This is a genomic window from Candidatus Nitrosotenuis chungbukensis (genome assembly GCF_000685395.1).
Classification (GTDB): Archaea; Thermoproteota; Nitrososphaeria; order Nitrososphaerales; family Nitrosopumilaceae; genus Nitrosotenuis; species Nitrosotenuis chungbukensis.
Map to the genome: position 1 here is coordinate 112,400 of NZ_AVSQ01000012.1, position 57,671 is coordinate 170,070.

A 57,671-nucleotide genomic window follows, 5' to 3' on the forward strand; every position below is an offset into this window, starting at 1 on the left:
TTTGTCTGTAAGGCGAGTCAAAGAAAGCGACATGACAAAGCTTGGAAAGGCAACCGGCGGTAGAATCACAACAAACCTTGATGATATAACAGAAAAAGACTTGGGTCATGCAGACTTGGTGCACCAAAAGAAAGTAGAATCAGACAAGTGGGTATTTGTCGAGGGGTGCAAAAATCCAAAATCTGTCACAGTTCTCGTAAGGGGTGGCTCACAAAGAGTGGTAGACGAAGCAGACAGATCACTTCATGACGCACTCATGGTAGTAAAGGACGTAATTGAAAAGCCGGCAATTGTCGCAGGCGGGGGCTCGCCAGAGGCGTATCTGGCATCCCAGCTAAAGGAATGGTCAGATAATTTTGAGGGAAGAGAGCAACTTGCCATTCGAAAATATGCCGAGGCACTAGAAGTAATTCCACTTACAATTGCTGAAAATGCGGGAATGGATCCAATTGATACCATGACAAGCCTCAGGGCAAAGCAGAACAGCGGAAGAAAATGGGCAGGCATAAATGCTAAAGAAGGCAAAATTGATGACATGTTTGCACTAAATATTGTAGAACCAGTTGCCGTAAAGGAGCACATATCCAAATCTGCAACAGAAGCAGCGTGCATGATTCTCAGAATAGATGACGTGATTGCTGTTTCCGGCAAAAGGTAACTAAAAAACTTCAAAACATATCTCTGATATCACTCTGTGTGTACAAAGTTGGAATTGATCTGGGTGGAACCAAAATTGAGGGGATCTGCCTTGACGAAAAATCTCAGATAGTTGAACGAAAGCGGGTTCCGACAAACCAGCGAGAAGGCTATGACTCTATTCTAAACTCAATATCTGTTCTGGTATCTGACATTACAAAAAATATTCCAGACTATGCCATTGGGATATGCACGCCTGGCGCGATCTCAAAAAAGACAGGCATGATCAAAAACAGCAATACCCAGTGTCTTATCGGAATGCCTTTGAAAAATGATCTAGAAAAAATACTGGGGAAAAAAATAGCAATGGAAAATGACGCAAACTGCTTTGCGATGGCAGAGGCAACCATGGGCGCTGCAGCCGGATACTCTGTGGTATTTGGAGTGATAATGGGAACCGGCGTTGGCGGCGGAATCATAGTTGATGGAAAAATACACAGAGGAAGAACAAACATTGCTGGGGAATGGGGGCATCACACGTTACATCAAAATGGCAACAAGTGTTACTGCGGAAAATCAGGCTGCGTTGAGACCTATATCAGCGGCCCTGCCTTGGAAAAAAGATGGTTCGAAATAACAGGAAGGAAAGAACCGCTTACAACAATAGTTCAAAACCTTGATGGCACTGATGGCAAGATGTGGAAAAAAGAATTTCTTGATAACTTTGGAGTCGGACTTGCAAACGTAATTGACATCTTAGATCCTGATGCCATAGTGCTTGGCGGCGGCATATCAAATATCGATTTTCTGTACACTGACGGGCGTGATTCCGTATATGATAAGGTGTTTAGTGATTTGGTGGATACTCCGATTCTCAAAAACAAGCTTGGCGATTCTGCTGGCGTATTTGGCGCAGCACTGCTCTAGGATGGGCAGCCTTCCATCTTTTGGATGTAAAAGCCGTTTGTCATAATTTCAATTTCAATTTCGTCTGGGACGCTTTCAGAATGGCAAAAATGACACTCTTCCGTCGTGATTTTGGCGTCTTGCTCACCTATTGAGGATAGCCATTTTTTTGCATACTCGACTGCCTTTTGATTGTCTTTGGAATCCGTGATCACGTCAAAATGAATCGTATGTCCGTCTTTTGCCTTTACGTACGTGTCAAAGACATGAACTTTCATAACAATGCTTGAACTCGTCTATTTTTATTTTTTATTGGACGGTAAAATTAAAAATTCTCATAGGCGTAATACGTCATCTGTTTTACTTTATCCAACAACAAACTACACGTTCTTTTGACTTCCTCAGAATTCTCTTTAAAAGTAGCCTCCTTAGTGCTATCTTTTAATAAAAAGTCAAACATTGCATCGTCTTTGATTCTCCGGTATTCCTTTTCGTACCATATTAGAAAATTGATTGCCTCTATTTTTCCGAGTTTTTTTGCGCTTTTCTTGAATTTTCCCAAGCTTATGTGTTTTAATTTGAAATCAAATTTTGTATTGTATTCATCAAGAAGGTGCGTAAATATGTCATGTATGGTATTTGCAAAAAGATTTAGATCTGATTGGAATTCTGCAGTATTTGATCCCAATCTATTGAGAATGATTTCTGCCTCATTAATTTTTCTTATCGCCGTCATGTGTCTAATCCATACGCTAAAATCATAAAATTATTACTAATTACGTATTATTCGCATTTAGTTCTAGGGTTTGTTTAATATTACTATTTTTAGATCAATCTCTGCTTTTTCCACGGCTTTTTCAGCATCTTCTGCTGCCTGTTGTTTTGTACTGTTTGTACTATCTCTGAGCAATGCTCTGTTTGCTAGGTTAAGATCTTCTTTTGCCTGTTTTAAAGTTGCTTTTGCCTCGCTTAGCGCAGTTGCATAAGCTGCATTTATTGCGTCAACTTCTGCCTGCGTCTTTGCAGACGATTTTGTCTTACTGACCGTGTTGGCTGTGGCAGAAGAATCGATTTCTTTTTTCTCTTCTTCATAATCCTCAGTCTGACTGGTTCTTTCTTTTTTCAATAATTCTGCCTCTCTTTCGGCTGCCTTTTTTCTTGCTTCACTATATTTTCCCTCTGCTGATGAAACGACTTGAGATAACAACATTGCACCTGCAAAAATCACAAATGCCGTCAAGAATACTCGTTTCATTTATTCTTGACACCTACAATATGGTCTATTGCTGACAAACCTGTCACCCATAACATCATACTATAACTTTTGAGATATTTTCTATATGCGTTTGTTCATTTGGTTTAAACGATCAAATTTATCAAAACCTTAAAACTAGTTGTAAATACATTTTATGCTTCTGGCATAACGTGATTGGAAAAGTAATTCACGTATATTTTTTAGATATAGTATTCATATAGTTTTTCAAATGGTTGCCTATTTTATTGCGGTTCAATAGTGGCAGGCGGCTTACTTGATATCACATAGGAAACCCATGTCACTTCATCGATTTCATTTGTTATTCGGTTGCTAATTTTTGCCAGCAAATCATGCGGCAGTCTTGTCCAATCTGCAGTCATTGCGTCAATTGACTCAACTACTCTGATCATCACAATATTTCCGTATTTTCTTTCATCGCCTACAACACCTACTGCCTTGTCGTCTCCCACTGCCGCATACGCCTGCCAGATCTTGTCGTACCAGCCTGCTGCTTCCAACTCATCCTCTACTATTTTACTTGCAACTTTGGCAATCTCTAATTTCTTTTCCGTGACTTCGCCGATTATTCTTACTGCAAGGCCGGGTCCTGGAAATGGATGTCGAGAAAGCAATTTCTTTGAAACCCCAAGTATTGCGGCGACCTTTCTAACTTCGTCTTTGTACAGATCGCGCAACGGCTCGAGTATTTGAAGGTCTAGCCAGTCAGGCAAACCGCCAACGTTGTGGTGAGTTTTGATTATGGCGGCAGGTCCCTTTGAGACTCCGCTTTCTATGACATCTGGGTATAACGTTCCCTGTGCAAGCCATTTGAAAGGCCCGTTTTTCTCTGCAAACTCTGTAAAAATTTTTACAAATTCCTCGCCTACGATTTTTCTTTTTCTCTCAGGATCTGTCACTCCTCTAAGCTTGTCTAAAAACTGCTTTTTTGCATTGATTGCAGTAAAGTTGACGGAAAAATTATCCTTGAACATTTTTTCTATTTCGTATTCCTCATCTAATCTAAGCAGCCCGTTGTCCACAAAGACGCACTTTAGCCTGTCTCCTATTGCTCTGTGAATTAAAAGCGCGGCAACAGTTGAATCAATCCCACCACTTACTCCGCACAGAACGTTGCCGTCAATTTTCGAAATATCATTCACCGTTTTTTCAACAAAGCTTTCCATTGTCCAGTCCTGTTTTGCATGGCAAATATTTAGAACAAAGTTTTTGAGAATCTGGACGCCTCTTTCCGTGTGAACCACCTCGGGATGAAATTGAATGCCGTACACTAATTCTTGCGTGTTTGCAATGGCAGCTGCTTGTGAGCGTTCCGTGTGTCCGATTATTTGAAAATTATCTGGAATTTTTTCCGCCTCGTCTCCATGACTCATCCACGCCCTAAGGGAATCGCCAATTCCGCCAAGTAAATCCGAATTGTTGTCTATTGTGAGTACCGAATGCCCATATTCTTTGTTTGCGCGCTTTACCTTTCCACCAAAGTTGTCAACTATCAGCTGATGGCCATAACAAATTCCAAGAAGTGGCAACTTCATTTGAAAAATTGCCGTGTCTGGTTTTGGCGCATCCTTGTTGTATACGCTTGATGGCCCGCCGGAAAATATCACTCCTTTTGGGTTCATCTCCCTTAATTTGTCAATTGAAATATCATATGGCACAAGTTCCGCATAGACTGAAAACTCTCGAATTCGTCTGCAGATCAAGTGGCTGTATTGAGAGCCAAAATCCAGCACTACTATTCTATCCATCGTATCACTTTGAATTTTCTATCATTTTTGAAAATGACCATGCGGCTGTGTTTACTATCTCGTTGACTCTTTCCTTCTGACGATAATTTTTGATTATTATTTCGCGCAACAATGTGCCGTCTTTGTTCACCATGCAGTCTATTATGGCGTTCTCCCTAATGTCGCCTTTTTCAAATTCTGCGACGTCCTTTCTTTTCATCTCGCCTATTATTCTTTCTAGGAAAAACGACTTGAACGGGTGCGAGTCTTCTTTGAGCTCAATTCCGTCTTCTACTACAATTGATACCTGCTCTGGAGTGACGTACGCGTTTGCTATCAGAGAGCCATCAGTATTTTTTTTCAGTGGAATTGTATAATCCATGGATTTTGGCTTTGGTTCGGAAGTATCCCTTAGCGAGGACGCTTTTGTAAAACTCTGCTGTTTTAGTACGGAATTTATCAAAACTAGGTTTCTCTCAAGGATTTCAATTTCCTCTCTGTGTTTTTCTATTTGAGCAGAAATACGATCTCTGAGTTCAAGCGCGTCCTTTACCTGCTCTTCTGAGAACTCCATAATTGACCTGACGTGTTAACGGTATTAAAATGCATTCAAGCATCAGAAACTGATCTCAAGATTTCTATACGTTATTTTCTTGAATCCCCTGATTGGTTTTGACAGTGTAAAGAATTCTGATTTGCTTTTTGTGGCTAGCCATTCTAAAAGTGCCTTGCCGCGCTTGAGCTTTTTTCTTTTGGTTTTTTTATCTACCGTATTTGTTTTCGAATATTTTCCTATTCTTGTTCCAAAATCCATTCCGAACAGAACTATTTTTTTTGCACCAAAATGGCTTGCCAAAAACACGCATCTGTCCCCATCGGTAAAGCCTCCAAAATTACAAACCTTTCCAATTTCTTTTGTCTGGGTCGTACCGACGCAGTTTTTGAAGTTTCTTACAAAATCTAATCTGTCTGCATTGTCCCCATGTGCGTGGACCACAAACACGGTGTTTGTTTTTTTAATTTTTTTTAGTGATTCCAAGTCTCCATCAAGATCAGTTACGACTATTTTTGGCCTAATTCCGTTTTGAATCAGAAGGGTTACTGCCCCATCAGCACATATGGTGATTGCGCCTTTGTGTTTTTTTAGCGCATCAATTGATGATTGCAGTGATGGGCCTGCACCAATGACAAAAACCGTCTTTCCACAAATCATTTTTTTCAGTCTAGTTAGAGAAAATCTCTTTTTTATGATAGAATCAAGTAAAACCGCAGCGTACAGGTCGTCTTTTTTACTGTAACCAAATTCTCGTGCTATCTGCTCGTATTTAGAATTCCAGCCTGAGATCGTCAATTAACTCTAAAATTAGCATGCTTTATCATAAATCATATGAATAAACTAGGCCCGGTAAACGTAGGTGGCACAAGTCCTGTAAGAATAATGGGCATACTAAACACAAGCCCCGAATCATTCTATAAAAAATCTATCAAAAAAGGCAAAGAAATCGCACGCGCAGTACAACAAATGGAACAAGACGGAGCAGATTTTGTTGATGTTGGCGCCATGTCGACTGCACCATACCTTACAACCTTGGTGTCAGAAAAACAAGAAATCAAAAGAATAACTGATGCGGTAAAACAAATCCAAAATGCATCAAACCTGCCAATCTCTATTGATACTTGCAGATCTGGCGTGGCAAAGGCTGCACTTGATCTTGGCGCAGATATCATTAACGATGTAACTGGCCTAAAATACGACAAGGAAATGATAAACACAATTGCAAAGACCCAGCCCTCACTTGTCTTGTGCGCATATGGCAAAAAACCACTCAGAGGCAACCTTGTTGCACAAACAAAGTTGCTTCTAAAAGAAAGCATAACGCTTGCAAAATCCGCAGGCATTCCAACAAAAAAAATAACACTTGATCCCGCAGTCGGATTTTTTAGAAAAACTGGAAAAAATCCGTTTTATACCAAGATAAATTCAGACTGGTACAAAAGAGATCTGGAGATTTTACAAAACCTCCGCTTTTTGAAATCAAATTTTCCAATTCTTGTTTCGGTCTCAAACAAGTCATTTATTGGGAAGGTTCTTGACAGGCAAGATCCGTCTGATCGTATCTTTGGCTCCATTGCAGCTGAAGTAATCTCTGTCCTAAATGGCGCAGACATAATACGAACGCACAATGTAAGACAAACAAAAGACGCAATAACAATTGCAGAAAAGTTTTCAAGGAAATTCAAGAAAGGCTTATAACGCATTCCACTTCTCCTTCCTAAGGGTTTACTTGGAAATAAGAGAAGGATTAACTTTTGACGACGTTCTTCTTGTGCCAAAATATTCTAACATTACCACAAGATCACAGACCGATCTTAAAACAAAACTCTCAAAAAATATCTCGCTTAACATTCCGCTGATTTCGGCAAACATGGATACTGTCACAGAATCCGCAATGGCGTCTGCCATGGCAAGGGAGGGAGGAATTGGAATAATTCACAGATTTCTGACAGTTGAAGAGGAGGTGGAGGAAGTTCTCAAGGTAAAGAGATCAGCCTCTATTATCATAGAAAACCCATACGTTGTCAGCCCAGATCAGTCGATTCGAGACGCAATCGCATACATGACTGAAAAAGGGGTTTCAGGCCTTTTGGTTGTAAGTGATTCAAAGCTTGTTGGCATACTGACAGGACGTGACGTCATGTTTGAATCCGAGTCAAACCGTCTAGTCAAGGATGTGATGACAAGGGACGTCATAACTGCAAAGCCTGGGATCTCTTTGGTTGAGGCAAAAGAGGCGCTCAGAAAACACCGAATAGAAAAGCTTCCGCTGATAGATGATGCCGGATCAGTCAGGGGACTCATAACCAGCAAAGATATCACACACAATGAGAATTATCCAAACGCGTCAAAGGACAAAAAGGGAAGACCTCTGGTGGGCGCAGCAGTTGGCGTAAAAGGTGACTTTATGGAAAGAACCGAGGCATTACTTGAGGCAGATGCCGATGTCATTGTGGTGGACATAGCACACGGTCATAGTGAAAACGCAATCAATACCGTAAGACTGATCAAAAAGGCATTTCCAAACTGTGAACTAATTGCAGGAAATGTCGCAACTGCAAGGGGCACTGAGGATTTGATAAAGGCAGGAGTTGATGCAGTAAAAGTTGGCGTCGGTTCTGGCTCCATTTGCATTACACGAGTAATCACCGGATCTGGCGTACCGCAGCTGAGTGCTGTATATGACTGTGCAGAGATGGGCAAAAAACACGGCATCCCAATAATTTCAGATGGCGGCACAAGAACCTCCGGTGATGTCACAAAGGCATTGGCTGCTGGCGCGTCAACTGTCATGATAGGAAGTCTTTTTGGGGGAACAGATGAGAGCCCCGGCTCATATGTGATGAAAAACGGAAAACGATACAAAATCTACAGGGGCATGGCCTCGTTTATGGCAACACTTGGGAGAAAAACAAAGGAGGCAGGAAATGCAGCAAACGATGACTTGAATGATTATGTGGCGGAGGGAGTAGAAGCAATGGTACCATACAAAGGAAGCGTTGCTGACATCATAACGCAGCTTACCGGCGGAGTGCGCTCAGGTCTTAGCTATTGCGGTGCAAACACCATACCGCAGATGCAAGAAAATGCCGAATTTATTAAAATGTCCCGTGCCGGGTTTGCAGAAAGCCAGCCGCACGACGTGGATTTAATGTAAGTTTTTAATGTCATTAGGAATATAATTTTCTGTGCTCACAAAAACCACCATTATAGGAATTTGCATCGGAGCTGTAATACTTGGGATCGGAATAGCGTCAATGATCTTAAATTCGCCATTTCTTCATACAGAATCTAGAGATGCAACAATTGGTGTTGAAAAAATGGCTACATACGAATTTACTGCACCAAAAAGTTCACACCAACGATTCACTGTAACTGGAGATGATTTTCACATAAAACTGACTACTCCTGGAGATGGAATTCAAAAAGATGAAGATTTTAAAAAAGAAATTACTTTTGATTGGTATGTCTTACAAGAGGGTGTGAACAAAATCGTAATCACCAATACTGGTCAATCGGAACTCAAATTTAATTACGAGTTTAATCGGTATGGCGACTATCTCATTTTAACACATAACATAATCTTGATAACTACAGCTGTAATAATAATCGGATTTAGTGCCGCGTTTAGCGTTAGAAAACCAAAAGGATTCTAAACCATTTTTGCTTTTCTGTACGAGCCGAGCACTTTCATAAACACCGTTCTCTGCCTTATCTTCTCCAATATTCCCTGTATGGTGGGATCTTCTTTGGTGCCGTCAAAGTCCATGTAGAAATTGTATTCCCACGGAGTGCTCTTGTTCGGCCTTGATTCTATTTTTGTGAGATTTACCTTAAAGTCATTAAACTCTTTGAGTATGTTAAATAATGCCCCGGCCTCATGCTTGACTGAAAATATGATTGATGTCTTGTCTCCGTCGTCTAGGGGGGTTTTTGACAATACCAAAAATCGCGTATAATTGTTAGTGTTGTCCTCTACTCCTTCTCTGATTATCGGAACCTGGTATATTTCAGATGCTCTCTTGCTTGCAATGCAACTTATGTTTTTCTTGTTCAAGTCTTTTATTATTTTGACACTTCCAGCCGTATCGTATGTCGGAATCGTCTTTAGCTTATGATCCTGAATAAATTTCCTACATTGCCCAAGTGCCTGCGGATGCGAATACACAGTATCAATTTCATCCATCCCGTCAAATCCAATCAGGCAGTGCCTTACCCTGTAGTATACCTCTCCAACTATTGTCAATCCGGTAGATACCAACAAATCATAACTCTCACCTACGCTACCTTCAAGCGAATTTTCTACCGGCAGCACTGAATAATCAGTGTCCCCTCTCTGTGTGGATTCTACTACTTCGGCAAACGTTGCAAAGGGAACCGTATCTATTGACTCTTTAAAAAATGAAATCGCCGCATCCTCGCTATACGCACCTCGTTCTCCTTGGAACGATACTTTGTACATTTTAATCTCTTAGCTTCAGAAAATCGCTCTTTTCAAAATTGGTTGATATCTTGCGGTCCTCAACAAATCCGCAGTTTGGGCACTTGACTCTGTCTCTTAGCGGAACTACGCTTCCAGCACAAATGTTACATTTTGTAAATAACACTCCTAGTTCAGGCTCGTCAATTGTTGCATGTATTGTACCGTTTAGGTGACTTTCAATTTTTAGCGTAATGACATCGTTTACTCTGGCAATGATTCTCCTTCTGTCCATGTTCTGGCAAATGCATTCCACTCCTGATGAGTTTGGTTTGCCGTTTATGTAATGTATGGCTACTGCAATCATGGATGACAATACTGCTGCCACTGTACCTATGACGATGTCACCTTTTTTTGGTATTGCAAGCTGTTTTCCGTTTTCCACCTGCGCAATCTTGTTTTTTTTATCTATATTTGCAATTCCAATTGTAGATGCCCTGATCTTGCTGCCGTCATCAAAGGTGTTGTTTCCTGCCTCCATTTCTTCAATAGAGCCAAGCGTATCGCCAGGTACGACAAAATCTTCCATGTTATTTCCTGATTTGGCTAATTATTAATTGGTTTTGAATCCAAAGCGGGCGAATCTAAATTTCAGATTCGCAAACAGGCATGTCCTTTAGGATATCCTTTCCGTCCTCGTCTACGATCGACGGCGCAACAAGACAAATCTTGCCGTTTTTTCTCTTACAGTAAACCTCTGACTCGTTGTTTTCCTTGTCTCTTGCCCAAAAGGAATGCGTCTGTGAAAAATTGGGGCTCTGGCCGCTTTTTTCGTAAATTTCTTCTGCGGTCCATATCTGATCCTTTGCAACTGAGGTACTGCCAAGCTTCATCCCCTTTATGCCGACAATGTCGCCTTCCTCGTCTTTGACTATGCAGCTAACGTGAATCCTAGCTTTTGGATATCTGATAAAATTCTTTTTTGTATGTGAAAAATTAGTCTTGCGTGCCATTTACATCATTATGAAAAACGAGAATCTGTTTTTGTACTCAAATTGCTTTCCTTTTCATAAAAACTCTTCAATTCATCAATATTAACATTATTGTTTCGCACAAATTTTACAACCAGTGTGGAACCTGCAAGTATCCATCGATGCTTTCATTTCTTAATATTTTTAGCAGTGCGCTTGCCTGAGGTGTGGACAAGACGGGCTTGTCAAATTGATTGTCAGTTGAAATTCTTGGGCACGCAACTTGGATAAACGCGTCAATTCCCTTCAAATTGCGCAGTCTGTCATTTGTAATGTCTGTGAGCGCAAACAGTTGAACTGTTTTTCCTTCTTTTTCAAGCTCGCGCTTGAATTTGAGCGCGGTAGTTTTTGAGAGCTGGCCTTCTTTGAGGCCTACTATGACTCCAAACGTCTTTGCGTCGGCTGCCTTGTATATGGCAAGAGTTGCCTTCGTCTGCAATTTCTGTGCAAACTCTGTTACCTCCCTGACCTCGTTAAAGTAAGGATCCAAGACATAGGTTGGCTTGTTTGTCGAAAGTGCGAGGCCTGCTGCATGGAAATTACTTTGTCCCATGAAGACGTTCGCATCAACTTGGTTTTGCACCTCTTGAGCCGGATAAAACTCGCATCCAAATACCTGCCCGTCGTTTAACTGGCCTTTACCCTTTCCTACTTTTACTTGGACTCCGTTTTCTTCTAGAGTCTTGCGGACTGTGTCAATTTGGTTGAGGTGCTGGCTGTCAGTTACAAGCGATACTGTCTTGCCCTTTAGAATATCTGCACATTTTACTGTGACGCTTTCAAAGGAAATATCATCAAAGGCATCTATCATCACAACGTTGTCCTGAAAAGTCGACATGCTTATCGTGTGACCGACATTGAACAAGATATCTGCAGCTAGGGTTTTTGCGCCGTTTGAATTCAGATCACACGTTCCCCAAGTGGTATCTGCAATCACGTATGCTGGAATGCCAAATCTGTTCATTATGTTGACGGCTGCATCTTGGACCTTTGGGATGATTCCCTCTGGGCCGTTTAGTGCAACGGATACTGGCTTGCGCTCTTGAATTGTCTTGAAGATTTTGTCTTCATCTATTACTATCATTTGAACAGATAACCATCTGTCAATTTTAATTTAAACCAAGCTGAATGACAAATCACAAATGTCTGATTATTCTGTAGTAATTAGTGCAAAAAGAGACAATCCTGAACATAGGCTTTGATGATACCGACTCCCCAAAGGGAATGTGCACCACTTATCTTGCGTACAGGCTGGTCGATTCGCTAAAAAAAGAAAAAGTAGAGTTTCTTGACTATCCAAGGCTGATACGATTCAATCCCAACATACCGTGGAAGACGCGTGGAAATGGGGCAGTCGCATTAAAGATCAAGACAAGCAGACCTGCTGTGGTAAAAAATAAAGTAATTGGATTCGTAAAAAAGTTCTCCGATCTGAAAAACGGGGCAAATCCGGCTGTGGTCTTTTTTGAAAATGCAGACATTCCAGAAGAATTTACGCAATTTAGCAAGCATGCGCTGTGGCAGCTGATTAGCAGAAATAACGCAAAAAAGTTTGTTGCAGATCACAATATCGAATCATTTTACATTGGAAATGGCCAAGGGCTAGTTGGCGCAATAGGCGCAATCGGATATAGATTCTCTGATCATACGTATGAGCTACTCAGCTACAGAAAAAAATCGCAGTTTGGGAAAAAACGAAAGATAGTTGCAGATAGCGTAAGAAAAATGCAGGAAAAGACATACCCGAGAACCTTTAACAGCTATGACACAAAAAAACAGAAAATCTTGTTTGCGCCGCATGGACCTGATCCCGTATTCTTCGGTATCAGGGGAGAGGATGTAGGCTCGTTACTTGATGCATCACAACTAATCAAGACTCAAGAAAAGCCAGTCGGACACATGATCTTCAAGTCCAATCAGGGAACGGGGGATCATCTCCAAAATGAAATTGATGTCCGTTCTCTAAGACCGTATTGTTCTGGAATGATAACTGGTGTAGTTTCAGTGGAACCGAAAATGGAAAAGGGAGGACATGTGATGTTTGGAATAAAAAAAGACGGTATTGAAATAAGCTGTGCAGTCTACAAGGAAACTGGAATAACAAAGCATGCTACAAATCTCATTTTGGGTGATAAAATTCGTGTTGGCGGCGGAGTCAGAAGGGCATCAAGCAAGCATAACCGTGTACTGAATGTAGAATTTTTCCAGGTTTTGCGTTTGGAAAAAAAAATAATCCTAGTTAATCCAACGTGTACAAAATGCAAAAAACACATGAAGTCAAAGGGCAAAGGTCAGGGCTTTGAATGTATCAAGTGCGGAAACAAATCACCTAAAAAAGAAATCAAACAAATCTCAAGACAAATTAAAAAGCAAATCTACATCCCACAAGCATCTGCGCACAGGCATCTTACACGGCCACAACAAAGACTTGAAACAACAAACAAAGAGTTAAGATTTGATGAAAAGGCTCCGTGGTTTTCCGTTTATTAAAACTTAGTTGATGGTTTCTATCAACACTGTTTTGTACTTCAACCTATCGTATTTCACGGGATCATGTCTAGTGGTTAGGATCTGCTCATAAAGCAAAAACAGGAATTCGTTCTACTCGGATCCATTCAAAATCTTTTCAAGCAATAATTTCTTTTCCGAATGATTAAATCCAATCATTTTTTGGAATTTTATTAAATCTCTTCTTGATACTGTAAGGTACCAACTATCATCACAATTAGGTCCCGTTATTCTAGATGGGACACCAATAGTAGTCATTAAACATCTAGCTTGATTTAGACCTGCAACATTCATACTTTTAACCCTGACCACAAAGTTTGTCTTATCTACCGTACCTTCATCATCAAAAAATGCTCTTAGCCAGAAAATCTTTACAGTTTTTTTAGATTTCAATATTTCATTTCCTATGCACCAACCTAGAGTGTTTCCACCACCAAGCTCTTTGATTCTTGAATATACTCTCTTAGATTTGAAGATCAGATCCGTAGATTTCCTTCTTCTAACTGTGATTTTGTAGATATCTAGTATGTCTTTCGAAAACTCTTCCAGTAATTTCTTGTTAGTATTGCAATAACCTACCTCATATCTTCTTCTATTCCTGTGATACCGTCTCCCATTTACAATCTGCAAGCTTTCCTTCTCTACGTAGGTTATCATACATCCATCTGAACATACATGCGCAGCTATTCTAGCTTCCTCCGGTTTCATCTTGACTTGTTAGTTACAACGAGAAAATAAGATTAGCGGGGAGTAGACTTTCAGGAGTTTAACTCCATTTGAACTACTGATCTGCGGGTGTCACATCAATTATGATTATGAGCCCGCCGGGATGACTTAGTCCTATAAAGACTGACTTCCCCACCCCGCTGACTAAAAACTAGGTCTCAGGGGATATATACTCTCATTTTTCCAAATAATTAATACTGTTTCAAATCTCGTCCTTGTTATGAATAAAAAAATTCGAATAGCTGGAATTATTGCCGCACTAGCAGTATCAGCAATTATTCTTTCATCGCCGTCTAGCGCTCCTCCTCTTCCGCAACCAAACGTGGAATCAAAAAACGAATCCATCCAAGTTCTTGCAACAAATCTCAAAAAGCCTTGGGCAATTGCGTTTGCCCAAGATAGAATCTTTGTGACAGAAAAGGAGGGTGCGATCCGAGTTATTCAGTCAAATGCTTTGCTTGATGAACCTTTGACGGTTTTGAGGGCTGCAAACGTTTACGGGGGAGGATTACTTGGAATTACGACGCATCCTGACTTTGAAAATAATCACTTCCTTTATGCATATTATACATATTCTGAAAATGACGCACTTTTCAACAAGGTTCTCCGTATAACTGAATCAGATAACAAGCTCAAAGACGCAGTAATCATTATTGATGAAATTCCTGGCTCGCAGTTCTATAACGGGGGTGTGATAAAATTCGGACCCGATGGAAAATTATACATCGCTACTGGTCTACCGTCTGAAAACTCTCACGATTCCCAAGACCTGTTCTCACTTGCAGGAAAAATTCTTCGACTAAATGATGATGGAACAATACCTGACGACAACCCGTTTCCAAACTCGCCTGTATTTTCTCTGGGACACAGAGACCCACAGGGCATGGCATGGGACAAGCACGGCAGTCTCTATGTTACTGAGACGGGCCCGACAAAAAACGATGAAATCAACCTTGTCAAACCGGGGCAGAACTATGGTTGGCCAGAACAGGAATGCTCCGGAGAAGAAGACTATGCTGATCCTGTAAAATGCTATGACCCAAGCATAGAGCCTGGGGGAATCGTGTTTTATAGTGGGGACAAGCTTGAATATAATGACAGCTTGATTATGGCAACATTGCGCGGATCAAACTTATACAAACTAGACGTATCTGGGAACGAAATATTATCACAAAAAAGCATACTTGGTGGAACTGGAAGAATCAGAGACGTGGGGCTTGGACCTGACGGCTACCTTTACGTTATCACATCAAACACGGATGGCAAGGCATTTCCGGACAAATTAGACGACAAGCTGCTGAGAATACTGAAATAAATTGAAATTCGACGTTTCACGGTTTTTTGAAAAAGACAGAAAGGAGCGAATTGATATTGTCGCCAAATTTGCAAATCTGACCGAACAAGAAAGACAGACTCTTGAGGGTTCTGGGGGGATTTCATTTGAGCAGGCAGACAAAATGGTTGAAAATGCTATAGGCACATTTTCATTCCCGCTTGGAATTGCGACCAATTTTACAATAAATAAAAAAGAATACCTGATTCCGATGGTGATAGAAGAGCCATCGGTGATTGCAGCCGCATCCAAGGCTGCCAAGATAGCAAAGATGCGCGGTGGTTTTGAAATGCAAAATGACGAGTCATACAGCATAGGGCAAATACAGGTAGTAAACGTCGACGTGGAATCTGCCATGCAAAAAATCCTCAAATCCTCAAAGGAAATACTGGACTTGGCAAACTCCAAAAGTAATACCCTGTCAAAAATAGGCAAGGGCGCAAAGGAGATCTCTTGCAAGGAAATCAAAACCGATGCAGGACCAATGCTAATTGTCGAATTGTTGATTGATGTTGGCGACGCAATGGGGGCAAATGTGACAAACACAATGTGCGAGGGAATAGCACCGCTCATAGAAAAAATCACAAACGGCAAGGTAATCCTTCGAATTCTCTCAAACTATTCTACAAGAAGAATGGTAAGGGGCACTGCGACATTTGAAAAGGAAGCAGTTGGCGGACAAGAGACAGTTGACAACATCATTATGGCATACCAGTTTGCGGCATATGACGAGTATCGTGCAGTAACACACAACAAGGGAATAATGAACGGAATCATTGCAGTAGCAAACGCAACAGGACAAGATACTCGTGCAATCGAGGCAGCTGCGCATGCATACGCCTCAAAAAACGGAAGATACACATCGCTTACACAGTGGGACAAGGACAATGATGGGAACCTGGTTGGTAGAATCGAGATCCCAATGTCAGTTGGAATAGTGGGAGGAATCATCAACGTGCATCCGACTGCAAAAATATGTACAAAAATACTTGGAGTCCAGTCTGCAAGCGAACTTGCATGCATAATTGGGGCTGCGGGCCTTGCTCAGAACTTTAGTGCCCTGCGTGCACTCGCATCTGAGGGAATCCAAAAAGGCCACATGCGGCTACACGCAAGAAACATTGCCGCTGCGGCAGGTGCAACAAATGATCAAATCGACACCCTTGTCAAGAAAATGACCTCAGAAGGCAATATTTCGATTAATCGGGCACGTGAGATTTTAGGGGAACTTTGAACAACAAAATATAGAGGTTCTTTTCTCAAGAATTAAAGATGACCAAAGTAAAATTCGCCATTCCGAAGGGAAGCCTTGAGGACGCGACCTTTGCCATTCTAGAAAGGTCCTGGACCAAGGTTCAGCGCAAGAGCCGCACATACAGGGTAACACTAGATGATCCTGACATTGCTGTAAAAATGCTAAGGCCGCAGGAAATTCCGACATTTGTATCTGATGGCTTGTATGACGTTGGAATTACCGGAAAGGACTGGATTGGCGAAACAAAGTCTGACGTGGAGCCCCTCTTGGATCTGGAATATGGGAAGATAAAACTCGTAGTGGCAATCCCTGACACTTACCGATTCAAGTCGCTAGATGAAATGATTGCGTCATATGCAAAACAAAAAAGAATACTGCGAATATCCTCAGAATATCTTACAACTGCTTCAAAATTCATAAAACAGCTAAAATCATACAAAAAATACTACGGTAACAAAGACCCGCAAATTGTCACACCGTGGCTCCGGATCGGGACAAACAAAAGCGTGCAAATTCATCTGTCGTTTGGCGCAACAGAAGCCAAGCCGCCAGACGACGTAGATGCGATAATGGATGTAACTGAGACTGGAACCACACTTGAACAAAACCAGCTAAAGATAGTTGATACTGTTTTACAATCAAGTGCCCACCTAATTGCAAACAAGAACTCGCTGCGCGATAAAACAAAGAGGGAAAAAATCTTTGACATCATCACCGTCATGAGGGGCGCAGTTGAGGGAAGAAAGTATCTCCACATTTACCTAAACGTGGAAGAAAAAAACATGCCCAAATTGCTAAGCAGCTTACCGTCACTCAAGCGCCCGACAATTAGCCCGCTGAGCGAAAAGGGATGGTATGGCGTGAACACAATAGTTCCAAAATCTGAATTTCACAAAATGATCCCAAAGCTTAGAAAGATTGCACAGGGCCTAGTGGTGCACGAGCCGAGGCAGATCCTAGAACTTGAGGAGATAAAGCGTCACGAAGAAAATTGATGAAGATAATCACAGTCAAAAACGTACATTCCTTTGCCAAGTCCCAGTCGAGCAAGTTTGACAAAAAGATAGTCGAATCGATAATCAGTACAGTCCAAAAAGACGGCGACTCTGCGCTCAGAAGGTTTGAAAAAAAATTCGGCGGAGTAAGCACAAAGGCATTTCAAGTGTCACAAAAAGAAATCAAGGACGCATACCAAAGAGTCACTCCAGAACAGGTACGGGCAATAAAACTGGCAAAAGCAAGACTGGAAAAAACCGAGTCTGCACTAAAAACCAAGCTTGTAAAAATCGAGACAAACACGGACGGAATTAAGATCACAAAAATATTTGCACCGCTAGGCAGCGTGGGGTGTTACGTGCCCGGTGGTCTTGCAAGATATCCAAGCTCAGTGATAATGTCTGTCGTTCCAGCAAAGATAGCTGGCGTAAAAAAAATAACAGTTGTGACGCCGCCAAACAAGCAGGGAAAAGTAGACCCGCTTGTACTGGTTGCAGCAGACATCTGCAAGGCTGACCAAATCTTCAAAGTGGGCGGGGCGCACGCGATAGCGGCACTTGCATTTGGCACAAAGTCAATCCCGCAGGTGGATAAAATAGTAGGGCCTGGGGGCGCGTTTGTCACCGCGGCAAAATACCTTGTTTCTAATATTACGTCAATTGACATGCTTGCAGGGCCAACCGAACTGGCAATAATTGCCGATGACTCGGCAGATCCTAAACTTGTCGCACTGGATCTGATTTCACAGGCAGAGCACAGCTCAGACACCTCATGCTGTCTGATCACGACATCAAAGAATTTGGCGTACCAAGTGGTGGATTTTATCGAAAAATTAACACCGACACTGCAAAGAAAAGATATCGTTGCAGAGAGCTTGAGCAAAAATGGATTTGTAGCAATATGCAAGATGTCAGATGCTATATTACTTGCAAATAATCTTGCGCCAGAACACTTGGAGATAATGACTAGACAGCCAAAAACAATATCAAATAAAATTAAAACAGCGGGGCTAGTGCTGTTGGGGCAAAACACGCCGTCTGCTGCAAGTGATTACCTCCTTGGAACAAATCACATATTGCCAACAAACAGATTTGGAAGATCAAGGGGCTCACTTTCGGTACTTGACTTTCTAAAAATACAGACAAGCGTCGAGTCATCAAAGCAAGCCCTGAAAAAAATAGACAAATATCTGTCTGCACTTGCAAAGGCAGAGAGCCTGCCAAATCATTATGAAGCGGTGAAAAAAAGAATATGAGCACCAAGTGGTTTTATCAAAAGCTGGATGAATACTCTGCACTATCGGGGTACCAAAAGCCTGCATACCATGCAGGAACAATAAAGCTTGACTCCAATGAAAATTTCGTGATAAACAAGCAGTTCCAACAGGAAATAATCGACGGCGCAAAGAAAAACTCTGATATTCGTGAATACCCGCTTGGGAAATCCGACAATCTAATATCTGCATTATCAGAATACCTGCATGTCCCGTCATCTATGATTGGGATTGGAAATGGCTCTGATCAAATACTTGATCTCATACTTGCAAACTTTGCATCAAAAAAGACCAGAATACTGACGTCTGATCCGACATTTGGATTCTTTGAGGAGCGGTGCAAGCTGTATTCAATTCCTACAGCAAAAATCCCATTTTCGAAAAACATGACGCTAAGCACTAGTGACTTTGTATCCAAGTTCAAAAATGCCGACATACTGTATCTTGATTCCCCAAACAACCCAACTGGATTCCAGTTTACAAAAGAAGAAATCACAGAACTGATTAAGAAATTTGACGGGCTTGTTATAGTGGATGAGGCGTACGGAGAATTTTCAGACTATTCTGTTGTGGGAATGGCAAAAAAATTCGATAACTTGATCGTCGTAAAGACATTCTCAAAGGCATTTGGGCTTGCCGGACTCAGACTTGGGTATGTGATTGCAAACAAGCGATTCATAGATGTATTTTCGCGTGTACTCCAGTATCCATACCCGCTAAACACAATAGCAATTGAGGCAGGAATACTTGCCATACAAAAAGCAAAACAAATCTCACAAACCATAGAGGAAATAAAGCAGGAACGAACAAGAATCATAAAAAAACTGCGAGATACTGGAGCATTTGATGTATTTGATTCCAAGGCAAATTTTGTCCTCTTTGATGCCAGAGGGGCTGACAAGAGAATCTACACCGCTCTGCTTGAGCAGGGCATCTCGATTAGAAAACTGGGAAAAATCGGAAAGCACGATGGATGCCTAAGGGTTACGGTTGGAACAAGAGACATGAACTCCAAGTTTTTGTTGGCAATACGTGATTTTCTCCAATGAATTACCAAAAGATAGGCAGCAGTATCATTGCAAAAGACATAGGCCAAATTGGTGATATCGATGGTGTGATTTTTGACTGTGATGGGGTCCTGGTGGATGTTTCAAAATCATACGATTTGGCAATTCGGAAAACTACCCAGTACATACTCAAAAAATTTGCAAACATAAGATCCATACCGATAACTGCTGAGATAATAAGCGGCTTCAAATCAACCGGAGGCTTTAACGACGAAGTGGACGTTACATACGCGTCAATTCTTTCTCTGGTTGCCGCAAAAAAACTGGGAATTGATGATGCCAAATTCGTCTTTCGCGTAATTAAAAACGCGGACAGCACCGGAATAAGATCAGTTGAAAAGTTTCTTGACACACTTGACGTTGACCTTTCTGATATGAGAAAAAAACTGGACTATCCGGGAAAACGTACGACAAATCCCCTGTATGAGATTTTTGACCAGATTTTCTATGGGCCTGAATTGTACAAAAAAATATTCAAGAAAAAATCTCAATTTACAGAAAAGGGACTAATCGATAACGACAAGGTAATACTTACAAAAAAACTACTTTCAGTACTTGAGAAGAAATTTGGCAGCAATCTTGCCATAGTGTCTGGACGCGGAAAAGAATCAGTACGATATTCACTCAAAGAACTGCTAAACGGATTTAATCTGAAAAGCTCACTGTTCCTAGAAGACGAACCAAGGGAAATGGCAAAACCGAACCCAAAATCCCTGCTGTTCTCTGTCAGCAAACTGCATGCTAGGCACTGTCTCTATGTGGGGGACTCAATGGAGGATCTGATTATGGCCAAAAAAGTAGCAAAGATGGGCAAAAAAATAACCTTCTGCGGCATTTATGGGACAAGCAAAAACCCCGATTCTAAAATACGACTCTTCAAGGATGTGGGCGCCCCAGTTATGATAAAATCAATTAATTTGATCCCAAAGGCATTAAATTTGGCAAAGTAAAGCCTTTGAGTACTTATGGCGGCAAGAAAAAGCAGCATTAAGCGCGAAACAAAAGAGACCTCCGTAAGCGTACAAACCAACCTTGACGGCAGCGGCAAGATATCTATCAAAACTGGAATTGATTTCTTTGATCACCTGATTACCTCGTTTGCAAAGCATTCCATGCTTGATCTCACCGTGAAGGCAAAGTCCAATGATAACATTTTACACCACTTAATCGAGGATGTGGGAATTGCAATCGGCGCCGCAATGGACAAGGCACTTGGAGCAAGAACTGGGATCACAAGGTTCAGCTACGCCTCAGTCCCACTAGATGAATCCCTTGCAGAAGCAACAATAGACCTAGTGCGACGCCCGTATCACAAGATCAACCTATCAATCAAGCGAACGCAAATCGAGGGAATGTCAAAAGAAGACATCGAGCATTTTTTCACATCACTTGCACAGAACTTAAACAGCTGCATACACCTAAATGTAAAATACGGAGAAAACGACCACCACAAGGTAGAGGCGGCAATAAAGTCACTTGCAGTAGCGTTTAGGGTTGCAGCCAGCATTGATAAGAAGCAAAAAGGAATACCAAGTACCAAAGGTTCAATGTGATGAAAGTAGCAATATTTGATTATGGGGCAGGTAACATATTCAGCCTGAAGGTAGCTTTAGAAAAACGGGGCGCAACAGTAGATGTGATCAAAAGTTTTGATCAGGCAGATAATTATTCTGGCTTGCTGTTGCCTGGAGTCGGCAACTTTGATCCGGCAGTACAAAGCATGCGCAAAAGCTCAAAGACTACATTTCAGGAATACGTTCAGGACAAGATTCCCGTGCTGGGAATTTGCCTTGGCATGGAAATGTTTTTTGAAAAAAGCGAGGAAGGAAAAGAGCAAGGCTTGTCCGTGATGGAAGGAGAAGTAGTGATTCTTCCAAACAAGTTCAAAATACCGCACATGGGATGGAACAACCTGAAGATCAGAAAATCAAACCCATTGATGGATGGAATACCTGATTCTTCATGGGTTTATTTTGTCCACTCTTACAGAGTAAAGCCGAAAAATGACGACATTATAGTTGCCGATTCCGATTACGGGATTGCGGTTCCTGCTATAGTCAACAGGGGTACACTTTACGGAACTCAGTTCCACCCGGAAAAGTCAGGCAAGATTGGTTCCCTGATGATTCAGAACTTTTTACGAGAGTGTAAAAAGTGAAGATCATCCCGGCAATCGACCTCATGGAAGGTCAGGTAGTAAGACTGTACCAAGGAAGGCCAGAAAACAAGACCATATACAGTAATGATCCTAAGGCTGTGGCAAAAAAATGGGAAAAAGCAGGTGCCGACATGCTGCATTTAGTTGACCTTGATGCCACGCTACAAAGGGGATCCAATCTCAAACTGATCAAAGAAATTGTTAAAGAAATATCCATTCCAGCACAGGTGGCTGGCGGCCTGAGGGAAGAATCAATAATCTCAGAAGCTTTGGACTTTGCACAAAGGGTTGTTCTAGGAACCGTCGCATTCAAGGATGTGGATCTTGTTTCAAATCTGGCAGAAAAATTTGGCACAAATAGAATAGTAATATCTGCAGATCACTATGACGGTATAATCATGGTAAATGGGTGGCAGCAATCAACTAGTACAAACTTGATTGATGCAATGCAAAGTCTTACCGGAAAAGGTTTTTCGGAATTTCTTATAACAAATGTGTCACGAGACGGTACCATGAAGGGACCGGATCTTGACTATCTGAAAAAAGCATGCGCGTTTTCACATGTGCATGTGATTGCAAGTGGGGGAATATCAAGTCTTGATGACATTACATCAGTAAAACAATGCAACGCGTATGGTGTTATTCTGGGAAAGGCACTTTATGAGGGCAAGGTATCGATCGGGGAGGCAAAAAAGCTGGCATGACTCTGACCAAACGAATCATACCGTGTCTTGATGTAGCAAACGGGCGAGTGGTCAAGGGTCTGCATTTTGAGTCAATCAAAGATGCAGGCGATCCTGTATTACTTGCGGAAAAATACAGCAGAGAGGGAGCAGACGAGCTTGTCTTTCTTGACATCACTGCATCACAGGAACAAAGAGAAACGATTCGCTCACTTGTCTCAAAGGTTGCACAGGTAATTGATATTCCGTTTACGGTTGGGGGCGGTGTGAAAACACTTCAACATGCGCGCGACATTTTGCTTTGCGGCGCAGACAAGGTTGCAATTAATACTGGGGCGGTGAAGAATCCAGAAATCATAACGGAACTGATGAATCTTTTTGGAAAGCAATGTGTCGTAGTGGCAATAGATGCAAAACGTAACTATGATTATGCCAAAGGAAAAAACATCTTCTCAGAGGATTCAAAAAAATTCTGGTTTGAGGTGTTCATCTACGGGGGAAAAACGGGAACCGGAATAGACGCAATAGAATGGGCAAAAAAAGTGCAGCAGTTGGGAGCAGGCGAGATTCTGCTCACAAGCATAGACAAAGACGGAACAAAGGACGGCTACGACATTATTTTGACAAAGGCAATAGTTGAAACCGTGTCAACACCCGTAATTGCGTCTGGCGGGTGCGGGGAACCGCTTCATATGCTTGAGGTGTTCAAAAAAACCGACGTTGACGCAGCGCTTGCAGCGTCAATATTTCACTATGAGACTCATTCAGTTGACAGGGTCAAGGAGTATCTTAAGGAAAATAATGTGGACGTAAGATTATAAGTCAAAAACTGGAAAATACTGCTAATGAAAAAGACTATTTCTGATCTGGATTTTTCAAAAGGGGATGGACTAGTTCCTGTCATAGTTCAGGATTACAACACAAAAGAAGTTCTGACACTTGCATATTCCAACAAGGAGTCGCTTGAACTGACACAAAAAACCGGAAACTCTTGGTTCTGGAGCAGGTCAAGAAACAAGCTCTGGATGAAAGGAGAAGAGTCAGGCAACACGCAAAAGGTCAAAGAGATCCTAGTTGACTGTGATTCTGACGCAGTGATTTATCTGGTAGAGCCTGCGGGCCCTGCATGCCACACCGGAGAACGTGTCTGCTTTCACCACAAACTCGATTAGCAAACTCTCTCAAAACTAGTTGCTGAGCCAGGTATGGTCTCATTTATGATTCTGAAAGTTATTGGCTTGTACTCTGTATCTCTAAAGACCACAAACCATTCGCCTACTATGTCATTAACACTGCAAATTTTCTTTGCTTTTGAAAGGGATGGTGTAAAGTATGTGTTGAATTCTGATTTTACTGCGCCGTCAAACGGCACTGTGGAATATACTGTGGTCCCGTTGGGCAATCCAAAAATTATCTTGCCTACATCATTTGGCGCCAAACCGTTTACTGTGACAAAAATATTTTCTCCCAGTTTATACTGGAATGCGTTTATCGCAAAGGGGCCTGATCTGTTCCAGTTTTCAAGCGGGTCTTTGGGCTCGGTTTTTTCCAATTTGGGACTTGTGAAAACAACAACCACAATTATTGTTGCAATTATTATGCAGACAATCATACCTGCAATTAGTTTCGGGTTCACTTTTTTCTAGGTAATCAGAAAATGTGTAAATACTTTGCGTAGGGCTGAAAAACTCATATTATATGAGTTAAATATCATTAAACAAGTTGTACTTAAAATTAAGTGTCACTAAACTTGATATTAGGACATTTTAACTATAAACCAAACGCCGATCCAAATATGACAAAAACATCGCTGCAATGCAGGGAGTGCAAGAAGGAATACGAGTCCACGTTCAAGTATATCTGTGATGAGTGCTTTGGGCCACTCGACGTAAAGTATGAATTTCCATCAATTACAAAAAACACGTTTACAAATCGCGAGCACACGTACTGGCGATATTTTGAATTACTGCCGATCCAGAACAAATCTAACATAATTAGCATCCACGCCGGAATGACTCCTCTAGTCAAGGCCGAGAAGCTTGGAGAAAAACTGGGACTGAACAATCTTTACATTAAAAATGACTCTGTCAACCCGACGTTTTCATTTAAGGACAGACCTGCAGGAATAGCTGTATCAAAGGCAAAAGAGTTTGGTCTGTCTGCCGTTGGGTGTGCGTCTACTGGTAATCTGGCATCTGCGACTGCTGCGCATGCGGCCAAAGGAGGTTTTCCATGCTATGTGTTTGCACCAAGTGACATTGAGCACGCAAAAATTGCTCAGGCACTTGCATATGGTTCCAAGTTCATTGCAGTAGATGGGACATACGATGACGCAAACAGAATTGCAGCCCAGATAGGCGACAGCAAAGGAATAGGAATCGTGAATATCAATTTGCGTTCGTACTATGTGGAGGGATCAAAGACACTTGCATATGAGGTGGCAGAACAGCTTGACTGGCAGGTACCTGATCACCTTGTAGTCCCGGTCGGTAGTGGAGCAATGCTTAATGCAATTTGCAAGGGATTCGAGGAACTGCAAAGCGTATCTCTTCTCGGTGATGTTTCTAAAATGCACATGATTGCCGCACAGCCGCACGGTTGCGCACCTATAGTTGATGCATTCAAGCGGGGATCAAGCGATGTCATTCCAGTTGAAAACCCAGACACAATTGCAAAAAGCCTCGCAATAGGAGATCCTGGGGATGGACGCTACGTCCTCAAAAGACTAAAGCAATACAATGGATATGCTGAAGAGTCAAACAACCGCGAGATACTTGATGCCATCCTGTTGCTTGCCAGAACCGAGGGGATATTCACAGAACCTGCAGGCGGAGTCTCAGTGGCAGTTCTAAAAAAGATGATAGATGACGGCAAAATTGACAAAAATGACACGACCATATGCTATGTGACAGGAAACGGGCTAAAGGCGACAGAGGCATTAATGGAAGTCTTGCCAAAGCCAGAAGTAATGCAGGCAGACGTTGCAAAGATTTCCGCAGTGGTGAAATGATTTGGCAAACGTAACATTCACGATTCCGTCCGTACTAAACAAGGGTGGCGGGGAAAAAAAACTCCCAATCAATGCCGACTCTCTTTTGGAGTCATTTACCAAGGTATCGCAAGATATGGGCGATGATTTCAAGCGCAGGGTACTAAACGATGACGGAACGCCGCGCTCACTCATCAACATCTACATCAACGGAAAAAACTCTAGGTTTTCTGGAGGCATGAACACTCCGCTAAAGGATGGGGATGAGATCTATATCCTACCTGCAGTGGCGGGGGGTTCTGAACTATCCAGCAAAGATCTTGACAGATATTCAAGACAAATAATGCTAGAGGAAATCGGGTACCAGGGACAGCTAAAGCTCAAGGCTGCAAAGGTATGTGTTGTGGGAGTCGGCGGTCTTGGAAACCCAATAACTACGAGGCTTGTCGCAATGGGAATTGGAAAGATCAGGATCATTGACAGAGACGTGATCGAATTATCAAACCTTCACAGGCAGACAATGTTTGATGAATCTGATGTTGGGCAAATCAAAGTCGAGGTTGCCGCAAAGAAACTAAAAAAGATGAATCCAGATGTTGAGATCGAATCACTTCCAATATCAATTAACGATTACACGGCACTTGATGCAGTGGAAGGCTGTGATGTTGTAATAGATGCACTGGATAGCGTAAACGCGCGATATGCACTAAACAAGGCATGCATAGAAAAAAACATTCCATTTGTGACTGGTGCGGCAGTTGGCGTGTCAGGTCAGGCCTTTACAATTCTTCCGCACAAAAGCGCTTGCTATTCTTGCATGTTCCCTGAGCTTGATGAGGACTCGATGCCCACTTGCAGTATAGAAGGAGTCCATCCGTCAATACTGTCCATAATTGGGGGAATCGAAGTAGCAGAGGCTGTCAAGATAATACTTGGCAAAAGTCCCAGCCTTTCTGACAAGATATTGCATGTGGATCTGGAAAACTTGGATTTTGTAATGACTAAAACGTTTAGGGCTGACGAATGCAGTATCTGTGGAAACGGTAAAATTGATTCAGTACCAAAAACAGAATTCATAATTGAAGAGCTCTGCGGAAGAAATAGGGGTAAGCGTACATTCTCAATCACTCCAACACAGAAATTCGAAATCGATGTGGGGAAAATCACAAACCTGGCAAAAGACCTTCAGTTCAATGTTGAAAATCAGGGAGATCTCGGTGTATCGATGAGAACAAATGACCTTTCTGTCAGCTTTATGAAAAGAGGCTCAGCTGTTATAGTGGGACCAAAGGATGAAGAGGATGCCGTCTCGTTATACAAAAAGCTTGTTTCCAAAAAGGAAATAATCACAAACTAAACAAAAATCTCAATTTAAGCAATCCATATATTGTAACATATTATTGAAATTCTGACTTGCTTAACATTTCAAAGATGAATGAAATTGATGTTCAAGGAATGTACAAAATATACGATCTTTGGCCTCAGATAGCAAAAAACTCGTATGGTAATAATGATCCTATGGATTACAAAAACATAGACCACATTGTTTTTGCAGGCATGGGTGGCTCTGGTGCGATAGGCGACATATTTTCTGCAATTTTGTCAAAAAGTAACATTCATGTAAGCTTGGTGAAAGGATACCTTTTGCCAAAAACTGTTGATACTCATACACTCGTTGTAACAACCAGTGTCTCTGGCAATACTGTCGAAACTATGACCGTGTTGAACTCTGCAAGAAAAACTGGCTGCAAACTGATTGGGTTTTCATCTGACGGTAAAATGGAAAAATACTGTAAAAAAAATAAAATTGAATTCCGAAACATTCCAAAAATCCATTCCCCAAGGGCGTCATTTGTAAGCTATGTCTATTCTACTCTTGGGACACTAAACTCAATAATTCCAATCAAAAAACACGACATACTAGAATCGATTTCCAAAATTTCCAAAATATCAAAACAAATAGACTCTAGTAATTTATCCAAATCCAATCCGTCACTTGATCTTGCAAAATGGATATCTGGCATACCTCTAATTTATTATCCCTGGGGTCTGCAGGCGGCAGCAATCCGATTCAAGAGTTCATTACAAGAAAATGCCAAGTCTCATGCAATGATAGAGGACGTGATTGAGGCTTCTCATAATGGTATAGTGTCATGGGAAAAGCCGTCAACCGTCAAGCCGATTCTGTTACGAGGAAAAAATGACTATGTCAAAACGAAAGAGAGATGGAAAATACTGAAAGAATACTTTGAAAAAAATGACATCGTGTATAGAGAAATAGTATCGGTAAATGGCAGCATTCTATCAAAACTGATGTGTCTTATCTATACGCTGGACTATGCGTCGATCTATTATGCTGTTCTAAATAACACAGATCCGTCGCCTGTGGCATCAATCGACTTTATAAAAGCAAGATTATAGTATCCCTAAATTGACACAGGATTGTAAAAATTACAATTAGCGATCAAAAAATTGGCTCAGGTGTGAAGCATGCCTGAAATTAATGCAAAAAACCAGCGAATTGTGGATAAATTGTCCATTAATGTTATATACTAAATTTTAGACCAAAAAGACAATAACATGAACAACGAGATAGGACGTAAAATAACTAGTCTTACATTAATGACAATTATGCTAGCTGCTGGCTTCTCGGCATTTGCACCAAGTGCAATGCCGCAGGCCGCAGCAGCAAACGCAAACTTGTATGTTTCCGCTGAAAACTCTCAATTCCAAAACTACTTTGCAGGACCTCAAGTCATCGAAGTAGTCGTAATTGACAGTGACATAAAGGACACTAACGAGGGTAAAGGTGAACCGGACGTAACCATCAACGGCAACAAACTAAGAATGGTTCAAGCCACTGATGGTAACTGGTATGGTTACTTTGCAGACAAAGCACAAGCCCAGAAAGCAGACGCTACAGCTAAAGGCAGTGGCGCCTCTACCACAAGAGGTACTGGTCTTGACTTTGGTAACTTCTGTAAAAACGATAGCACAGTTTTCGGTCCTTCATTTTCACAAACTGTAGGTATTGCCGTTGCAACAAACGCAACTGGTGGTACTGACGGAGAAAGTGCCTTTACAACTTGTACAGCTGTAACTGGATCATCTGGAACTGGTGTAAACCTAAATAACGTTGTAAGAGAAAACAAGACAGTAAACCGTGGTGTTTCAACATCACTTGGTCAAATTGGCTTAACTTCTATTGCAACAGACAAGGCTTGGCCAATTATCCAATTATATGATTTCAGTGCAGGTGGAAGTGTAGTTGTCCAATACAACAAGGGTGGTGGAATCCAAAAGACAACACTCACCTTTGATACAATCCCATCAAACATGATTGGAGTAACATTGGACAGATCTAACTTCCCACAAAGCTCACAAGTTCACGCCACAATGACAGACCCACAGTTGAACATCGATCCAACTGATGAGGACTCTTGGACATTTGGAACCCTAGCCGGCAACGCAACTATTTTCTATCAATTATTTGATGAAAACGGTGCACGCGCAGGTGATGGTTTAGTTTCAAATGCTCTAACGGGTAACCTTACTGGACTCATGTTCGAATCGAACGGTCTGTTGAAGGTGAATGGTGATGTACAATCTTCAGGAACTCCAGTTTTATTGATCCAAGATAACGCCGACTCTGTCGTCGGTCCATCTGGATCAACTCTGGCTACTGCAGGAACATCAACTGTCACATCTGGCAATCAACCTGTGACATTTACTGAACAGAGTCCAAACAGCGGCATATTCGGAACATATGATGAAACGGATACCTCGGTGCTGAAGGTAACTTCAAACGCACTTAGAGGAACATCTGCATCATTACAATACAACTCACAATCAGATAGCATTGTCGTAGCACAATTCTTTGGAACACTAAACTTTGATGAAGCAGCACTTGGCGGCGAATGGAATTCTGGAGAAGAGATCGCAATCACTCTAGTAGATGGGGATCAAAACCTAAACACTAGAGCTGATGAAGATCTTGACCTCTATAATGCCAACGTTACCTTGCCAGCAATCAAAATTGGCAGTCCATTGACATTATCTGGTGTAGGATCAGGCGATGTGGCTATCGGAACTAGCAACGCAGCAAGTGCAACAGGAGGAATTACTCCAACTGTTGATACTTATAGTGATCGTCTAAAGATCATAACTTCTGCTGCCTATACGACCACATCAAAAATCTTCATCAACGTAACTACCAACTATACGCAAGATGACTTTTCTAATTTCATTAGAAACGCTTCACGTGTTAACGGTGGAAACGGTAATGGAATGTTCAACTACTTCCAATACGATCTGAGATCACTCAGTAATGCACTAAGTGGCGCATCCATCCAATCAATCACTGTAGGAAATGCTTCTGCACCAAGAACATTTGTGTTCAGCGCAACTACTACAACGGATTTCAGTTCATCTGACTTCCAAAACATGATTGACATGGGTAAGGGATTCGGTAACCTAACCGATAGTAAATTCGGTGGAACCGACGAAATAAAATTCGGAATTAACATCACCACTACAAGTACTGATCGAACATTGGAAGCTGGTACATACCCAATCACACTTGACTTCCTAAGATTTGGAATCAGTGACGATGGAGTAGAATCAAGCGAAAGATTCAACGATGCTATATACAGATTAGAGTTAGAAGAGACAGGAGACAACACTGCAACATTTGCTGGTACAGTTGAGTATATCATGCTGAACCAGTTAAACGTAAACCAAACAAGCACCTACAAAGGAATCGCATCAATAGATGATGAGATTCGAATGATTGTTGGCGAGGACTTGACCGATGAGGATTCAGTTCGAGCTAACTTCTTAGACGTAGGCGCAGATGGTATTGCAACACAAATTGCAGATCAAGTCGAGGCTCCAACTCACTCTGGTGTTGTATCATTCGATATGTCAAACTACAAAGTAGGCGATACAGTAACAATCACACTTCAAGATCAAGACCTTAACACTGATACCGATCTCATTGATATCTACACCGTCGTAACATCAGGCAACGATAAAGCCTATGATACAGTCGGTAAGGCCGGTTACGGAGTTGACTCACAAGGTGACCTCCGTGGCAGACTATTAGATGTCACATTTGACGATGAAAGGTGGTTAAGTAGCAGCCAAACAGGTTCTGGAACACTCACATGTTCTACCACCCCAACTGGCTCTAACGGATTAGGTGCATCTGGATTTACTCTAGTTGAACAAGGTTCATCTACTGGTATATTCCAAGGTTCATTCCAAATCCCATCACAATACTGTGCTAGAAACTCTGGTACAGGAACGATTGTAACCACCCAAGGTACAGACATCGAGGTTAACTATCTTGACTTTAGAGACGCATCAGGCGAAGTTGTAGAAACTGGCGATGGCGCAGGTATAAGATCAAACACCGGCTCAGTCAGCTTAGACAGAACTGTTTACCCATTACCATGGGGACAAATAGCTGATCTATCTGGCTCAACAACGGGCTCAACATCTGCAAACAGCAAATCCGTATTCCCAATACACGCTACTGGGCTTACCGGAAATGTTGACTCTGCAGCTGAAACCCTTGGTAACGGTGACATAACGCTTCATATCCAAGTCAACGACCCAGACTTCAACACATCCGCATCTGGTGAGGACAAAATCCAGGAAACTGGTGATGTTACAGCCCACGGTCCAGTCAAAGTGGTAGTTTCAAGAGGATCATCTAGCATGGTTCTCGCATCAGCAGGTGCATCCGCATCTACTGGTAACAACGGTAAAATCACCGTTGGAACTGACACTGTAGACAACTCTGGCTATGTGACAAGAGAGCTCGGTCCAATCACCGAGACTGCTCCGGACTCTGGCATCTTTGAATTTGACCTAGTAGTCAGATACACAGACGGCCCAGCAAGTTCGACATGTCCAACAACCACGAACTTCGTCTCCGCAAACAATAGCACAAGATTCGCTAACGAGCTAGCAAGATTCGATACATCTTCTGGTTCATCAGCAGAATACTGTCTATTGCAAGGTGATATTGTTACAGTAACATACAGAGATCCAGCTGATTCATCAGGCCAACCAAATACAATCACTGACTCTGCAACATTTGACCTAAGAAACGGTGCTATTCAATCTGACAAGTCTGTCTACATCATTGGCAGCGATATGATCCTAACGGTCATAGAGCCAGACTTTGATAGAGACAACGACTCTGCAGAAACTTACGACCTCGACTTACTTGAATGGGATTCCGATGCAGCAACCGTTACCATGGGTGACCTTGGTGGCGAAGCAGCAGCGTTTGATCCAGAGCCCGCTTCATTGCGAGAAACTGGTGATAGCACAGGAATATTCCAGACAGTAATCGAGATTCCATCAACTCTTGGCGGCGACAAGCTAGAGAGAGGCGAGGAAATCGTACTAGAATACACTGACTGGGGTCCATCTGGCGCAGATTACGTTGGACAAGAAAGCGAGGATGTCAACTTGACAATCTTCACATCCAACTTCGGTGCAACTGTAGAGTTAGACCAAAAGGTCTACACTTGGACTGATAAGGTATACATCACAATAATCGCACCTGATCACAACTTTGATAGTAATTTGATCGACACAATTGGTGACACCACAGACGACCCAGTAAAGGTCGCCACAAGGGGTCACAAACTCGACGAATACCATCTAACTGAATCAGGCGTTGACACAGGCATCTTCACGGGCGAAGTAATCCTTACAGGATTTGCCCACGATGCCGATGGTGATGCATCAACCGGAACAAATGGAAATGACGCACCAAACTTCACAGGTCAATCTTCATCTAGCTCAGTCACAACCGACTTGGGTCCAACAAATGGATACTTGCAGGCTGATGACGATGACGGTCTTACAGTCTCCTTTGAATTCTCAGAGGATGAAACAATCGTAGGATCTGCATTAGTTAGATGGAATATCGGTGAAGTCGCATGGCTCGAAGCAAGCTATCCAGCCAGCGGAACCGGCGTAGTAAGAATTATTGATCCAGACATGAATCTGAACCCAGAGGCCATTAACAACTTTAATGCCGATGTATGGTCAGATTCAGATGCAGGAGGTATTGATCTAACTGTTACTGAGACTAATGAGGCATCCGGAATATTCGAGGGTACTGTATACTTTACAACTACCGACGAATCTTCAGGCCACAGACTCAGAGTCGCAGAAGGTGACACAGTCACAGCAGAATATCAAGACAACACACTACCATCCCCATACACAAGATCAGATGAACTCGATATCACAGGCACAGCGTTTATCGGTACTGTAGTACCACCACTCGAAAGAGCTCCAGCATCTAATGCTAGAGTAGTTGACGCTTTTGGTAACTCACTAGATGAGGTATCAGTAGATCAACAGGTGCAAATTACAGCAGACCTGGTAAACGGCCAAGATAGAGAGCAACCATTTGCATACTTGGTACAAATTCAGGATGAGAATGGTGTCACTGTATCACTTGCATGGATCACTGGTTCACTATCAGCAGGTCAGTCATTTAGCCCAGCATTGTCTTGGATTCCAACCACATCCGGAACATACACTGCAACAGTGTTTGTTTGGGAAAGTGTTGACAATCCAACAGCGTTGAGCCCACCTGTATCTGTAGACATAAACGTCAGTTAAGACTAAAATAAAACTATCCCCTTTTTTCTTTTTTTGAATCCTCTCTAGTGGATACTATCATAACCAATATCTAGCAGATATTTTCCATATTAGTGAATGAAAATACTAATCTTGATTTGCCTTGGAATCATGTTTGGAATAAATTCTGCCTTTGCAGAGCAGCTTGACCTATTTACCGATAATCAGGTATACTCGCCAAACAGGCCGCTCTTTGTGTACGGGCAGGCGCTTCCGCACGAGGATATCGTCCTTAGGATCTTTGCGCCAGATGACACCATCGTGACGTTCACGCAGGTGACATCTGATGACAAGGGCAAGTTCCAAATGGAACTGTTTATCTGGCCTGACGCATCTACGTCGTTCCCATATGGAACGTACACCGTAGAGGCAATAAGCACGCAACAAAACGGCGCATCCAAAAAAATCGACGTAAAATTCTCTTCTTCTTCTGAAACTGAACAAATCCCAATCACTAGAAACATCAACACCTTGGTGTTTGCCCCGGAAACTGCCGCAATAAACGTGCCAATGAAAATCTTTGTCCAGACAACAAGCGACGGGCTGTTGATTGGAGGAAGCCCTGAAAAACTGCTTGGCACGTCGCACGTGCATTTGCCTGACGGACAGGTGGTGAACCTGTCGCCCTCGTTTAAGATCCTGCACCAGGGACTATACTATGCAGAATACACCCCGGTACAGGAGGGCACCCACGTGTTTCACGTGGTGACGTTCTCCCAAGGCTCAATCTCCCACGGTTCATCTGCAACGCTAGTCCAAAAGCAGGACATCGGGGGAATATCAAAGCAAATTCTGGAACTAAACTCAGTTCTCGGCGATACATCAAAGGAGCTTGCAAACCTCAAAACAGAAATAACCGGATTTGGCTCATCGCTTGACTCTGCAAGCCAAAACCTCGACAAGAGCGTAAGTGCCATATCGACATCGGTTGACAACATGGAGGCCGCATCCATCCAGCTAAACTCGCTACTCTTCCCAATAGTTGCATCGATTGCGATCATAGTCGCACTGCAGATAGCAATTCTTGCGCGCAGACGATAACGGTATCATGTCTAAAATAATCCCGATAATTCTAATCATACTGCTAGTCTCAACCGTAAAGACATCAAACGGATTTCTGGAAACTGACAGGGTAGCCATCCCGTCTGAGATAACGCAAACTACCGAATTGGCGCAAATCCCAAGGGAAACGACACAAAGCTACCAGATATCAAGATACCTGGTATTTGGGCATGGAAACATAAGCGACCTTGGGGATTCCATTCCGAACATATCTGGGATAAGCTCCGACTATGGATTTTTCTCCATAGTTACCATCCCGGAGCAAACCGCTCTGATGCTTGACTCCCAAGGGTATCACGTGGTAAGGGACTTTCCGTTGCAGTACGACTCTGAGGAATACGGGGAGATTAGCCAAATCAGAAAAGCGACAGGATCTGAGCTGGCGTATGTAAAATACAACTACACCGGCGCCGGAATAAAAATCGCAATAGTTGATACCGGAGTTGACTTTTCAAATCCCGACCTAAAGGACTCGCTTGCGCGAGACAAAAACAACAAGCCCATCATGCTTGACCCAGACGGACAGGGAATAATAATCACAAATGCCACGTTTTTAGCCAAGATAGACAAGCACGGAACAATTGAGAACACCACAAAGTCCTATGCGGTAAAAAAGTCAAAAGAGCTAAACCAGAACACGACGTCAAACGTCTATGTGACAAATAAGGGCGTATTTTTGAACCTAAAGCAAAACGGAAAGGGAACCGCAGTCTCCATGTACAATTCGTTTTTCCCAACAAACGGAATCGCACCCGTATTTAATGGAACCATTCTAGATGATTACAAAATTGGCAAAAACTCTCATGATTACATCAAGTCATCAAGCGGCGTGTACCACTTTGGGCTGATATACCAGGGAACTGTACAGGGACCGTTTGCAAGCGTCCAGGCAGTGCCGGTACTGGTGGTTGACTCTCACACTCCAGGACTGTACGATACGATAATTCCTGACATGTCCACTTCGTGGAAGGACTATACCAGATTTGAGCTAAAAGGGAAAAAGCCAAGCTATGACTTTGACTTTACAGACGAGTCCCCAATTAAAATTGGCGGCGGAAACGAATTTCTGGTTTATGATTTTGACAAGGACGGAAAGCTGGACTATTCGGCGGGAACAGTTGGCGCCCAGGTGGTAGACGTGTATGGCATAATATCTCACAACAAGTCGTCAATTGACAAGGTCCTCAAGGCGACAAACGGGACGCTCTTGCCAGGCCTTGATGCAGGCGGGAACTTCTTTGGAGTGATGAACGACTTTGTGGGGCACGGAACCGCAAGTGCCGCGTCGATTGCGTCAAGGGGAGTACAGCAGTATGACATTTACAATAACACCAAAAAGTACACGCTTCCAGGAATCGCCCCCGGTGCAAAAATAATCCCGGTCAAGGCTCTGTGGTTTGGCGACACCGTATACGGCTGGCTTTGGGCGTCTGGGTTTGATAACCAAAACAGCACGTGGAAGTTTTCAGGAAAGCCTAGGGCAGACATAATATCGAACAGCTGGGGCGTTTCTAATTTTCCGTCCCTAAAGGCGTCCCCGGGCGTTGACATTTTATCCCTGATTGCAAGCGTCCTGTCCGTCCCAGGCTCAATTGACGAGCGATATCCTGGAATAACCATCGTATCAAGCGCAGGAAATGCGGGGCACGGGTATGGTACCATAGGGCTGCCAAATGCCGCACCGTTTGGGATCGCAGTCGGCGCAACTACAAACAATGTCTATGTAGGATACGGCTCGTTTAAGGACCAGCCAAGATTTGGAAACACCACCATTCACGCAAACGACGTTGTTGATTTCTCAAGCAGGGGTCCAAGCATAATCGGGGACCCAAAGCCTGATCTCATGAACACCGGGGCGTACGGCTTTACCCCGGGCAACGTTCTGAAAAAATCAACGACCTCAAAACTTGAACCGTTCTCCCTCTTTGGGGGGACTAGCATGGCAGCGCCACTGGTGTCTGGCACCGCCGCGATCCTGATGGAGAGCCTGCAAAAAAAACTGGAGGACTATGATCCCTTTAAAATAAAAAACATACTGATGTCGACTGCGACTGACCTTCAGAACGATCCGTTCACGCAGGGCTCAGGGCTTGCAAATGCGTACAGGGCAGTAAGTTTCGTCAACGGGGATAACGGGATATTTCTAGTCCACAACAATTCGACATACCAAAACATCAAAAAAGTTCTTGACATACCGATAGCAAATCTAAACTCCACGTCGTTAGGAATCCCCCAGTTTAAGATTCCTGAAAAAACATACGGCCAGACAAGCTGGTTTGCAGGAAGACTGGACAGGGGAGAGAAAAGCTCAACTACGTTTACAATTGAAAACCCGACTGATCATCCCATATCAATCAAAATAATTCCGCAGAAAATCCAGCTAATTGAAAACTCGCAGCTCAACCTGACAACCAAAATGCGCCTCTCAGACAGCGTTATGAACAAATCCGGAGTGTACAGGCCAGACTATGTCAGACTGTCTGACATAAAATCGCACGACACGCTGTCGTCATACTATGACAACAGCACCATCCCAGATGACGCGTCGCTTCTGGTCTTGAACCTGAACTTCCCGTTTGGCGACTTTATGAACAAGACTGAGAAAATGTACGCAGGCGACATCAAAATCGCCTCGCTGTATGTCTATGACTGGTCTGACAGGGACAAGGACAAGAAAATAGAAAGCGACGAGCTGTCTATGGTAAACAGGGCAGGCACCTGGGGAACGGTGACAGAAACGCGAATATCTGACCCGCAGTCCAAGTTTGAGGGAACTCCGCTAGTCGGGGTGTATCCTGTACCTACCAGGTACTCGTACTGGCTTGGCGAGACAAAGAAAAACGCAACATCGATGGACTATACCCTTTCTGCAAGCTACTACAAAAAGGCAGACTGGAATGACATCTGGCTTGACACTGGGATGGTATCCATTCCTCCAAAGGGAACAGCGCAGGTGACTGCCACAGTAAACATTCCAAACGACAAAAAACCGGGGCTGTACCAGGGGTTCATCTCATTTGTGGGAAACAATCACACTGCAAACGTCCCTGTCTCGTATGGCGTGGTGTCAAAAATAACACGCGAGCAGCTTGCAGTGATTTCCGGCGCGTCAGGTGACGATGTCATGTATGGGAACGGCTATGTCAAGGGGGCATTTGACATGATCAATCGGTATAATGCAGGGGACTGGCGGCAGTATTATTTTGACGTAGAGAATCCCAAAATCACTTCTGCCTCCATAGAAATGTCCTGGAAGGATCCTGACACAAACTTTTCTGTGTTTGTAGTTGATCCGCAGGGGAAGATAATCCAGTCAAACGTTCCGCCAGGAGTGTTTGGGCAGCTGATAGACTGGCCCACATCTGACTGGCTTGGCACATCCATATTTAGCGAGGGAGGGGGGTTCTACCCTGTCAAAAACAAGGACAATACGTCCACAGTATTGTTTGCACCGATAAACCAGACCGGCGTATACACGATGCTTGTTCACTCTACTTTGTTTGGCGGAAAATCAACAACCGAACCCGTACATGTGATTGCGCAGTTTTCCTCAATGTTTGCAGATTCTACTGCACCGCAGATATCTTTCCAAGTGGCAAAATTTGTAAACAGCCTTCCTGCCCCTCTCATAACTGACGAGAGCCCGTATTCTGTACAATACATACTGGATGGGAATGAGATCACGCTTGATGATGATGTCATACCTGAGGGACAGCATCAATTGCAAATCATAGCAACAGACGAGTCAGAAAACACGTCAACTGGGTTATTTGAGTTTACACTCGATAGGACAGCGCCTGAGATTCTCATAAAATCACCAATCAATAACACAAAAATTTCTGAACTAATCCTTGACTATGCTGTACTAGATGACAACCTAGACGAGTTTTCTGCAATTCTGCCAAATGGAACTGTCCTGCAAAATGAGGCCTTTTTGCAAATTTCTGCAGACGATGTAGGTTTTGGATCACACAAAGTCACCATATCTGCAAAAGACCTGGCAGGCAATACGGCAGAGCAATCTATCTTCTTTGACATTGAACCATACGCGTCACCCGTTCCATCTGTTATCATGCCTGCCAGTTCTAGCAATGCGCCAACTGGCATTGACAGTGTGCTTTTGTGGATTTCACTGGGAATTGCGATCGTGATAACTGGTTTTATCATTTTTAGTGAAAAATCAAGAAAATCATCAAAACACTGAAACAAGATATTATTTGTTCCATGATTAAATGGATTGCCTGATAAGATATAATCTGTATGAATTACTAAGATCTGGTCAACAGAACACGCAACAAAATACTCAAGTAATTTAAAACATATTCTGGAGCACTTGCAGAGAACCTACAAATTCAGACTATATCCAAATACTGAACAATGGAAGAAATTAGACGATACACTTTCCACTTGTAGGTGGACCTACAACAAAATGATAGAATTTTTGAAGAAAAACAAAGAGAAATTTCAAACAAGAAACGATCTAAATTATTTCTTAACAGAACTAAAAGAATCAGAATCCTGGCTCTATTCATGTCATTCTAAAATGTTGCAAATGATATCTACACAAATTGATGGTGCACAAAAGGCAATAATGCAATTGCATAAAAATGGACACAAGACGGGTAGTTTAAAATTTGCAAAGTATGAAGAATATAGGACCTTCATATACAATCAGTCTGGATTCAGAATAACGCAAAATATGTTGTATCTTTCCAAGATAGGAAAAATCAAAATCATACTTCACAGATCAATTCCTGAAAATACATGCGTCAAACAAGTAATGGTAATAAAATCCAAATCGGGAAAATGGTATACGTGTATCACATATGATCTAGATGTGGAGTTACCAAAAATCAACCTGACAAAATCTACGGGCATCGATGTAGGAATCAAGAATTTTGCATATGACTCTGACGGACATCAGACACCAAATCCACTGAACCTGCAAAAAATGCTAAAACCGCTAGCAAGAGTTCAAAGAAAAATAGCGCGAAGACAGATTGGATCACAAAACAGAAAAAAAACCATGAGGTTTTACAGAATAATCCATGAGCGCATCAAAAACAGGCGTAAGGATTTTCTGCACAAAATATCGACACAATATGCAAAAAAATACAATATTGTATTTGTGGAAAAGTTACAAAAATTAAATATGGTAAAAAATCACAAATTTGCAAGAAATATTCTTGATTCTAGTTGGGGTATATTTACAAAGATGCTTGATTACAAGTGTGTGGTAATTGAGGTTCCAGCAAAAAACACAAGTGTTGAATGCTCACGGTGTGGAAATATGGTACCAAAATCCCCGTCTATTCGAATCCACCGATGTAATGTGTGTAACCTGATACTTGATAGGGATCACAACGCAGCAATCAATATTTTGAAAAAAGGATTAGAAATCTTTGGAATTACAAATTATGATATTATGCTACCGCAGGAACTGTGGGAAGTAACGCCTGTGAAGATCCCAGAAAGATCAATGAAGCAGGAAGAGGTTACCGGACGTCCGGTAATGGTTCACAAGCAAATTTTCGAGTACAAATCTTGAATAATTCTGTACAATTCGAGGATAACATGACTCCAAATCGTCAATGCGACATGTTATCCAAGCCAATACTTCATTATGCGTTGTTTGGCATTAAACCTAATTTTGCCTTTAGATCGAAAGTGCGATACTTGGTGTAGGTATAAAGTTGAAAAAAGGCTTATTTTACACGTTATTTTACGCAAAGTGAAATAATATGCCTGATAATGCCGCAAATGCCTTGTCACGAAGGGATTTTCTTAAATTGATGGGTGCGGCGGGAACCGCCCTCACATTTGCGCCCTTTGTGCCGTGGGGCAAGTTCATGCCAAACCCGGACACTGCAAAATTAGAAAAAGTCAAAGTAATTCTTCCTGACGGCAACCAGGCAAACGTTCACACTTTTCCAGTAAATCACGCCGAGGTAGTCACATATCCCTCATCTGGAGACAGGGTCCTAGACGAGGAGGCGTTTCGCAAGTGGCAGTTTATTAGATTACCAGACGAGTTAGGAGGAAGCGCAAACGACGTCAGCGCATTTCGGGTATACAGCATGGTATGTCTGCATTTGTGGTGTTTGTGGAAGTACTGGCCGCAAGAGGGCCGTAAAAGAGGCGAGTGCCCATGTCACGGAAGCCAGTACAATCCTCTGAGCGGAACTGCGTTTGCAGGACCGGCATCGTTGCAGGCAGAGCCGTCAAATACGCTGCCAAAACTTGATTTGGAGGCAGATACTGACGGAAACCTGTGGATTCTTCCAGCAAAATTTACACCAAACGACAATGGAGTAGTGGGATATGGCCGTTTCATTAAATAGACGAACGGGAGCGGTGAGCTTCTTTTACTGGCTGTGGGACGGACTGGACAGAACCATATTTACCGGAATCAAGTTTTCATTCCCATCTCGATTCGTAAGTCCGTTTGGATTCTTAGGGATGCTCACGTTTATCGTATTTGTAATTCTTGGAGTGTCTGGCGCACTGTTAATGTTCTACTACATGCCAATCCTTGACAGGGCGTGGGACAGCGTTGCAAAAATCAACGACGTGGTTCCGTTTGGATTCCACATAAGAAACATCCACTATCACGGGTCAAACGCAATGGTACTTTTGGCAATACTCCACATGTACTATCAGTATTTCAGCGGCAGATACAAAATCAGAAACGAGGTTCTCTGGGTCACAGGTGTGATACTGGGCACTGTTACAATTCTTGAGGCATTTACCGGTTACGATATAATATTTAGCGAACGGGCCGAGCTTGCAATTAGTATTGCGGCGTCACTGACTAACTCTATCCCGATTGCAGGGCCCGTAATACGGGACACCATGTTTGGCTCGGGATTCTCCGACTTTGTCCTTAGGTTCTATGCACAACACGTCTTTGTCTTGCCACTTGTGATGCTTGGACTGATGGCGGTGCACTTCCCGAGATTTATGGTATTTGACGTGCCGATGGTAATGGCAATATCTGGAGCTATACTCCTGACAGGAGGCGTGTTCCCAATAGACATGGGATTCAAGTTTGAGCCAACGGTGCCGCCTGGCATCACGGTTCCAGAGTGGTACCTGACTGGCCTGTACGCTTTCTTGAGGACGCAGTATGACAAGTTCGTAACCGGCGTGCTTTGGCCCGGACTGTTCATCGGCGCTCTGGCTTTGGTTCCGTTCTTGGACAGGTACAAAAAGTTCTCCTGGAAGGACAGGCCGCTTGTAACTGCGTTTGGAATAACCGGAATTGCGCAAATCATGGTAACCACGTACTGGGGATTCTACATACCGTCTGACACCACAATTCCTCTGGTCCAGAGGCTGGTAATCGATCCAATATTCTTCTATCTGGTAATGATACTGCTAGTCCCAATTGGCTTTGGGTTCAGCTACATGATGATCAAGCTGGCACAAGAGTCGGAGCGAAAAGCAAAGATGAACAAGGAAAAGGGGCCAAAGAAGGTAGCAGAGATAAAACTTTCACAAAAATGGCTCAACTGGGTGCTTGTCGGGCTGATTGCATTCCAAGTCTACCTGAACATAGCTGCGTACAACGCGGCCCTCTCTGGATTGAATAATCTATCATTGTTCTTCACTGGCGTAATTCTGATGGTATTTGCAGGACTGTTCCACATATACCGATATGCGCTCTCTGAGGCAAAAAAGCCCCCGCCCCCACCGCCAGCTCCAGAACATGTGAAAACACCAGAGGTAGCAAAGGAAACGCCAAAGGAACTTCCAAAGGAATCAAAGGAAGCACCAAAGGCAGAGACCTCATAATTTTCTCAAGAAACTTTATAAGACTTTTAAAAATCACAAAAGCCGATGAGCGCTCCTACATCCAGCCATGCATACGGAATTGGAATCATGGCAGTAATTATTGGGGCTGCAGTCGGCGTTGGATATTATCAAATGTATTACCTTCCAGAATCTCTAGCCAAGCCCAAAGTTTCCCACGAAATACTGGAACCCGTGGGAAAATCTGAGATAAGCATAATCATGGGCTCTGCAAATCCTGAGCAGGTAGACAATTTTATTCCAAAACTGGTGAACATCCAGCTTGGAGTTGACAATCACGTGGTGTGGACAAACAATGATGACACTGCGCATACTGTGACTCCTGACCATAGGATGGAGGATTCGTACAGCGGCGACTTTGGATCACTTGGAGTAATAAAGCCAGGGGAGACGTACGAGTTCTTGTTCACAGAGGCAAACGTGGTTGAATATCACTGCACACCGCATCCGTGGATGAAGGGCTCGCTAGAGATAACAAAGCAAAGGTTCTAGGAATACCTAGCAAACAAGACGTCATTTTCAATTTCCTTGTGCTGTTCTATTATGGATGCACGAAACTTTACGTCGTGAGATTGGGTGGTGTCAAACGATATTACGGCGGTAAACTCGGCCTTGTTCTGAGGCATCGATTCCTTGCTGATAAATAGTCTGGATGCCTTTTGCGAGATTTTCTTTCCGTTATATGATGTAAATGTCATCAGTTCGTTAGAGTTTAGGATTTGCGTGTTTAGCACGATGCTGTCATATTTTCCTGAATAGTTCACGTTTATCGTTCCCCTAATTTCCGAATCCTTCCTTATGTCAAGTGACTCTAGCGCAATCTCGATTTCTTTCACGAGGCATTCGTATTTTCCAGTTTTATAAAGTGATATCTAGGATCTGTTGTCCTGCCGTACAGATTTTTATGATCATCAAGATCAACTAGCCATACTATTCCCTTTGAATAGTCAACATGGTAAATCAAAGTATGAGATTTTATTATGTGTTTTCCAATGCAATTTTTATAAATTCCATGTTTTGATTCGCCTAGTCTAGCTGGATCGTCTGTAGTTTTCAGATCCTCAATAAAATTTGTAAAGTTCTTGATTAGCGGCTGATTTGATTTGAATTTCTTTAGTTTTTTGTCTATTGTGTCATCAAATGGTTGGATTAGCCACAAATTTACTCTTTTAGAATCTCATCTACGTGCTTGAGATATTCTTCAGGAGTGTAGACCTTGCCCTTTATTTTACCAGATTCGATCAGTTTTATTTTTTTTCAATTTCCGGATTTAATTTTTCCTGCACTTTGTGTGCTTTTTGCATATGTTACAACAGTATCTTTTCTATATAAAGACAAGTGCGTAATATGTAAATCTCTCAAACATCGCTTGTTAGGATCGTATTTTTTTTACTTGGCAAAGTTATTGAAAATCTAAAAAGCGGGCCAGAAGGGCTTCGATCCCTTGACCACTGGATTAGAAGTCCAGCACTCTATCCATGCTGAGCTACCGGCCCAAGGATTCCAAAAATTTTTGCCATATTAAGGGTTCCCTTAAAATAATCAGTAGCACGACTTAAGAATCTGCTATTAAGTAAAGTAAATCCTGAAAAATAATTTATTATATTGATAGTATCTGGGATCATCGTAGCCATATGGGAGACACAGTGTTTCTTGGACTGGAGTTCTGGGGAGTTCTACGTTGAGGGATTACACTTTGTTACTCTGGTGCGAAGATAGGAAAAAACAATAGATAAGATCGTTTCTAAAATGCCACGCAACAGTAATATGCGTTAGAAAATTCGAATCCCTGTTTGGCATTTCAGGAATTATCATTAATTAATAAAAGAATGATGTTTTCAGGCATTTTTCTAATCTCATTGGCAGGACTTGTACTTGAGATTGCCATCACTAGGATTTTTTCAGCTGCTATCTCGTACCACTTTACCTTTGTTGCAGTTTCAGTTGCACTTGTTGGCTTGGGCTCATCCGGACTATTGGTTCATCATTGGTTGAGAAAAATCAAGGAAGGTTGGGCTGCCAATCTCACAATCATAGCATCACTTGGAATAACTCTGATGATTCCGCTGACTCTTTTTGTCATGCATGCTCTGGCATCTCGCATAACTTACCTGCCGCTGTATATGCTAATGTTTGCAAGCGCATTTTTCTTTATAGGAATAGTAATCTCGTCTGCATTCAACGCCTTTGCACATGTTGCTGGAAGGCTGTATGCGGCAGACCTGATTGGCGCATCCCTGGGTGCAGTTGTAGTTGTTTTGTTGTTATCAGCACTAGGTGGGGAGGGAACTGCTTTGATGGTAGGCCTTGTCTCGTCTATTGGCGCTACCATTTTTTCCATTGTGGCAAAAAGCAGGAAGAAAATTTTAATCAGTTTTGTGTTTATTGCGTTTGCATCGTCGCTTTTGTTTATCAACGAAACAATGCCGATATTCTCAATCCAAACTGATCCTGCCGCACAAAAAGACTTGCCGCTGTTTTTGAAGGAAAACCCCGGCTCTCACATTGTAAAGACACAATGGAATTCTTTTTCAAGAATTGATGTAGTCGAGGGAATTACCGGTAACTGTGCCGGTAATGCAGATCCATATTCACAAAAACAGTGCTCGCAAACAGAAGTTGTCGCAAAGATTTTCATCGACGGCGGGGCTGGCACTAACATAATTTCTTGGGATGGAAATACCAATAGCAGAAAAGAACTCTCGAATTGGATGCAATATCTGCCGTTTAAGATGAAGATTGACCCAAAGGTGCTCATTATTGGATCTGGCGGGGGCAGGGATGTTGTCGCTGCACTATCCAGTGGAAGCACAGACGTTACGGCTGTTGAGATAAACCCAATAATCTTTGAAACTGTCAAAAGCTACGGCGACAGAGCGGGAAACCTGTACACGCATCAATACGTACGATCTTACGTAGATGAGGGTAGAAGCTTTATTTCGAGATCTCAGGAAAAATACGACATTATCTACATACCGTTTGTAGACACGTGGGCCTCAGTTTCATCAGGAAGTCTTGGCGTTTCTGAGAATTTCCTTTACACTATAGAAGGTTTTCAAGAATATTATGATCACTTGGAATCTGATGGGAAAATAATTGCAGTCAGGTGGCTTATGGATTCACCTAGATTTGTTTCAACGTTCTCTGAACTGCTTGAAAGAAACGGAATTCCGCGTACTGACCTTTCGAAACATCTTGTGATTGTAAGCTCAGATTCGATAACAAAGGATCCAAGTGTGACAATGGTGATATTTTCAAAGTCGCCCTTTACAGACAGTGAGATCCAATTCCTATCTGATGCTTTTGAAAGAAGCAATTACAAACCTATTCTCATACCAAATGTGGTCTTAGTTGAGCCATATTCTGACTTTTTGAATGGCAAACTATCCTATGATGAGTTTTATGCGATGTTCAAAACAAAAGCTCATTTTGTAACTGATGACAGTCCATTCTTTTTGTCATTTGAGAAACCGATACCTCAAGTCCTACAGACATTGATTTACATTAGCATTGCAATCGTAGCGGTCTTTCTTCTAGGTCCTTACGTCTGGCTCAAAAAGAACAAATTTGAAAAAAGTGAGATAAAGACTGGAACTGCCGCTTTGTATTTTGCCGCATTGGGAATGGGTTTTATTCTAATCGAGCTTTCATTGCTACAAAAATTGATTCTCCTTTTGGGAAACCCCACAATGACATTTGCCATTTTGCTGTTCACAATTCTCATAGCTAGCGGGATTGGCAGCTTTGCAAGCAGCCGCATAGTAAAACACAACACGAGAAACCTAACGTTCGTAATATCTGGAATAATCGTACTGGGATTCTCCTACGCCATGTTACTGCCGACTCTAATTTACTCTATTATCTCAGAGCAATTTATCGTAAAATCTCTAATTAGTGTGGCCATTCTCTTCCCGGTGGGATTTTTGATGGGTATGCCGTTGCCTTCTGCCATGAGACTTGTAAAATCATATTCTGCTACAAAGGTTCCCTGGATGTGGGCAATTAATGGCGCATTTTCAGTTTTTGGTGCAGTCTTGTCTGTAACTGTGGGAATTTTGTTTGGTGCATCATTTGCAATGATGCTTGGTGCATCCATTTACTTTATCGCTTTGGGAATTTCATTTACCTGGAAGAAAAAATCTTTGATACCAATACCAACTGCTGGTTGAAAACAAAATAGGTTGTATGTCATGGAAGGTACAAGAGATGAAGCCACACATGCATACTATACAAAACTTGTATTCAATAGATGACTTGCTCCAAAAATGAGATTTTCATGGAAGATTCTGTAATACACCTTAAGAGCAAATAGTCATACTCTGAAACTTTTGCCTTGTCAACACTAGCTGTATTGAGGGTTTTTACAGCCATTTCTTCTGATTCTCATCGCGTATCATCTTGAAGAGAAATTGCTGGGAATATCCCGCATATCTGCCAAAGTATTCCACTAGCTCGTCATGGAGTGCCTGATATTTCTTGTCTGTCAGGGTTTTGCCCCCAAATGAGAATTTTTCCGGATAATAATTTTGCAAGCTCCGCAGTATCCATCTGTCAAGCGGAAATGCCTCCAGCTTGTCAAGCGAAAAAAGCAATATGCAGTCGGCAACCTTGTTCCCAATTCCAAACACTCCAAGTAATGATTCCTTTGCGGTGTGGTAGTCTGCCTTTTTTAAAAAATCAAAGTCGATTTCCTTTTCTGCAACTGACATGGCCGCTTTTTTTACAAATGGCACTCGGTATCCCAACCCGCATGACGATAATTCTGCATTGCTTGCCCTTGCCAGTCTCTTTGGCTCTGGGAACAGGTGGAACTTTGTTCCTTGGAACGTTGTTTTCCTGCCAAACTTTTCGCAGATGTGGTGCAATGACGATCTGATGTTTTGAATGCTAGAGTTTGACGAAACAATAAACGATATGTAGCACTGGAAGGGGTCCTGCCTTAACAGCCTGAGACCTGAGAACTTTTTTACTGCATTTTTAATGGTCCTGTCCTTTGATATGTCTTTGAAAATTTTCCCCAAGTCGTCGCTTTCTCTGAAAAAACCCAACTCGTCTTTTTCTAGCGATGATATCCTGTCCTGGCTTGCAGAAAAGACGTTCTGGCCGTCCACCCCGTACCAAGTACTGTCTGTTTTTTTCCACAAAAACACCTGGCCGCTGTTAATTGTCTGATCTAAGTTGATTTCCAATTTAGATGGTTACGGTATCGCCCATCTTTGGGGCATGAGCGTCAAAGCCGAACCTCTCGTGTATCTCCTCTGCGAATTTGGTGCATGACTGCCCGTCGCCGTGGACCGTTAGGACCTTTGGGTTTCCCTTTATCCTTTTTACCAGATCAAAGAGCGCGTCCCTGTCTGAATGCCCAGAAAACTCGTACTGGCGGACCTGCGCATCTGCCTTTTTCTCCCTTCCCTGCACCATTACCTTTCCTGTGTCAAGCAGTTTCCTTCCAGGCGTTCCCTCCCCCTGGTATGACACCAGCGCGATTCCGTTTTTCTTGTTAAATGCCAATTCCTGAAGGTAAAACACAGCGTTTCCGCCGACAAGCATTCCGGCAGGTGATATCACAACGCACGGCTCTTTGAGCTCCCTGATTCTTTCCTCGTGGCTGCTAATCCACACTGCGTTGTGGATGGCGTCTGAAAACACGTTATAGTCCCTCAAGTATTCTGGGTATCGCAAAATTATCTCGTTTACCTTCAGTGCCATTCCGTCCATTATGATTTTGTGCTTGAACTTGGCGTTTTTCAAAACGCATGCAATTTCCTGCGAGCGCTCAACTGAAAACGACGGAACAAACAGCGTTCCCTTTTGGTCTAGGATCTCGTTTGCAAACTCGATGAACTTTTCTTCTGATTCCTTTCGCGGCATCTGGTTTGTCTGGGAGTAGGTACTTTCCGTTATGAGCAGGTCTATCTCACCAAAGTCCAAGTCCGCCTCGCGGAGCATTCTTGATCCCCTGACGTTTATGTCACCCGTATAGAATAATCGCTTGTTCTCTGACTCGACTAGCACTGTTCCACCGCCAACGACATGGCCAGAGTCCCGCAGTTCAAATGACGAGTTGCCGCGCTGCACTTTTTGCTTGAACGATATTTCGGTTGCATGACTCATCATCTTGTTTACCTCCGGCAGCCCAAAGGGATGCATGTCTTTTTCCAGCTTTAGCATGTCCTCGATTAGTAATCTGCTCAAATCAAAAGTGGGCGCAGTTGCAAACACGTCGCATCCCCCGCTTACGTACATCATTGGGACATATCCTGAATGATCCAAATGTGCATGGCTGATTATAATGGAATCAACCTCCTTTGGCATCACGTGCAATGGCGCAAGAGGAGGCTTGGACAGCTGTACGCCGTAATCCAAAAGATAATTTGCGCCGTCGCAATTTACCAAAAAGCCAGATCGACCCACTTCCTGTCCTGCACCTAATACTTTTACCTTCAAGAATTAAACTGCCGATCCGTCTACGTTAAAAGGTTGCCACAGGAACTGCGATCATTCCGATTACGATATAATCTTCAAAAGCTTTAATTAGTCATACCTAAGATCCCATGTTTATGGGTAGAACTTTTGACCAATGGTGGAATACAATTCCCGCAGATGTACGCAGTAAAGTTCGTGCAGGCGACGAGGGAAACAAACCACTACTAAACCAGATTAACTGGGTTTGGGTAAAAAATCTGATGGATAAAAGGGCCGACTTAAATCCAACAGCAGCAGAATTGCTGGATTGGGTAACAAGTGGTCAAATAGATGCAATGCGAAAGTAACGCACCATCTGGTTATCTTTTTTATCTTTTGTTTTTCTTGATTTGACTTGATCGTTTGTCCGATCAAAATGTATAACACTGTTAATTATTTTGATTATGGTTTAAATAGTTACCACGGACTTGTTTAGTTAAGTGAAATAAATGCCAATAGCAATACTTCCAGACGTCGATGAACAAAGATGTATCGGCTGCGCATTGTGCGTAGAAATCTGTACATCTCTTGGCCCAGACGTACTCCGTGTAAAGCCTGTAGAAGGTTGGAAGAGAGGTAAAGCATTTGTCTTTTATCCAGAAAGATGCATCTCCGATGGAGCATGCATTGGAGTTTGTCCAACAAAATCCATCTTTTGGATGAGACCAATGAACTACACAGCTGGTCAACCAGTACCTCTTCACAAGAACGGAGTATTCGTAAAAGGCTGGGCAGAAGACGCAGGCCTATAAACCTGTAGCTCTTTAGTCTTTTTTTCTTTTTTATTTTTTGAGAAACTTGGTTTTGCACTTTTTCGGTATCATTTTGGAATAATGCTTTAGGAACTCGTCGTTTTCCAAGTATATGGTTTTGAATTTGTTTTTTGCAAAAAATATTTTCCACGTCTTTTCAAACTCGGAATAATCAGTTGGCGCAAATCTCTGCCTTGACATCACATACTGTGCGGCAGGATACAAGTCGGAAATCTCAAGCGGGATTAATCCCAAAAACGGATTGTACTGGCAGTACTGGACGGTGTCGTCGTTTTTTAGCTTTCTTTTGATTTTCGTGTATTCCTTTGATAGGTAAAACGGCCTTGTCTGCGAGTCCCTGATTATGGCAAGCTTCTCCTTGTCTGACTTGAAGTTTCTCACAGTGTTGTGGTATGATATTACCTCGGGCCTGAACTGGTCTTCGTGCGAATACAAAAAGACCGCCTTTTCCTTGAACTTGGGGGTTCCTTTTGTCAAAAAGTCAGTATTGTCCGTGAACACCTCAAGTGACTCAAAGAGCTTCGGGTGTGCCCTGATTTTCTTTACTATGTACTCCCACAGCCTGCCCTCGTGGATTGCCTCCTTTGACCTGTCAACTTCGGCCTTTATGGAATACAGGTTGTGCAGCGCTATGTGCGTGGTTCGCTCCTCCTGCGGCAGGGCAAGCATTTCCTTTGGAGTGTATTTTGTGCAGATTTCGCAGTTGCATGAAAAGTACTGGATTTCTGACAGGTGGCTTGTCCTGTCCTCCGAGATGTACCTGTCGTGCTTTGCGTACAGCATGTATGATGCGGAGTCAAACGTGTCGCAGCCAAGCGCTATTGCGATTGGTATGGTGAGCGGATGTCCTGCGCCAAAGAGGTGCAGCGGGATGGAGTCTGGGACGAGCCGCTTTGCAGCAACAATCATTTTTGCAAGTATCTTGTATTCGTACGACTCCATGACCTCAACTGGGCTGCCGAGTGCCAACATCGGAAACCCATAGTCTACTAGCGCCTTGGTTGATTTTTTCACCAAGTCATAGTGTTCTGCTCCCTGGATTGGGCCAACCCAGATTTGCCCGTTGTCTGCTTTGCTGTCTATTGTTTCCTTTGAAATTTTTAAAGTATAGTCGACGTATTCTTTTGCCTTTTTCTTTGCAAGGCCGTACCCTGTGGGCTTGTCAAGCGGAATGGCAATGTCTGTCATTATCCTTTGTTCAAATGACGCCATGTCTGCAGACGAGACATCCACCGCGCCGTATTCCAGTACCTGGTATCCCCCCGAGTCTGTCATTACAGCTCCGTCGAAATTTATGATGTCGTGAATTCCGCGCTTTGCAGCTTCCTCACCATAGCGCTTCATTGTGATGTATGCGTTTGTTATTACGAGATCAAAGCCCATCTGTTTTAGTTTTTGCGCGGGGATTCTCTGGGTCACCGGGTGAATCACCGGGACAAATGCAGGTGTCTCAACCTTTCCGTGATTTGTGTGCAGGATTCCGATTCTTGCAGCCAGATCTGTCTTTAGTATCTCAAACATGGAATCACCGGTTGGGGAAAAACCTGGCAAAGTCTTTTTTCTTTGCGACCATTCCAAGCCAGTCCACACTGTCGCTTTTTGATTTCTTTTTTAGAATTCGTTTTACCTTGTTTATGGTTTGTGCTATGGTGAGATTGGTGGTGTCTATTTGGCGTGACTTTGACAACCCGAATTTCTTAATCGAGTCGTGCGCCACTATGCCAAGTATCTCGCTTGCGGCGTTTTCTGTCTGCTTTTTTTTGGAATAGTTTCGCTTTTTGTATATTGGAATCAATTTGTAGGGATTTTTCCGTAGGATCACTGCCAATTTAATTTGTGACTTCTCCACAACATATGGCGCCAGGTGGCCCACTATGATGGAGTCTTTGGCGATTAACTTTTTGATTATCCTGGCAAGCTTTTTTGTATCCACATCCAAAGTCGAATCTTTTTTTTCAAATATGCCGTGTTCTATCGCTATCTGGTTTAGGTCTAAAATGGTGTAGCCGAGATCGTCAGCTAGCCTTGATGATACGGTGTGCTTTCCAGTGCCCGGGTTTCCGGTAATCACAATTGACAACGGGTTTTACTCTAAATCGTGCCCTTATAATTTCTGCAATGCTAATATGATGTAAGAATTTCCCAAACTGTGGAATGCTAATTGGGCTTTTGGGAAAGGCAAACGTCGGAAAATCTACCTTCTTTTCTGCGGCAACAGAAACTGCAGTGCCGATTGGGAACTATCCGTTTACCACAATTGAGCCAAACGTCGGCGTTACATACGTTAGGACAAAGTGCGCGTGCAAGCACTTTGGGATTGCACACCAAAACGAACTGTGCATTGACGGGATAAGGCTGGTTCCAGTTAAGCTAATCGACGTTGCAGGGCTTGTCCCAGGTGCACACGAGGGAAAGGGACTTGGCAACAAGTTCCTAGATGATGCAAGGCAGGCAGAGGTGCTAATCCATGTAGTGGATGTGGCAGGAACTACTGACATCCAGGGCCAGCCGGTTCCTGTCGGGACGCATGATCCTCTGGAGGATATTGCGTTTGTTGAAAACGAGTTTGACCAGTGGTTCAAGCAAATCCTTGACAGGGAATGGCAAAAGCTGCTCAGGGAGATAACTCAAAAGACGACCAACCTAGTTGACGGAATAACAAAGAGATTCAGCGGTCTTGGCGTAAAGGAATTCCAAGTCTCTGAAATCTTAAAGGAGCTAAACCTGCACGCAAAAAAGCCGGCAGAATGGACAGACTCTGATATTTTGGATTTTGTAAAAAAGCTAAGAAAGAAAACAAAGCCGGTGCTCGTTGCCGCAAACAAGGCAGATCTTTGCAAGGACCTGTCTGTAGTTGATAAGATAAAACAAAACAATCATGTCGTGATATGCAGTGCGGAGTCCGAACTGTTGCTGAGAAAGGCGTCAAAGGCGGGGCTGATAAAATATGTTCCAGGCGATTCTGCATTTGAAATACAAAGCCAGTCGCTAAATCCGCAGCAAAAGCAGGCACTGGATCTGGTAAAGGTGGTGCTCTCAAAAACTCACACCACTGGGATCCAAGAGGCAATTAATTATGCCGTATTTGATTTGCTAAAGTTCATCACCGTATACCCAGTGGAGGACGAGGCCAAACTTTCAAACAAGGATGGAGTAATCTTGCCTGATGCGCGACTCTTGCTTGCGGGCTCTAACGCAAAGGATCTGGCCGGAACCATTCACGCCGATCTTGCAAAGGGGTTCCTCTTTGCAATGGATGCCAAAACAAAGCTACGAATAAGCGCAGACCACATACTGAAGGACGGCGATGTGGTAAAAATTGTCTCTAGCATGAGCCGTGGATAAAATGATCTGCCTGGGAATTGAAAGCACCGCACACACATTTTCCTGCGCAATAGTGCAGAAGAACAAAAAGGGCGGAAAAATCCTCTCCGATGTCAGAAAGATATACCGACCACCAGAGGGCCAGGGAATCCATCCAAGGGAGGCGTCGCGCCACCACATAGAGAACAGCTCTGACGTTCTTTTGGAGTGCCTGAAAAAAGCCAATCTGAAAATAAGTGACATTGATATCATATCGTATGCAGCAGGACCTGGACTTGGGCCCTGTCTACGAGTTGCAGGGGTAATTGCCAGGACCGTCTCGTCATACTACAAGATTCCAATCTATCCCGTGAACCACGCAATTGGGCACATTGAGCTTGGAAAATTACTGACAGGCGCAAAAGACCCACTGGTACTGCTGGTGTCTGGAGGCCACACGATGCTTGCGGCGCTAAAGCAAAAAAAATGGCGCATATTTGGCGAAACACTTGACACTACGCTTGGCCAGCTGCTTGATCAGTTTGGCCGCTCTCTGGGATTTGCCTCACCGTGCGGGAAAAAAATCGAGGATCTTGCGCTGGAATCGGAAAACTATGTTTCTCTGCCATATGTTGTAAAGGGAAACGACGTGTCGTTTTCAGGGCTGCTTTCGGCTGCAAAAAAAATCTCCTCAAACCAAAAGGACGCATGCTATTCTCTCCAGGAAACCGCATTTGCGATGATTGGCGAGGCAACAGAAAGGGCGCTTTCGTTTACAGAAAAAAAGGAACTGCTCATCGTTGGCGGAGTATCTGCAAACAAGAGGCTGTCAGAAATTCTGAAAAAAATATGCCAGAGGCAAAAATGCAAGTTCTTTGTGTCCCCAATAGAATATGCCGGTGACTGCGGCTCGCAGATTGCCTGGACTGGGTTACTTGAAGCCACTGCAAAAAAGGGCGCAAAACTTGATGAAACGTTTGTGAGACAGTCCTGGAGACTGGACACTGTAGAAATTGATTACTGAGTCTTGGTACTGTCTAGTGCCTTTTGGATGTCCTTTAGCCATCCGCCGTTGCTAAAAACGCCAAACTTGTAGTCTTTTTCACCCTGCTCGGTCTTTACTTTGATGCAGACTTTTTTCATGAGCAGTCCTTCCTTCCACGCTTTTACTATGTTTTCAAGCGGGGCATCAAGTATGGTTTCGTCGATTCTTTTTGTAAAATCTGCAATCCTTCCCCGGGTCTTGTCAAAGGCGATTCTTTTTGTGGTAAGTGTGAGTATTCCTGCTCCCAGCGAGTCCTCGTTGCAGTCTTCCTGCTTTAGTTTCTTTTCTGATTCGTCCATGACTAGCTTAATCCTGTATGGTTAGGTTATAATTTTACCTAGTTATCGTACGTAACTCATAGCCTGACTGCCTTTTCCCAACTGCTCTTTGCCTTTGGACTAGCATAAACCCAGACCAATGACCCGTCACCATCAATCAAAATCTTGTTTGATCTTTCCAAATATTTCAAAATAACATTAAGAACTGGCGGCCTCATGGTGACGTCTAATTTCTTTGCCAGCTGTACTTTGGAATCAAACTCTTTGTGTTTGGCGAAAAGCTGTTCAACTTTTAGAATATTTTTCAACGTGGGGTTGTACTTTTGTATGCTCTGGAATATGTCGTCATGGGATCGTAAACGCTTACCTTTTTCTGCAGAAACCATCTTTGACCTCATGATATGTTACATATATTCACATGTTGTATATATGCATATATGTACATACATAGATGTACTAGTAACCAAATCGCTTATTGTATTTATCATGATCAAACAATTCCATCAAGAGCGCCTTTCTTTCGCCATGAATTACTAGTATGCCATAGATTAGGCGCCAGTAGCCTGGCAAATCCAGTTTGTAAACTGCGTTGATGTCATGTTTTTTGACATAATACTGTGGAATTTGCCCTTGTTTTAGTCTGAATCCTACAATTTTATTCTTTTTCAAATCATCAATTGTTTCTTTGACTTTTCTATACAAAGCAGTATTTTTGTTGAGATTAACATAAGATGGCATAAAATCACGAGGATCTCCAGATACATCCAATTCTTATCCAATAATAACACCTGATGAATTAAAGACTTGACTATACGTACAACATTATGCTAAACTTAGCTTTCAATCCCCTTTTACTATGTTAAGCTAATATTTTACGGTTAAATCATAATTGCAATGAGATTGCTAAAAAAAGGCGCAGAAGGCGACATCTTTCTAACTAAACACGAAAACGCATTGGCAATCCTAAAGACAAGGAAAAAAAAGCAGTACCGAAACCAAATCCTAGATGACCGGATAAGAAAAAGCAGGACAATTAGGGAATCAACCATCCTATCTGAGGCAAAGGAATTCGGAATCAGGACCCCACTGGTGTACCAAGTAAATCACAACGATTGTACCATATTGATGCAGCACATCAAGGGAGTAGTGGTGCGCGATCTTACCGGAAGCAAGCTTGTTTTTGCATGCAAGGAAATTGGGAAAATCACGGGAACGCTTCACAAAAACGGAATAATGCACGGGGACCTTACAACATCAAATTTCATTTTGAGCAATGGCAAAGTTTACACAATTGACTTTGGGCTGTCACAGAGAACTGCAAAAATCGAGGACCATGCAGTAGATCTTAGGCTGTTCAAGGAAATACTAAACAGCGCACACGTAAATGTGATGAAGAGTCTCTGGTCAAGCTTTTTGCAAGGATACAGATCCGCAGTAGGACATTCTAGATATAATCAGATATTGAATCATGTTTCGATAATTGAGGGACGTGGGAGATATGCGCAAGTCGTTTGATCTGTACTTTGCGTCATCTAACAAGAACAAGTATTCTGAGGCAAGGGAAATCCTGTCAAAATTCAATCTGAGTCTGGGCTTTTTTGAATTTGCGCCAGTTGAGATCCAGTCTCATTCCGTTTTGGAGATTGCCGCGCAAAAGTCACTTGACGCGTATGTATCGTGCAAAAAACCCGTCATAGTAGAAGATGACGGACTGTTCATACAGTCTCTGGGGGGATTTCCAGGCCCGTATTCGTCGTATGTTTTCAAAACGATTGGAAATGCGGGAATTTTAAGGCTGGTAAAATCAAAAAGGCAAGCCGAGTTTCATTCTGTAATATCGTACTGCGATGGAAAAAAACCAGTCTTATTCCAGGGAATCACCAAAGGCGTGATATCAAAAAAGCAAAGGGGGAAAGGCTGGGGATACGACCCTATTTTCATTCCAAGGGGGAAGAGCAAAACATACGCAGAGCTGGATGATAAAAACACCATATCGCACAGGTACAAGGCGCTAGGCAAATTTGCTAGGTGGTTTGATATGCGGAAATCCAGCGGTCGATAAACCTCCGGTTGTTCTGCAGGACTACGATTCTTGATACTTGGCTGTCGTCCATTACGGAATAGATTTGGCTTTTCTTTGCCAGCTCTGATGAAAAATGCATCACCTCTTCGTATTCTAGCATGTCTGATCTGTCCAGTCGATTAGTTGACCTGCCTATGTGCATGTACGATTTTATTTCAATAAAGTGGGCATCTGATCTTTTTACCATCTCGGCAAATGCCGGAATCATTTCATCTGAATTGTTATAGTTTCTAATCAGCGTAACCCTGAGAACGGTTCTGGTGTCTAGTTTTGATAGCATCTCAAGGGATCGGTTCCATCGCTCCCAAGAGTCCTTGTACCTTGGCTTGTTTATCTCGATAAACGACTTGTAGTCTGCCGCATTTGTTGACAGGTATAGTTGGGTTGGGAGCGCGTCCTCGTCTGAGAGCCTCTGCAGCATGTCAGGTTCCTGGCCGTTTGTTACTAGGAATACTGATTTTGTAGCCTTTAGGCCTTTTAGGTACTTTATCAGGTCTGGCAGTCTGGGGTACATTGTCGGCTCGCCAGATAGCGATATGGCATAATGGCTTGGGAGCAGCGACTCGTCAAGCTTTTTTGTATCCGACTTTGGGTCGCCGTAATGGCCCATGATCAGCTTTTCTCTTTCCTTCATTAGTTTTGTCAGTATTTCCTCCGGTGTTGCAACTTTGGATGCGTCCATTTCTAGTGAATCATAAAACTCCATCGGCCTCCAGCAGTAGACGCACCTGTTTTCACAGTGCATTCCAGCTGGCGAAAACTCCATGCACTGATGCGTTGAAATCCCGTAGAACTTGTGCTTGTAGCAGCTGCCCTCGTTTTTGAATGACTTTTTTGTCCAGTGGCACAATTCCACCGTGGAGTGATCAGACACTCCATACTTTGCCTTTTTTAGCTGCTCCTGTATTGACGATTTTATTTGGATGATGTCATTTTCCGGTTCTACAATTTCGCCTGAGCAGCTCATCACTGACTCATAATGGCCATGGAATATGAAATGTTTGTTGATCGCGCATGGTGAAAAATTACATATTATTCTGTGTTTATTCAAAAAATTTGAATTAAATCTTAAATATGATGATTTCCTATATGAAACGATGCGTAAGGATGCAAATCCTAACAAATAAGACGCGCGTGACCCAGTAGAACGAATTTGTGACCATGAACGCATTTTTGCGTTATGGACGTGAGAGGGAATCTCTCGAGTTCTGCGCTTGGGGTCACGCCATTTTCAATTTCTCGCACGTTACGTTTTGCCGTATCATGTAATCAAAAATTTAAATTTATAGCAAAAGGCTAGTATCTGATTTGAAAAAGGACATATTCACAAGCAAGCTACCGCACCTCCGAAAGCAGCCGCAGCCTGATGCCGTAGTTCAGAGTCACGTTGAGACGATTCAAGGAAATGGATTTTCTTGGATTGACATTCAAAACCCCGACAGGGCAGAAATTGTGAAACTCGGACAGACATACAACTTTAACGAGCTGAACTTGGACGATTCCATCTCAAAGATTCAGCTTCCAAAAATAGACAACTATGACGATCATTCCTTTATCATTTTGCATTTTCCTCCAATGGTTCTAAAGAGAGGACTGCCTAGATTCAACCAGCTGGCAATATTTATCGGAAAAGACTTTCTGG

57 protein-coding genes and 2 tRNA genes (2 of these 59 running past the window's edge) are annotated in these 57,671 nt (G+C 42.7%); 35 read left to right on the forward strand and 24 right to left on the reverse strand.

From position 1 onward, the window contains the following. On the forward strand, positions 1-658 hold the final stretch of the coding sequence (gene thsB / locus NKMY2_RS03445) for a thermosome subunit beta (RefSeq protein WP_042684550.1). It extends 938 nt beyond the left edge of the window; only the last 658 of its 1,596 coding nucleotides appear in the window; its start codon lies beyond the left edge, outside the window; its stop codon occupies positions 656-658. A gap of 38 nt (positions 659-696) precedes the next feature. After that, a complete protein-coding gene (locus tag NKMY2_RS03450) occupies positions 697-1,563 on the forward strand; it encodes an ROK family protein (RefSeq protein ID WP_042684551.1) in 867 nt (288 codons plus the stop codon). Here NKMY2_RS03450 and NKMY2_RS03455 read toward each other — a convergent pair. From NKMY2_RS03455 to NKMY2_RS03480, 6 genes are all read right to left on the reverse strand, one after another. After that, on the reverse strand, positions 1,560-1,820 hold the full coding sequence (locus tag NKMY2_RS03455) for a DUF2024 family protein (RefSeq protein ID WP_042684554.1): 261 nt from the start codon (positions 1,818-1,820) through the stop codon (positions 1,560-1,562). The two genes, NKMY2_RS03450 and NKMY2_RS03455, sit on opposite strands and share 4 nt — an antisense overlap. Before the next feature lie 47 nt (positions 1,821-1,867). Further along, entirely contained in the window at positions 1,868-2,278 is a 411-nt protein-coding gene (locus NKMY2_RS03460; RefSeq protein WP_042684556.1) for a hypothetical protein, read from the reverse strand. A 63-nt stretch (positions 2,279-2,341) separates the two neighbouring features. Continuing rightward, on the reverse strand, positions 2,342-2,797 hold the full coding sequence (locus tag NKMY2_RS03465; protein WP_157832434.1) for a hypothetical protein: 456 nt from the start codon (positions 2,795-2,797) through the stop codon (positions 2,342-2,344). A 242-nt stretch (positions 2,798-3,039) separates the two neighbouring features. Continuing rightward, positions 3,040-4,563, reverse strand: a complete 1,524-nt coding sequence (gene guaA, locus NKMY2_RS03470; RefSeq protein ID WP_042684561.1) for a glutamine-hydrolyzing GMP synthase — start codon at positions 4,561-4,563, stop codon at positions 3,040-3,042. A 4-nt stretch (positions 4,564-4,567) separates the two neighbouring features. Further along, complete coding sequence (locus tag NKMY2_RS03475) at positions 4,568-5,116, reverse strand: hypothetical protein (protein ID WP_042684562.1); 549 nt, start codon at positions 5,114-5,116, stop codon at positions 4,568-4,570. A 42-nt stretch (positions 5,117-5,158) separates the two neighbouring features. Next, complete coding sequence (locus NKMY2_RS03480) at positions 5,159-5,893, reverse strand: 6-hydroxymethylpterin diphosphokinase MptE-like protein (RefSeq protein WP_042684564.1); 735 nt, start codon at positions 5,891-5,893, stop codon at positions 5,159-5,161. A 36-nt stretch (positions 5,894-5,929) separates the two neighbouring features. Here NKMY2_RS03480 and folP point away from each other — a divergent pair, with 36 nt between their 5' ends. From folP to NKMY2_RS03495, 3 genes are read left to right on the forward strand one after another with little or no spacing between them, the layout of a single operon-like run. Beyond that, positions 5,930-6,796, forward strand: coding sequence for a dihydropteroate synthase (gene folP / locus NKMY2_RS03485; RefSeq protein ID WP_042684566.1), 867 nt, complete (start codon positions 5,930-5,932; stop codon positions 6,794-6,796). Positions 6,797-6,827: 31 nt separating this feature from the next. Then, the gene (gene guaB / locus NKMY2_RS03490) at positions 6,828-8,255 is read left to right on the forward strand and encodes an IMP dehydrogenase (protein ID WP_042684569.1); all 1,428 of its coding nucleotides are present in this window, start codon (positions 6,828-6,830) and stop codon (positions 8,253-8,255) included. Between the two features lie 31 nt (positions 8,256-8,286). Continuing rightward, positions 8,287-8,754: a hypothetical protein gene (locus NKMY2_RS03495; protein WP_042684572.1), complete on the forward strand. Its 468-nt coding sequence runs from the start codon at positions 8,287-8,289 to the stop codon at positions 8,752-8,754. Here the strand turns inward: NKMY2_RS03495 and pheA are convergent. The 4 genes from pheA to dph2 form a co-directional block, all read right to left on the reverse strand. Beyond that, a complete protein-coding gene (gene pheA / locus NKMY2_RS03500; protein ID WP_042684574.1) occupies positions 8,751-9,560 on the reverse strand; it encodes a prephenate dehydratase in 810 nt (269 codons plus the stop codon). The genes NKMY2_RS03495 and pheA overlap by 4 nt on opposite strands. Position 9,561: 1 nt before the next feature. Then, positions 9,562-10,107: an exosome complex RNA-binding protein Csl4 gene (locus NKMY2_RS03505; RefSeq protein WP_042684576.1), complete on the reverse strand. Its 546-nt coding sequence runs from the start codon at positions 10,105-10,107 to the stop codon at positions 9,562-9,564. A 55-nt stretch (positions 10,108-10,162) separates the two neighbouring features. Next, positions 10,163-10,531: a hypothetical protein gene (locus NKMY2_RS03510; protein WP_042684579.1), complete on the reverse strand. Its 369-nt coding sequence runs from the start codon at positions 10,529-10,531 to the stop codon at positions 10,163-10,165. Positions 10,532-10,637: 106 nt separating this feature from the next. Further along, entirely contained in the window at positions 10,638-11,633 is a 996-nt protein-coding gene (dph2, locus tag NKMY2_RS03515) for a diphthamide biosynthesis enzyme Dph2 (RefSeq protein WP_042684582.1), read from the reverse strand. Positions 11,634-11,716: 83 nt separating this feature from the next. Here dph2 and NKMY2_RS03520 point away from each other — a divergent pair, with 83 nt between their 5' ends. Continuing rightward, complete coding sequence (locus NKMY2_RS03520) at positions 11,717-13,039, forward strand: tRNA(Ile)(2)-agmatinylcytidine synthase (protein WP_042684587.1); 1,323 nt, start codon at positions 11,717-11,719, stop codon at positions 13,037-13,039. 111 nt (positions 13,040-13,150) lie between these two features. Here the strand turns inward: NKMY2_RS03520 and NKMY2_RS03525 are convergent, their stop codons facing one another. Beyond that, positions 13,151-13,765, reverse strand: a complete 615-nt coding sequence (locus NKMY2_RS03525) for an LAGLIDADG family homing endonuclease (protein WP_042684590.1) — start codon at positions 13,763-13,765, stop codon at positions 13,151-13,153. A 33-nt stretch (positions 13,766-13,798) separates the two neighbouring features. Next, a tRNA-Met gene (locus NKMY2_RS10715) sits at positions 13,799-13,925 on the reverse strand. A 78-nt stretch (positions 13,926-14,003) separates the two neighbouring features. Here NKMY2_RS10715 and NKMY2_RS03530 point away from each other — a divergent pair. The 11 genes from NKMY2_RS03530 to hisI are packed head-to-tail and all read left to right on the forward strand — an operon-like array spanning position 14,004 to position 23,720. Then, entirely contained in the window at positions 14,004-15,098 is a 1,095-nt protein-coding gene (locus NKMY2_RS03530; RefSeq protein ID WP_042684592.1) for a PQQ-dependent sugar dehydrogenase, read from the forward strand. Position 15,099: 1 nt separating this feature from the next. Continuing rightward, entirely contained in the window at positions 15,100-16,350 is a 1,251-nt protein-coding gene (locus NKMY2_RS03535) for a hydroxymethylglutaryl-CoA reductase, degradative (RefSeq protein ID WP_042684594.1), read from the forward strand. 38 nt (positions 16,351-16,388) lie between these two features. Next, positions 16,389-17,366: an ATP phosphoribosyltransferase gene (gene hisG / locus NKMY2_RS03540; protein WP_042684598.1), complete on the forward strand. Its 978-nt coding sequence runs from the start codon at positions 16,389-16,391 to the stop codon at positions 17,364-17,366. Next, positions 17,366-18,622, forward strand: coding sequence for a histidinol dehydrogenase (gene hisD, locus NKMY2_RS03545; protein WP_042684602.1), 1,257 nt, complete (start codon positions 17,366-17,368; stop codon positions 18,620-18,622). The genes hisG and hisD overlap by 1 nt, the downstream gene beginning before the upstream one ends. Then, positions 18,619-19,689 carry a histidinol-phosphate transaminase gene (gene hisC / locus NKMY2_RS03550; protein ID WP_042684605.1) on the forward strand — a complete coding sequence of 357 codons (1,071 nt, stop codon included), beginning with the start codon at positions 18,619-18,621 and terminating at the stop codon, positions 19,687-19,689. The genes hisD and hisC overlap by 4 nt, the downstream gene beginning before the upstream one ends. Continuing rightward, on the forward strand, positions 19,686-20,657 hold the full coding sequence (locus NKMY2_RS03555; RefSeq protein ID WP_081781864.1) for an HAD family hydrolase: 972 nt from the start codon (positions 19,686-19,688) through the stop codon (positions 20,655-20,657). The genes hisC and NKMY2_RS03555 overlap by 4 nt, the downstream gene beginning before the upstream one ends. A 15-nt stretch (positions 20,658-20,672) precedes the next feature. Beyond that, a complete protein-coding gene (hisB, locus tag NKMY2_RS03560; protein ID WP_042684607.1) occupies positions 20,673-21,260 on the forward strand; it encodes an imidazoleglycerol-phosphate dehydratase HisB in 588 nt (195 codons plus the stop codon). Then, on the forward strand, positions 21,257-21,865 hold the full coding sequence (gene hisH / locus NKMY2_RS03565; protein ID WP_042684609.1) for an imidazole glycerol phosphate synthase subunit HisH: 609 nt from the start codon (positions 21,257-21,259) through the stop codon (positions 21,863-21,865). Before hisB ends, hisH begins: the two co-directional genes overlap by 4 nt. Next, positions 21,862-22,569, forward strand: a complete 708-nt coding sequence (gene hisA, locus NKMY2_RS03570; RefSeq protein ID WP_042684613.1) for a 1-(5-phosphoribosyl)-5-[(5-phosphoribosylamino)methylideneamino]imidazole-4-carboxamide isomerase — start codon at positions 21,862-21,864, stop codon at positions 22,567-22,569. The genes hisH and hisA overlap by 4 nt, the downstream gene beginning before the upstream one ends. Then, complete coding sequence (gene hisF, locus NKMY2_RS03575) at positions 22,566-23,369, forward strand: imidazole glycerol phosphate synthase subunit HisF (RefSeq protein ID WP_042684615.1); 804 nt, start codon at positions 22,566-22,568, stop codon at positions 23,367-23,369. Before hisA ends, hisF begins: the two co-directional genes overlap by 4 nt. 24 nt (positions 23,370-23,393) lie before the next feature. After that, a complete protein-coding gene (gene hisI / locus NKMY2_RS03580) occupies positions 23,394-23,720 on the forward strand; it encodes a phosphoribosyl-AMP cyclohydrolase (protein ID WP_042684616.1) in 327 nt (108 codons plus the stop codon). Here the strand turns inward: hisI and NKMY2_RS03585 are convergent. Further along, positions 23,717-24,184: a hypothetical protein gene (locus NKMY2_RS03585; RefSeq protein ID WP_052347489.1), complete on the reverse strand. Its 468-nt coding sequence runs from the start codon at positions 24,182-24,184 to the stop codon at positions 23,717-23,719. The two genes, hisI and NKMY2_RS03585, sit on opposite strands and share 4 nt — an antisense overlap. Positions 24,185-24,343: 159 nt before the next feature. On the opposite strand from NKMY2_RS03585, the gene NKMY2_RS03590 reads away from it, so the two are divergent. The 10 genes from NKMY2_RS03590 to NKMY2_RS03635 all read left to right on the forward strand — a co-directional run bounded on the left by NKMY2_RS03590 (position 24,344) and on the right by NKMY2_RS03635 (position 42,574). Then, entirely contained in the window at positions 24,344-25,558 is a 1,215-nt protein-coding gene (locus NKMY2_RS03590; RefSeq protein WP_042684617.1) for a threonine synthase, read from the forward strand. 1 nt (position 25,559) lies between these two features. Beyond that, complete coding sequence (locus NKMY2_RS03595; RefSeq protein ID WP_042684618.1) at positions 25,560-26,894, forward strand: ThiF family adenylyltransferase; 1,335 nt, start codon at positions 25,560-25,562, stop codon at positions 26,892-26,894. 56 nt (positions 26,895-26,950) lie between these two features. Further along, positions 26,951-27,958 carry an SIS domain-containing protein gene (locus NKMY2_RS03600; RefSeq protein WP_042684619.1) on the forward strand — a complete coding sequence of 336 codons (1,008 nt, stop codon included), beginning with the start codon at positions 26,951-26,953 and terminating at the stop codon, positions 27,956-27,958. A gap of 159 nt (positions 27,959-28,117) precedes the next feature. Continuing rightward, complete coding sequence (locus tag NKMY2_RS03605; protein ID WP_042684620.1) at positions 28,118-33,190, forward strand: beta strand repeat-containing protein; 5,073 nt, start codon at positions 28,118-28,120, stop codon at positions 33,188-33,190. A 96-nt stretch (positions 33,191-33,286) separates the two neighbouring features. Continuing rightward, positions 33,287-34,249 carry a hypothetical protein gene (locus NKMY2_RS03610; RefSeq protein ID WP_042684623.1) on the forward strand — a complete coding sequence of 321 codons (963 nt, stop codon included), beginning with the start codon at positions 33,287-33,289 and terminating at the stop codon, positions 34,247-34,249. 7 nt (positions 34,250-34,256) lie between these two features. Then, positions 34,257-38,474: a S8 family serine peptidase gene (locus NKMY2_RS03615; RefSeq protein ID WP_052347490.1), complete on the forward strand. Its 4,218-nt coding sequence runs from the start codon at positions 34,257-34,259 to the stop codon at positions 38,472-38,474. A gap of 129 nt (positions 38,475-38,603) precedes the next feature. After that, positions 38,604-39,818 carry an RNA-guided endonuclease InsQ/TnpB family protein gene (locus NKMY2_RS03620; protein ID WP_076613377.1) on the forward strand — a complete coding sequence of 405 codons (1,215 nt, stop codon included), beginning with the start codon at positions 38,604-38,606 and terminating at the stop codon, positions 39,816-39,818. Between the two features lie 193 nt (positions 39,819-40,011). Continuing rightward, positions 40,012-40,611: a twin-arginine translocation signal domain-containing protein gene (locus NKMY2_RS03625; RefSeq protein WP_042684625.1), complete on the forward strand. Its 600-nt coding sequence runs from the start codon at positions 40,012-40,014 to the stop codon at positions 40,609-40,611. After that, positions 40,592-42,064 (forward strand): cytochrome b, encoded by a 1,473-nt coding sequence (locus NKMY2_RS03630; RefSeq protein WP_042684802.1) that lies wholly within the window; start codon positions 40,592-40,594, stop codon positions 42,062-42,064. Before NKMY2_RS03625 ends, NKMY2_RS03630 begins: the two co-directional genes overlap by 20 nt. A gap of 45 nt (positions 42,065-42,109) precedes the next feature. Then, positions 42,110-42,574, forward strand: coding sequence for a cupredoxin domain-containing protein (locus NKMY2_RS03635; RefSeq protein ID WP_042684629.1), 465 nt, complete (start codon positions 42,110-42,112; stop codon positions 42,572-42,574). Here the strand turns inward: NKMY2_RS03635 and NKMY2_RS03640 are convergent. From NKMY2_RS03640 to NKMY2_RS03650, 3 genes are all read right to left on the reverse strand, one after another. Next, a complete protein-coding gene (locus NKMY2_RS03640) occupies positions 42,571-42,918 on the reverse strand; it encodes a hypothetical protein (protein ID WP_042684631.1) in 348 nt (115 codons plus the stop codon). The two genes, NKMY2_RS03635 and NKMY2_RS03640, sit on opposite strands and share 4 nt — an antisense overlap. Further along, on the reverse strand, positions 42,915-43,241 hold the full coding sequence (locus NKMY2_RS03645; protein ID WP_042684633.1) for a hypothetical protein: 327 nt from the start codon (positions 43,239-43,241) through the stop codon (positions 42,915-42,917). Before NKMY2_RS03645 ends, NKMY2_RS03640 begins: the two co-directional genes overlap by 4 nt. Before the next feature lie 262 nt (positions 43,242-43,503). Then, positions 43,504-43,578, reverse strand: a tRNA-Arg gene (locus NKMY2_RS03650). Between the two features lie 297 nt (positions 43,579-43,875). On the opposite strand from NKMY2_RS03650, the gene NKMY2_RS03660 reads away from it, so the two are divergent. Continuing rightward, positions 43,876-46,251, forward strand: coding sequence for a spermidine synthase family protein (locus tag NKMY2_RS03660; RefSeq protein ID WP_157832435.1), 2,376 nt, complete (start codon positions 43,876-43,878; stop codon positions 46,249-46,251). A 192-nt stretch (positions 46,252-46,443) separates the two neighbouring features. Here NKMY2_RS03660 and NKMY2_RS03665 read toward each other — a convergent pair whose 3' ends face one another. Beyond that, positions 46,444-47,271 (reverse strand): DNA-3-methyladenine glycosylase family protein, encoded by an 828-nt coding sequence (locus tag NKMY2_RS03665; protein ID WP_042684639.1) that lies wholly within the window; start codon positions 47,269-47,271, stop codon positions 46,444-46,446. Position 47,272: 1 nt separating this feature from the next. Next, positions 47,273-48,529, reverse strand: a complete 1,257-nt coding sequence (locus tag NKMY2_RS03670; protein ID WP_042684642.1) for an MBL fold metallo-hydrolase — start codon at positions 48,527-48,529, stop codon at positions 47,273-47,275. Positions 48,530-48,642: 113 nt separating this feature from the next. On the opposite strand from NKMY2_RS03670, the gene NKMY2_RS03675 reads away from it, so the two are divergent. Both NKMY2_RS03675 and NKMY2_RS03680 read left to right on the forward strand, forming a co-directional pair. Beyond that, a complete protein-coding gene (locus tag NKMY2_RS03675; RefSeq protein WP_042684805.1) occupies positions 48,643-48,855 on the forward strand; it encodes a hypothetical protein in 213 nt (70 codons plus the stop codon). 141 nt (positions 48,856-48,996) lie between these two features. After that, complete coding sequence (locus NKMY2_RS03680) at positions 48,997-49,299, forward strand: ATP-binding protein (RefSeq protein ID WP_042684645.1); 303 nt, start codon at positions 48,997-48,999, stop codon at positions 49,297-49,299. Between the two features lie 30 nt (positions 49,300-49,329). On the opposite strand, the gene tgtA is transcribed toward NKMY2_RS03680, so the two are convergent. Next, a complete protein-coding gene (gene tgtA, locus NKMY2_RS03685) occupies positions 49,330-50,841 on the reverse strand; it encodes a tRNA guanosine(15) transglycosylase TgtA (RefSeq protein WP_042684647.1) in 1,512 nt (503 codons plus the stop codon). 4 nt (positions 50,842-50,845) lie between these two features. Continuing rightward, positions 50,846-51,391, reverse strand: coding sequence for an adenylate kinase family protein (locus NKMY2_RS03690; protein WP_238549761.1), 546 nt, complete (start codon positions 51,389-51,391; stop codon positions 50,846-50,848). Positions 51,392-51,474: 83 nt separating this feature from the next. Here NKMY2_RS03690 and NKMY2_RS03695 point away from each other — a divergent pair, with 83 nt between their 5' ends. Together NKMY2_RS03695 and kae1 are read left to right on the forward strand one after the other, a co-directional pair. Next, positions 51,475-52,665, forward strand: coding sequence for a redox-regulated ATPase YchF (locus NKMY2_RS03695; RefSeq protein WP_042684650.1), 1,191 nt, complete (start codon positions 51,475-51,477; stop codon positions 52,663-52,665). 1 nt (position 52,666) lies between these two features. Then, positions 52,667-53,647, forward strand: a complete 981-nt coding sequence (kae1, locus tag NKMY2_RS03700) for a KEOPS complex N(6)-L-threonylcarbamoyladenine synthase Kae1 (RefSeq protein ID WP_042684653.1) — start codon at positions 52,667-52,669, stop codon at positions 53,645-53,647. On the opposite strand, the gene NKMY2_RS03705 is transcribed toward kae1, so the two are convergent. The 3 genes from NKMY2_RS03705 to NKMY2_RS03715 are packed head-to-tail and all read right to left on the reverse strand — an operon-like array spanning position 53,641 to position 54,684. Next, positions 53,641-53,967 carry a hypothetical protein gene (locus NKMY2_RS03705; protein ID WP_042684655.1) on the reverse strand — a complete coding sequence of 109 codons (327 nt, stop codon included), beginning with the start codon at positions 53,965-53,967 and terminating at the stop codon, positions 53,641-53,643. The genes kae1 and NKMY2_RS03705 overlap by 7 nt on opposite strands. Before the next feature lie 56 nt (positions 53,968-54,023). Beyond that, positions 54,024-54,344: a hypothetical protein gene (locus NKMY2_RS03710; protein WP_052347492.1), complete on the reverse strand. Its 321-nt coding sequence runs from the start codon at positions 54,342-54,344 to the stop codon at positions 54,024-54,026. 58 nt (positions 54,345-54,402) lie between these two features. Then, positions 54,403-54,684: a hypothetical protein gene (locus NKMY2_RS03715; RefSeq protein ID WP_042684658.1), complete on the reverse strand. Its 282-nt coding sequence runs from the start codon at positions 54,682-54,684 to the stop codon at positions 54,403-54,405. Between the two features lie 156 nt (positions 54,685-54,840). Here NKMY2_RS03715 and NKMY2_RS03720 point away from each other — a divergent pair, with 156 nt between their 5' ends. Both NKMY2_RS03720 and rdgB read left to right on the forward strand, forming a co-directional pair. Continuing rightward, entirely contained in the window at positions 54,841-55,461 is a 621-nt protein-coding gene (locus NKMY2_RS03720; RefSeq protein ID WP_042684660.1) for a KEOPS complex kinase/ATPase Bud32, read from the forward strand. Next, a complete protein-coding gene (gene rdgB, locus NKMY2_RS03725; protein ID WP_042684662.1) occupies positions 55,445-56,008 on the forward strand; it encodes an RdgB/HAM1 family non-canonical purine NTP pyrophosphatase in 564 nt (187 codons plus the stop codon). The genes NKMY2_RS03720 and rdgB overlap by 17 nt, the downstream gene beginning before the upstream one ends. Here rdgB and twy1 read toward each other — a convergent pair. Continuing rightward, the gene (gene twy1 / locus NKMY2_RS03730) at positions 55,971-56,996 is read right to left on the reverse strand and encodes a 4-demethylwyosine synthase TYW1 (protein WP_042684666.1); all 1,026 of its coding nucleotides are present in this window, start codon (positions 56,994-56,996) and stop codon (positions 55,971-55,973) included. The genes rdgB and twy1 overlap by 38 nt on opposite strands. Positions 56,997-57,337: 341 nt before the next feature. On the opposite strand from twy1, the gene NKMY2_RS03735 reads away from it, so the two are divergent. Next, positions 57,338-57,671, forward strand: the 5' portion of a protein-coding gene (locus tag NKMY2_RS03735) for a magnesium transporter CorA family protein (protein ID WP_042684668.1). 689 nt of this gene lie beyond the right edge of the window; 334 of the gene's 1,023 nt are visible here — the first part of the coding sequence; the start codon lies at positions 57,338-57,340; the stop codon falls past the right edge of the window.

Excerpts from the sequence above, each read along its gene's own strand:
- NKMY2_RS03455 (WP_042684554.1), bottom strand. The coding sequence starts at position 1,820 with ATGAAAGTTCATGTCTTTGACACGTACGTAAAGGCAAAAGACGGACAT.
- NKMY2_RS03460 (WP_042684556.1), bottom strand. The coding sequence starts at position 2,278 with ATGACGGCGATAAGAAAAATTAATGAGGCAGAAATCATTCTCAATAGA.
- NKMY2_RS03465 (WP_157832434.1), bottom strand. The coding sequence starts at position 2,797 with ATGAAACGAGTATTCTTGACGGCATTTGTGATTTTTGCAGGTGCAATG.
- guaA (WP_042684561.1), bottom strand. The coding sequence starts at position 4,563 with ATGGATAGAATAGTAGTGCTGGATTTTGGCTCTCAATACAGCCACTTG.
- NKMY2_RS03475 (WP_042684562.1), bottom strand. The coding sequence starts at position 5,116 with ATGGAGTTCTCAGAAGAGCAGGTAAAGGACGCGCTTGAACTCAGAGAT.
- folP (WP_042684566.1), top strand. The coding sequence starts at position 5,930 with ATGAATAAACTAGGCCCGGTAAACGTAGGTGGCACAAGTCCTGTAAGA.
- pheA (WP_042684574.1), bottom strand. The coding sequence starts at position 9,560 with ATGTACAAAGTATCGTTCCAAGGAGAACGAGGTGCGTATAGCGAGGAT.
- NKMY2_RS03505 (WP_042684576.1), bottom strand. The coding sequence starts at position 10,107 with ATGGAAGATTTTGTCGTACCTGGCGATACGCTTGGCTCTATTGAAGAA.
- NKMY2_RS03510 (WP_042684579.1), bottom strand. The coding sequence starts at position 10,531 with ATGGCACGCAAGACTAATTTTTCACATACAAAAAAGAATTTTATCAGA.
- dph2 (WP_042684582.1), bottom strand. The coding sequence starts at position 11,633 with ATGATAGTAATAGATGAAGACAAAATCTTCAAGACAATTCAAGAGCGC.
- NKMY2_RS03525 (WP_042684590.1), bottom strand. The coding sequence starts at position 13,765 with ATGAAACCGGAGGAAGCTAGAATAGCTGCGCATGTATGTTCAGATGGA.
- NKMY2_RS03530 (WP_042684592.1), top strand. The coding sequence starts at position 14,004 with ATGAATAAAAAAATTCGAATAGCTGGAATTATTGCCGCACTAGCAGTA.
- hisG (WP_042684598.1), top strand. The coding sequence starts at position 16,389 with ATGACCAAAGTAAAATTCGCCATTCCGAAGGGAAGCCTTGAGGACGCG.
- hisD (WP_042684602.1), top strand. The coding sequence starts at position 17,366 with ATGAAGATAATCACAGTCAAAAACGTACATTCCTTTGCCAAGTCCCAG.
- hisC (WP_042684605.1), top strand. The coding sequence starts at position 18,619 with ATGAGCACCAAGTGGTTTTATCAAAAGCTGGATGAATACTCTGCACTA.
- NKMY2_RS03555 (WP_081781864.1), top strand. The coding sequence starts at position 19,686 with ATGAATTACCAAAAGATAGGCAGCAGTATCATTGCAAAAGACATAGGC.
- hisB (WP_042684607.1), top strand. The coding sequence starts at position 20,673 with ATGGCGGCAAGAAAAAGCAGCATTAAGCGCGAAACAAAAGAGACCTCC.
- hisF (WP_042684615.1), top strand. The coding sequence starts at position 22,566 with ATGACTCTGACCAAACGAATCATACCGTGTCTTGATGTAGCAAACGGG.
- hisI (WP_042684616.1), top strand. The coding sequence starts at position 23,394 with ATGAAAAAGACTATTTCTGATCTGGATTTTTCAAAAGGGGATGGACTA.
- NKMY2_RS03590 (WP_042684617.1), top strand. The coding sequence starts at position 24,344 with ATGACAAAAACATCGCTGCAATGCAGGGAGTGCAAGAAGGAATACGAG.
- NKMY2_RS03605 (WP_042684620.1), top strand. The coding sequence starts at position 28,118 with ATGAACAACGAGATAGGACGTAAAATAACTAGTCTTACATTAATGACA.
- NKMY2_RS03610 (WP_042684623.1), top strand. The coding sequence starts at position 33,287 with ATGAAAATACTAATCTTGATTTGCCTTGGAATCATGTTTGGAATAAAT.
- NKMY2_RS03615 (WP_052347490.1), top strand. The coding sequence starts at position 34,257 with ATGTCTAAAATAATCCCGATAATTCTAATCATACTGCTAGTCTCAACC.
- NKMY2_RS03625 (WP_042684625.1), top strand. The coding sequence starts at position 40,012 with ATGCCTGATAATGCCGCAAATGCCTTGTCACGAAGGGATTTTCTTAAA.
- NKMY2_RS03630 (WP_042684802.1), top strand. The coding sequence starts at position 40,592 with ATGGCCGTTTCATTAAATAGACGAACGGGAGCGGTGAGCTTCTTTTAC.
- NKMY2_RS03635 (WP_042684629.1), top strand. The coding sequence starts at position 42,110 with ATGAGCGCTCCTACATCCAGCCATGCATACGGAATTGGAATCATGGCA.
- NKMY2_RS03675 (WP_042684805.1), top strand. The coding sequence starts at position 48,643 with ATGGGTAGAACTTTTGACCAATGGTGGAATACAATTCCCGCAGATGTA.
- NKMY2_RS03680 (WP_042684645.1), top strand. The coding sequence starts at position 48,997 with ATGCCAATAGCAATACTTCCAGACGTCGATGAACAAAGATGTATCGGC.
- tgtA (WP_042684647.1), bottom strand. The coding sequence starts at position 50,841 with ATGTTTGAGATACTAAAGACAGATCTGGCTGCAAGAATCGGAATCCTG.
- NKMY2_RS03695 (WP_042684650.1), top strand. The coding sequence starts at position 51,475 with ATGCTAATTGGGCTTTTGGGAAAGGCAAACGTCGGAAAATCTACCTTC.
- kae1 (WP_042684653.1), top strand. The coding sequence starts at position 52,667 with ATGATCTGCCTGGGAATTGAAAGCACCGCACACACATTTTCCTGCGCA.
- NKMY2_RS03705 (WP_042684655.1), bottom strand. The coding sequence starts at position 53,967 with ATGGACGAATCAGAAAAGAAACTAAAGCAGGAAGACTGCAACGAGGAC.
- NKMY2_RS03710 (WP_052347492.1), bottom strand. The coding sequence starts at position 54,344 with ATGAGGTCAAAGATGGTTTCTGCAGAAAAAGGTAAGCGTTTACGATCC.
- NKMY2_RS03715 (WP_042684658.1), bottom strand. The coding sequence starts at position 54,684 with ATGCCATCTTATGTTAATCTCAACAAAAATACTGCTTTGTATAGAAAA.
- NKMY2_RS03720 (WP_042684660.1), top strand. The coding sequence starts at position 54,841 with ATGAGATTGCTAAAAAAAGGCGCAGAAGGCGACATCTTTCTAACTAAA.
- rdgB (WP_042684662.1), top strand. The coding sequence starts at position 55,445 with ATGCGCAAGTCGTTTGATCTGTACTTTGCGTCATCTAACAAGAACAAG.
- twy1 (WP_042684666.1), bottom strand. The coding sequence starts at position 56,996 with ATGAGCTGCTCAGGCGAAATTGTAGAACCGGAAAATGACATCATCCAA.